At 26.8% G+C, this 57,671-nt stretch carries 49 protein-coding genes, 2 tRNA genes and 1 riboswitch (1 of these 52 running past the window's edge); of the genes, 40 read left to right on the forward strand and 11 right to left on the reverse strand.

Features of this window, described 5'->3' with window-relative positions; genetic code table 11:
* Window positions 1-289 precede the first annotated feature (289 nt).
* Entirely contained in the window at window positions 290-2,800 is a 2,511-nt protein-coding gene (gene secA / locus RYM86_RS05070) for a preprotein translocase subunit SecA (protein ID WP_315078331.1), read from the forward strand.
* Between the two features lie 263 nt (window positions 2,801-3,063).
* Window positions 3,064-4,165, forward strand: a protein-coding gene (gene prfB, locus RYM86_RS05075; protein ID WP_399547287.1) for a peptide chain release factor 2 whose coding sequence is annotated in 2 segments (ribosomal slippage) — window positions 3,064-3,141 and window positions 3,143-4,165 — 1,101 coding nt in all. Because the reading frame shifts where the segments join, the coding sequence is not laid out codon by codon here.
* A 228-nt stretch (window positions 4,166-4,393) separates the two neighbouring features.
* On the opposite strand, the gene RYM86_RS05080 is transcribed toward prfB, so the two are convergent.
* On the reverse strand, window positions 4,394-5,776 hold the full coding sequence (locus tag RYM86_RS05080) for a M28 family metallopeptidase (RefSeq protein WP_315078334.1): 1,383 nt from the start codon (window positions 5,774-5,776) through the stop codon (window positions 4,394-4,396).
* Between the two features lie 200 nt (window positions 5,777-5,976).
* Here RYM86_RS05080 and RYM86_RS05085 point away from each other — a divergent pair, with 200 nt between their 5' ends.
* Window positions 5,977-6,315: a ribonuclease G gene (locus tag RYM86_RS05085; RefSeq protein WP_315078335.1), complete on the forward strand. Its 339-nt coding sequence runs from the start codon at window positions 5,977-5,979 to the stop codon at window positions 6,313-6,315.
* A gap of 65 nt (window positions 6,316-6,380) precedes the next feature.
* Here the strand turns inward: RYM86_RS05085 and RYM86_RS05090 are convergent, their stop codons facing one another.
* Window positions 6,381-6,713 carry a hypothetical protein gene (locus RYM86_RS05090; RefSeq protein WP_035783540.1) on the reverse strand — a complete coding sequence of 111 codons (333 nt, stop codon included), beginning with the start codon at window positions 6,711-6,713 and terminating at the stop codon, window positions 6,381-6,383.
* Between the two features lie 336 nt (window positions 6,714-7,049).
* Between RYM86_RS05090 and RYM86_RS05095 the strand changes: the two genes are divergently transcribed.
* The 5 genes from RYM86_RS05095 (at window position 7,050) to RYM86_RS05115 (ending at window position 13,908) form a co-directional block, all read left to right on the forward strand.
* Window positions 7,050-9,227, forward strand: coding sequence for a Tex family protein (locus tag RYM86_RS05095; protein ID WP_315078339.1), 2,178 nt, complete (start codon window positions 7,050-7,052; stop codon window positions 9,225-9,227).
* A gap of 327 nt (window positions 9,228-9,554) precedes the next feature.
* Entirely contained in the window at window positions 9,555-10,523 is a 969-nt protein-coding gene (locus RYM86_RS05100) for a DMT family transporter (protein WP_315078340.1), read from the forward strand.
* 172 nt (window positions 10,524-10,695) lie between these two features.
* Window positions 10,696-11,382, forward strand: a complete 687-nt coding sequence (locus tag RYM86_RS05105; protein ID WP_315078341.1) for a hypothetical protein — start codon at window positions 10,696-10,698, stop codon at window positions 11,380-11,382.
* Window positions 11,383-11,406: 24 nt separating this feature from the next.
* Window positions 11,407-12,480, forward strand: a complete 1,074-nt coding sequence (locus RYM86_RS05110; RefSeq protein WP_315078343.1) for a hypothetical protein — start codon at window positions 11,407-11,409, stop codon at window positions 12,478-12,480.
* A 449-nt stretch (window positions 12,481-12,929) separates the two neighbouring features.
* Window positions 12,930-13,047: riboswitch (FMN riboswitch) on the forward strand.
* 273 nt (window positions 13,048-13,320) lie between these two features.
* Window positions 13,321-13,908, forward strand: a complete 588-nt coding sequence (locus tag RYM86_RS05115; protein WP_315078345.1) for an ECF transporter S component — start codon at window positions 13,321-13,323, stop codon at window positions 13,906-13,908.
* Between the two features lie 37 nt (window positions 13,909-13,945).
* On the opposite strand, the gene rimI is transcribed toward RYM86_RS05115, so the two are convergent.
* The 3 genes from rimI to tsaE are packed head-to-tail and all read right to left on the reverse strand — an operon-like array spanning window position 13,946 to window position 15,559.
* Window positions 13,946-14,401 (reverse strand): ribosomal protein S18-alanine N-acetyltransferase, encoded by a 456-nt coding sequence (gene rimI, locus RYM86_RS05120; protein WP_315078348.1) that lies wholly within the window; start codon window positions 14,399-14,401, stop codon window positions 13,946-13,948.
* Window positions 14,385-15,101 carry a tRNA (adenosine(37)-N6)-threonylcarbamoyltransferase complex dimerization subunit type 1 TsaB gene (tsaB, locus tag RYM86_RS05125; protein WP_315078349.1) on the reverse strand — a complete coding sequence of 239 codons (717 nt, stop codon included), beginning with the start codon at window positions 15,099-15,101 and terminating at the stop codon, window positions 14,385-14,387. The genes rimI and tsaB overlap by 17 nt, the downstream gene beginning before the upstream one ends.
* On the reverse strand, window positions 15,098-15,559 hold the full coding sequence (gene tsaE / locus RYM86_RS05130) for a tRNA (adenosine(37)-N6)-threonylcarbamoyltransferase complex ATPase subunit type 1 TsaE (protein WP_315078351.1): 462 nt from the start codon (window positions 15,557-15,559) through the stop codon (window positions 15,098-15,100). Before tsaE ends, tsaB begins: the two co-directional genes overlap by 4 nt.
* A gap of 324 nt (window positions 15,560-15,883) precedes the next feature.
* Between tsaE and RYM86_RS05135 the strand changes: the two genes are divergently transcribed.
* The 8 genes from RYM86_RS05135 (at window position 15,884) to RYM86_RS05170 (ending at window position 24,497) form a co-directional block, all read left to right on the forward strand.
* A complete protein-coding gene (locus RYM86_RS05135) occupies window positions 15,884-16,750 on the forward strand; it encodes a metal ABC transporter solute-binding protein, Zn/Mn family (protein ID WP_315078352.1) in 867 nt (288 codons plus the stop codon).
* A gap of 50 nt (window positions 16,751-16,800) precedes the next feature.
* A tRNA-Trp gene (locus RYM86_RS05140) sits at window positions 16,801-16,875 on the forward strand.
* Window positions 16,876-17,296: 421 nt separating this feature from the next.
* On the forward strand, window positions 17,297-17,578 hold the full coding sequence (locus RYM86_RS05145; protein ID WP_315078356.1) for a hypothetical protein: 282 nt from the start codon (window positions 17,297-17,299) through the stop codon (window positions 17,576-17,578).
* A gap of 862 nt (window positions 17,579-18,440) precedes the next feature.
* Window positions 18,441-19,478, forward strand: a complete 1,038-nt coding sequence (locus RYM86_RS05150; RefSeq protein WP_315078357.1) for a PocR ligand-binding domain-containing protein — start codon at window positions 18,441-18,443, stop codon at window positions 19,476-19,478.
* A 243-nt stretch (window positions 19,479-19,721) separates the two neighbouring features.
* The gene (locus RYM86_RS05155; protein ID WP_315078359.1) at window positions 19,722-20,858 is read left to right on the forward strand and encodes a glycerol dehydrogenase; all 1,137 of its coding nucleotides are present in this window, start codon (window positions 19,722-19,724) and stop codon (window positions 20,856-20,858) included.
* Window positions 20,859-20,861: 3 nt separating this feature from the next.
* Window positions 20,862-22,622 (forward strand): dihydroxyacetone kinase subunit DhaK, encoded by a 1,761-nt coding sequence (gene dhaK, locus RYM86_RS05160; RefSeq protein WP_315078360.1) that lies wholly within the window; start codon window positions 20,862-20,864, stop codon window positions 22,620-22,622.
* Between the two features lie 258 nt (window positions 22,623-22,880).
* Window positions 22,881-23,117 (forward strand): DUF6262 family protein, encoded by a 237-nt coding sequence (locus RYM86_RS05165; protein WP_315078530.1) that lies wholly within the window; start codon window positions 22,881-22,883, stop codon window positions 23,115-23,117.
* Window positions 23,118-23,285: 168 nt separating this feature from the next.
* On the forward strand, window positions 23,286-24,497 hold the full coding sequence (locus RYM86_RS05170) for a DNA polymerase IV (protein WP_315078532.1): 1,212 nt from the start codon (window positions 23,286-23,288) through the stop codon (window positions 24,495-24,497).
* A gap of 483 nt (window positions 24,498-24,980) precedes the next feature.
* On the opposite strand, the gene RYM86_RS05175 is transcribed toward RYM86_RS05170, so the two are convergent.
* Window positions 24,981-25,580, reverse strand: coding sequence for a GNAT family N-acetyltransferase (locus RYM86_RS05175; RefSeq protein WP_315078362.1), 600 nt, complete (start codon window positions 25,578-25,580; stop codon window positions 24,981-24,983).
* 425 nt (window positions 25,581-26,005) lie between these two features.
* On the opposite strand from RYM86_RS05175, the gene RYM86_RS05180 reads away from it, so the two are divergent.
* Window positions 26,006-26,080, forward strand: a tRNA-Trp gene (locus RYM86_RS05180).
* A gap of 323 nt (window positions 26,081-26,403) precedes the next feature.
* On the opposite strand, the gene RYM86_RS05185 is transcribed toward RYM86_RS05180, so the two are convergent.
* The gene (locus RYM86_RS05185) at window positions 26,404-27,471 is read right to left on the reverse strand and encodes a nitronate monooxygenase family protein (RefSeq protein WP_315078363.1); all 1,068 of its coding nucleotides are present in this window, start codon (window positions 27,469-27,471) and stop codon (window positions 26,404-26,406) included.
* A 276-nt stretch (window positions 27,472-27,747) separates the two neighbouring features.
* On the opposite strand from RYM86_RS05185, the gene RYM86_RS05190 reads away from it, so the two are divergent.
* The 7 genes from RYM86_RS05190 (at window position 27,748) to RYM86_RS05220 (ending at window position 36,815) form a co-directional block, all read left to right on the forward strand.
* Window positions 27,748-27,933, forward strand: a complete 186-nt coding sequence (locus tag RYM86_RS05190) for an alpha/beta-type small acid-soluble spore protein (RefSeq protein ID WP_252214434.1) — start codon at window positions 27,748-27,750, stop codon at window positions 27,931-27,933.
* A 533-nt stretch (window positions 27,934-28,466) separates the two neighbouring features.
* Window positions 28,467-29,597 (forward strand): DNA repair exonuclease, encoded by a 1,131-nt coding sequence (locus tag RYM86_RS05195; protein WP_315078365.1) that lies wholly within the window; start codon window positions 28,467-28,469, stop codon window positions 29,595-29,597.
* Entirely contained in the window at window positions 29,587-32,325 is a 2,739-nt protein-coding gene (locus tag RYM86_RS05200; protein ID WP_315078534.1) for an AAA family ATPase, read from the forward strand. Before RYM86_RS05195 ends, RYM86_RS05200 begins: the two co-directional genes overlap by 11 nt.
* Window positions 32,326-32,410: 85 nt before the next feature.
* Window positions 32,411-33,313, forward strand: coding sequence for a metal ABC transporter solute-binding protein, Zn/Mn family (locus RYM86_RS05205; protein WP_315078367.1), 903 nt, complete (start codon window positions 32,411-32,413; stop codon window positions 33,311-33,313).
* Between the two features lie 136 nt (window positions 33,314-33,449).
* Window positions 33,450-35,243, forward strand: a complete 1,794-nt coding sequence (locus RYM86_RS05210) for a MutS-related protein (protein ID WP_315078368.1) — start codon at window positions 33,450-33,452, stop codon at window positions 35,241-35,243.
* Window positions 35,244-35,359: 116 nt separating this feature from the next.
* Complete coding sequence (locus RYM86_RS05215; RefSeq protein ID WP_315078371.1) at window positions 35,360-36,265, forward strand: 3'-5' exonuclease; 906 nt, start codon at window positions 35,360-35,362, stop codon at window positions 36,263-36,265.
* A gap of 112 nt (window positions 36,266-36,377) precedes the next feature.
* Window positions 36,378-36,815: a CBS domain-containing protein gene (locus tag RYM86_RS05220; protein ID WP_003369865.1), complete on the forward strand. Its 438-nt coding sequence runs from the start codon at window positions 36,378-36,380 to the stop codon at window positions 36,813-36,815.
* A 337-nt stretch (window positions 36,816-37,152) separates the two neighbouring features.
* Here RYM86_RS05220 and RYM86_RS05225 read toward each other — a convergent pair whose 3' ends face one another.
* From RYM86_RS05225 to RYM86_RS05235, 3 genes are read right to left on the reverse strand one after another with little or no spacing between them, the layout of a single operon-like run.
* A complete protein-coding gene (locus RYM86_RS05225) occupies window positions 37,153-37,809 on the reverse strand; it encodes a DUF1292 domain-containing protein (RefSeq protein ID WP_315078375.1) in 657 nt (218 codons plus the stop codon).
* A 10-nt stretch (window positions 37,810-37,819) separates the two neighbouring features.
* The gene (locus RYM86_RS05230) at window positions 37,820-38,473 is read right to left on the reverse strand and encodes a PspA/IM30 family protein (protein WP_003374307.1); all 654 of its coding nucleotides are present in this window, start codon (window positions 38,471-38,473) and stop codon (window positions 37,820-37,822) included.
* Between the two features lie 35 nt (window positions 38,474-38,508).
* A complete protein-coding gene (locus tag RYM86_RS05235; RefSeq protein WP_315078379.1) occupies window positions 38,509-39,120 on the reverse strand; it encodes a hypothetical protein in 612 nt (203 codons plus the stop codon).
* Window positions 39,121-39,770: 650 nt separating this feature from the next.
* Between RYM86_RS05235 and rpsA the strand changes: the two genes are divergently transcribed.
* Window positions 39,771-40,907, forward strand: coding sequence for a 30S ribosomal protein S1 (gene rpsA / locus RYM86_RS05240; RefSeq protein WP_315078382.1), 1,137 nt, complete (start codon window positions 39,771-39,773; stop codon window positions 40,905-40,907).
* A gap of 359 nt (window positions 40,908-41,266) precedes the next feature.
* On the opposite strand, the gene pyk is transcribed toward rpsA, so the two are convergent.
* On the reverse strand, window positions 41,267-42,685 hold the full coding sequence (pyk, locus tag RYM86_RS05245; RefSeq protein WP_315078383.1) for a pyruvate kinase: 1,419 nt from the start codon (window positions 42,683-42,685) through the stop codon (window positions 41,267-41,269).
* Between the two features lie 196 nt (window positions 42,686-42,881).
* Between pyk and RYM86_RS05250 the strand changes: the two genes are divergently transcribed.
* The 15 genes from RYM86_RS05250 to RYM86_RS05320 all read left to right on the forward strand — a co-directional run.
* Window positions 42,882-44,336 carry an aminoacyl-histidine dipeptidase gene (locus tag RYM86_RS05250; protein ID WP_315078384.1) on the forward strand — a complete coding sequence of 485 codons (1,455 nt, stop codon included), beginning with the start codon at window positions 42,882-42,884 and terminating at the stop codon, window positions 44,334-44,336.
* Window positions 44,337-44,648: 312 nt separating this feature from the next.
* Window positions 44,649-45,161: a GNAT family N-acetyltransferase gene (locus RYM86_RS05255; protein ID WP_315078385.1), complete on the forward strand. Its 513-nt coding sequence runs from the start codon at window positions 44,649-44,651 to the stop codon at window positions 45,159-45,161.
* Window positions 45,162-45,284: 123 nt separating this feature from the next.
* A complete protein-coding gene (locus RYM86_RS05260) occupies window positions 45,285-45,941 on the forward strand; it encodes an SPOR domain-containing protein (protein WP_315078387.1) in 657 nt (218 codons plus the stop codon).
* 236 nt (window positions 45,942-46,177) lie between these two features.
* Window positions 46,178-46,744, forward strand: coding sequence for a Maf-like protein (locus tag RYM86_RS05265; RefSeq protein ID WP_315078389.1), 567 nt, complete (start codon window positions 46,178-46,180; stop codon window positions 46,742-46,744).
* A 43-nt stretch (window positions 46,745-46,787) separates the two neighbouring features.
* Window positions 46,788-47,477: a DNA repair protein RadC gene (radC, locus tag RYM86_RS05270; RefSeq protein WP_315078390.1), complete on the forward strand. Its 690-nt coding sequence runs from the start codon at window positions 46,788-46,790 to the stop codon at window positions 47,475-47,477.
* A gap of 18 nt (window positions 47,478-47,495) precedes the next feature.
* Window positions 47,496-48,599 (forward strand): rod shape-determining protein, encoded by a 1,104-nt coding sequence (locus RYM86_RS05275; protein WP_315078392.1) that lies wholly within the window; start codon window positions 47,496-47,498, stop codon window positions 48,597-48,599.
* Between the two features lie 3 nt (window positions 48,600-48,602).
* Complete coding sequence (gene mreC, locus RYM86_RS05280) at window positions 48,603-49,448, forward strand: rod shape-determining protein MreC (protein WP_315078394.1); 846 nt, start codon at window positions 48,603-48,605, stop codon at window positions 49,446-49,448.
* Window positions 49,449-49,457: 9 nt separating this feature from the next.
* Window positions 49,458-49,949, forward strand: a complete 492-nt coding sequence (mreD, locus tag RYM86_RS05285) for a rod shape-determining protein MreD (RefSeq protein ID WP_315078397.1) — start codon at window positions 49,458-49,460, stop codon at window positions 49,947-49,949.
* Entirely contained in the window at window positions 49,946-52,861 is a 2,916-nt protein-coding gene (locus tag RYM86_RS05290; RefSeq protein WP_315078399.1) for a penicillin-binding transpeptidase domain-containing protein, read from the forward strand. Before mreD ends, RYM86_RS05290 begins: the two co-directional genes overlap by 4 nt.
* Before the next feature lie 372 nt (window positions 52,862-53,233).
* Window positions 53,234-53,878 (forward strand): septum site-determining protein MinC, encoded by a 645-nt coding sequence (minC, locus tag RYM86_RS05295; RefSeq protein WP_315078400.1) that lies wholly within the window; start codon window positions 53,234-53,236, stop codon window positions 53,876-53,878.
* Window positions 53,879-53,896: 18 nt separating this feature from the next.
* Entirely contained in the window at window positions 53,897-54,694 is a 798-nt protein-coding gene (gene minD, locus RYM86_RS05300; protein ID WP_315078401.1) for a septum site-determining protein MinD, read from the forward strand.
* Between the two features lie 12 nt (window positions 54,695-54,706).
* Window positions 54,707-54,973: a cell division topological specificity factor MinE gene (minE, locus tag RYM86_RS05305; RefSeq protein WP_003374296.1), complete on the forward strand. Its 267-nt coding sequence runs from the start codon at window positions 54,707-54,709 to the stop codon at window positions 54,971-54,973.
* A gap of 123 nt (window positions 54,974-55,096) precedes the next feature.
* Window positions 55,097-56,230, forward strand: coding sequence for a rod shape-determining protein RodA (rodA, locus tag RYM86_RS05310; protein WP_315078406.1), 1,134 nt, complete (start codon window positions 55,097-55,099; stop codon window positions 56,228-56,230).
* Window positions 56,231-56,278: 48 nt separating this feature from the next.
* The gene (locus RYM86_RS05315) at window positions 56,279-56,638 is read left to right on the forward strand and encodes a methylglyoxal synthase (protein ID WP_315078409.1); all 360 of its coding nucleotides are present in this window, start codon (window positions 56,279-56,281) and stop codon (window positions 56,636-56,638) included.
* A gap of 359 nt (window positions 56,639-56,997) precedes the next feature.
* Window positions 56,998-57,671 carry the 5' portion of a M23 family metallopeptidase gene (locus tag RYM86_RS05320; RefSeq protein ID WP_315078410.1) on the forward strand. It continues 124 nt past the right edge of the window, so the window shows 674 of its 798 coding nt (coding positions 1-674); it begins with the start codon at window positions 56,998-57,000; its stop codon lies beyond the right edge, outside the window.

Consider the following 57,671-nt stretch of genomic DNA (forward strand, 5'->3'; position numbering starts at 1 on the left):
CGGTGGTGTGAGAGGACGCTAAATAAAATAATTATTTAGCTCCTACTCGATTATATATATTTTATTATTTTTAAAGCAAAATACTGATAGAATCTGTATTAAAGGACATTTTAATTAATAAAATGTGGATAATCCACTTTATTCTTATGATGGAAATTGATATTAAACAAAAAATTGTAAATTTTATTGAAAACAATTGATATAGAATGTTATAATGATAGAATGTACGATTTGCAAGAAAGTAAATTACTTTTATTGACAAAATATTGTAGTTTGAAAGGATGACATTATGGGATTATTAAGTGCCGTATTTGGAACATATAGTGAAAGAGAAGTAAAGAGAATTAGACCTATTGTCAGCAAAATAAATGAATTAGATGAAGCTATGCAAAGACTTTCAGATGATGAATTAAAGGCAAAGACTGTAGAGTTTAAAGAAAGACTTAATAATGGTGAAACTGTAGATGATGTTTTACCAGAAGCATTTGCCGTAGTTAGAGAAGCGTCTAAAAGAGTATTAAATATGAAACACTATGATGAACAACTTATTGGTGGAGTTGTTTTACATCAAGGTAGAATAGCTGAAATGAAGACTGGAGAAGGTAAAACATTAGTTGCAACTTTACCAGCATATTTAAACGGATTAACAGGCAAAGGTGTTCATATAATAACAGTTAATGATTATCTTGCAAAAAGAGATGCTGAACAAATGGGAGAATTATATGGCTTTTTAGGATTGACAACGGGTGTTATTGTTCATGAATTAACTAATGAGCAAAGAAGAGAAGCGTATAACTCAGATATAACTTATGGAACAAATAATGAATTCGGTTTTGATTATTTAAGAGACAATATGGTTATATATAAGGAAGAAAGAGTTCAAAGAAAATTGAACTTTACTATAGTAGATGAAGTTGACTCAATATTAATTGATGAAGCTAGAACTCCACTTATAATTTCTGGTCAAGGAGAAAAGTCTACAGAATTTTACAAAGTAGCAGATTATTTTGCTAAAACATTAGTAAAAGAAAAAGATTATACAATAGATGAAAAAGCTAATGCAGTAATGCTAACTGATGAAGGATTTCATAAAGCAGAACAAACTTTTAAAGTAGAAAATTATGCAGATGGTGAAAATGTAGAATTACAACATTATGTTACTCAAGCGTTAAAAGCTAACTATGCAATGAGAAGAGATAAAGATTACATGGTTAAAGATGGAGAAGTAATAATTGTTGATGAATTTACAGGAAGACTTATGGAAGGAAGAAGATATTCAGATGGTCTTCATCAAGCAATAGAAGCTAAAGAAAATGTTAAGATTGCAAGAGAATCTAAGACATTAGCAACTATTACGTTCCAAAATTACTTCAGAATGTATGAAAAATTATCAGGAATGACAGGTACAGCATTAACAGAAGAAAATGAATTTAGAGAAATTTATGGATTAGACGTTATTGTTGTTCCAACTCATAAACCAGTTGTTAGAATAGATAACCCTGATTTAGTATTTAAGAGTGAAAAAGGAAAGATCATGGCAGTTGTAGATGAGATAGCAAAGGCGCATGAAGTAGGGCAACCAGTGCTAGTTGGTACTGTAAGTATTGAAAAATCAGAATTAATTTCAAGTATGCTTAAGAAAAAAGGAGTTCCACATAAAGTTTTAAATGCGAAATTCCATGAACAAGAAGCAGAAATAATAACTCATGCTGGTGAAAAAGGTATGGTTACTATAGCTACTAATATGGCTGGTAGAGGTACTGATATTAAACTTGGTGATGGTGTTCTTGAAATTGGTGGACTTAAGATAATAGGTACTGAAAGACATGAATCAAGAAGAATAGATAACCAATTAAGAGGACGTTCTGGTAGACAAGGAGATAGCGGTGAATCAACATTCTTTATCTCATTAGAAGATGATTTAATGAGAATTTTTGGATCAGAAAAGATTCAAGGTGTTGTTGAAAAACTTGGTCTCGAAGAAGATGAAGCAATTGAAAGTAAACTTGTTTCTAAGTCTATAGAAAATGCTCAAAAGAAAGTTGAAGGTAATAACTTTGATATAAGAAAAACATTATTAGGATATGATGATGTTATGAACAAACAAAGAGAAGTTATTTACAAACAAAGATCAGAAGTTCTTGAAGGTGAAGATGTAAAAGAAGAAATATTACATATGCTAAGAGATGTAATATCAGATGCAGTTAATACTCATATTAAAGAAGATGCTGAAGATTATAGAGAAAGTTTCTTATATCTACTATCTTATTTAAATGATATATGTATACCAACAGATGAAGTTAATTTACCTGCACTTACAGATATGTCAAAGGAAGAAATCATAGATCATTTATATGATGTTGCAGTTAAAAGCTACGAAGATAAAGAAGCTGACTTTACACCTGAAAGATTAAGAGAAATAGAAAGAGTTGTTCTTTTAAGATCTGTTGATACAAAATGGATGGATCATATTAACAATATGGATAACTTAAAACAAGGTATTGGACTTAGAGCATTCAAACAAGTGGATCCTGTTCAAGCGTATCAAATGGAAGGTAGCGCTATGTTTGAAGAAATGATAGATTCTATTAAGAATGAAACTGTAAAGATGTTATTCCATGTTAAAGTGGAAAGAGCACCTGAAAGAGTCAGAGTTGCACAAGAAACAAATGCTGTGCATGGAGATAAACCATCAGCTCCAGTAGGACCAGTTAGAAATCTTAATAAATTTGGAAGAAATGATGCATGTCCATGCGGAAGTGGAAAGAAATTTAAAAATTGCTGTGGTAGAGAAGCTTAAAAATAAATATTAAAATATTTATAAACATAGTATAATAAATTCCGTAGAAGTTTCATAATAAAATAACGTTATGAAATTTACTACGGAGTTTTTTCACATACATTTAAAAGGTATTGGTGTAAAAAATCTACGGTTCCATAGTAGCTTTAGGAAGTTTATTCTTATTTATTAACTTTGAAAAAGTGAAATATGTGGATAACTTAAGCTATATTGTTTATAAATAAATTTAATGATATAAAAATAAAATAAAAGAGGTGAATATATTGATTATTGAATTAGAAAAAGAATTATTAAAACTTTCTAATATAAAAAAATCTATATTTGAAATGAGTGAATCTCTTTGACAAAGAATATTTGGGCAAACAATTAAGTGAATTAGAATTTCAAATGCAAGAAGATGGCTTTTGGAATGACATTAAAAGAGCAGAAGAGATAACTAAAGAGAGTAAAAAAATAAAAGACAAGATTCAAAGAGTAGAAAGCGTTCAGTCTAAACTTGAGGACATTGAAGTTTTAAAAGAAATGATGGACGATGACGATGAAGAATCAGCAGTTGAAATAATTAATAATATAAGAGAAATTGAAGAAGAAATTGATAATTATAATATGGAAATTTTATTATCAGGTGAATATGATAAAAATAATGCCATACTTACATTGCACGTAGGTGTTGGTGGAACAGATGCAAATGATTGGACCGAAATGCTTCTTAGAATGTACACAAGATGGTGTGAAAAGAAGAATTATAAAGTTGAAATGATCGACTTACTTGAAGGTGATGAAGCAGGGATAAAGAGCGTTACTCTAAAAGTTATAGGAGAATATGCTTATGGATATCTTAAAGCTGAAAAAGGAATTCATAGATTAGTTAGAATATCACCTTTTAATGCTAATGGGAAAAGACAAACATCATTTGCTTCAATGGAAGTATTACCGGAGCTTACAAAAGAACAGGATATTGATATAAGGTCAGAAGATATCAAAATTGATACTTATAGAGCATCAGGGGCTGGAGGACAGCATATAAATAAAACTGATTCAGCAGTTAGAATAACACATCTTCCTACAGGTGTAGTAGTACAGTGTCAAAATGAAAGAAGTCAGTTTTCTAATAAAGATACAGCAATGGGAATGCTTAAAGCAAAGTTGATAGAATTAAAAGAAAGAGCTCATAAAGAAAAAATTGAAGATTTAACTGGAGAATTAAAAGATATGGGATGGGGAAGTCAAATACGTTCATATGTATTTCACCCATATAATTTAGTTAAAGACCATAGAACGAATGTAGAAGTTTCTAATGTTACTGCAGTTATGGATGGAGATTTGGATTTATTTATAAATTCATACTTAAAAAGCTCAAAATAACTTTATTTTTGTTTAAATATAAGATATTTTTTAGTAGGCATTAAAACATAAGATTTTTTAGATTATAAAGGTTAAAATATTTAAAGTTAAGAAAATTTTAGTTAGTAATTAAAATAAGAAAGTTGAGAGTTAATTAGAAATTTTTAACCCTCAACTTTTTGATTTATTCACTTAAAAATTTAGATTAATTGTTTTCTAAAAAATATATACTAAGTAGAAAAACAAAATTTAAATTACACGAATTTTATTTTTATTAACATATTGTTTTAATTTTTTATTGATAGTAGGTAAAAAGAATATAAATAAAAATAAAGCAAATAAAAATAAAATGAAATTATGATTATAAAATACTAATCTAAAATCATCATAAGCATAATTAGAAATTTCATCTTTGACAAGAGAATAGACATCATCAATTGCTTTAGTATCAATATATTCCACTTTATCATTTGGAGTATGAATTTTAGATACATCAGAATGACATAATGTAACAGCATCCATTCCCATGTTAGTAAAACTTGCATGATCACTACAATCTTCAAATTCAACTTTATAATTGATATTTTTATTTGAACATATTGTTTCTAATGAATTTAATAGATTTGTATTAGCATTTTTATTACTTTTACATAATGATCCGCTCATTATAGAAATAGGGGTATTAGGAGCACCTATCATATCAAAATTAATTATTTTACTATCCTTTATAAGATTCTCATGATTTTGAGCAAAGTTTGAAGAGCCAAGTAATCCAAATTCTTCTCCAGTCAATGCTACAAAAATAATGTCTCTTTTAGGTTTTATAAAACTTGATAAATTCCTAGATAACTCCATTAAAAAGGCTGTCCCAGAAGCATTATCTAATGCACCACCATAACAATTATTTAAATAATCTTTTCCAACATGATCGAAATGAGCAGTAATAACAAGTGGTGGCAAATTTTTAGAAGTACCTTTTATTACTCCAATTACATTAGAAGTTGCTTTTTCATGTTTAGAATAAGGCAGAGTAATTTTTATTAAGTTATTAATTCTTAAAGAGTCTAATATATTATTATATAGCTCAGTAGTTATAGCAATTGAAAATTGATAATCAGATTTATCATTAAAGGAACTTCTAAAAGAAAAGTTGTTGTATGAAGGTGTATAAAATAAATATATTTTTCCATTATGCTTTATGGTTAAAGAAGTAGGGAAAATATTAAGAATATCTTCTTTATTAAAAGTAACTGAACTTTCATTAAAATTGAGCAAGTCTTCTTTATAATCAACACCATATTTGTAATCATACAAGATTTTATCATTATTCAATATTTTAAATGATGGCTTATTTCCATTTTCAAAGGGTGTATTAACATAAAAAATTTCTTTATAATTCTCAGTTAATGGAATTAAATCAATATCTTTAAACCAATTTTCTATAAAATCAGCAGTTTTTTCATTTCCCTTTGAACCTGTTAATCTACCTTCATATTCATCAGATGAAATTATTTTAATATTATTTTTAACGTTTGAAGAGTTAAAGTGATAATATGTAGTTTGAAGAAATATTGAAAAAACTAGAGCTATGAATACTAATAATAAACTACTGTAATAAATAATCTTTTTCATTGTTAACCTCTCTTAAATTATTTCTCATAATAGAGTTTATTAATAATTAATTAACAATATGAACTATATTTTTATATAAATATAAATGTAAAATAAAAAAATGCCCTGTGTAAATAATTACACAAAAAGAAATAATTGCAAAATAAAATTAAATAAGTTAAAATATGGTGTACATAATTTATAAAACGGAGGCATTATTTATGGAGAATATTTCAAACAATCAAGTTCCACGAGAAGTGAAAAAGTGGAATTGGGGAGCATTTATGCTAAATATATTTTGGGGAATAGGTAATAATAGTTATCTTCCTCTTTTATGTTTAATTCCTTTACTTAATATAGTATGGATATTTGTATGTGGAGCAAAAGGAAACGAATGGGCATGGAAAAAAGGAAATTATTCAAGTGTTGAAGAATTTTTATTAGTTCAAAAAACTTGGAATAGAGCTGGACTAGCATACTTTGTATTTACGTTCGTAATAATATTATTATACATATTTGTTTTTAGTGCATTAATAGCTGGATTAGCATCTACAATGTAGTACTAAAAAGAATATAAAAAATATAAGCTATTCGTATTTTTATACGAATAGCTTATATTTTTTATTTATACTTTTTTATAAAACATGTCAATAATGCAATAAATAGATGTAAAAGCTAAGCAACTATAAATATACATATTTAATCCAGATTCCAATATAGAAATTATTCCACCAATAATTAAATTTAATATTATGACTATATTAATAAATTTAAAAAGTTTGGAATTAGTAGTTAAGATTACATTTATAGCTGAAAATATAGTTAATATAAGAGTTAAAAAATAAAATATGTTTCTTAATTCTTCAGAGTAATCTATAACTTTTAACTTATTTAAAGATAGTACTAATATAAAAAATAATAATAAAAATGAAGTAACTTTATTAACAACTTTAATCATCTGCAGCACCTCTTATTACAAATATTTCCAATTATAATTATACAGTTAGCTTTACATAAGAGCAATAAAAATATAGGTTATATTACATTTAATGTAAAATGATAAAGCTAATTATTTAAAAGTTATGTTAACTTTTAAAATTAACATAGTGTTTAATTTTATATTTTGGTTGATATATACATATAATATTGCTATTAATGTAAATAAGTTTATAATATTAGTAGTCACTTAGATATTTTATAAAGTTTATTTGTTTAGAAGTATGTTAATATTTTAATATAAACAGTTAATTATAAAACAGAGTGGATAATTTAATATAGTCATTAGGAGGAAAGCATGAAATCTATAGAAGAAAGATTAGCAGCAGAATTGAATTTAGGATTAACTCAAATTAACAATGTAGTAAGTCTTTTAGATGATGGAAATACAGTTCCGTTTATATCAAGATATAGAAAAGAAGCAACAGGGGGTCTTTCTGATGAAGTGTTAAGAAAGTTATCAGAAAGACTTACTTATTTAAGAAATCTAGATGAAAGAAAAGATGACATTAAGAGATTAATTAATGAGCAAGGAAAATTAAATACTGAAATAGAAAATGCATTAGAAAAAGCAACAACATTAACAGAAGTTGAAGATATATATAGACCATATAAACCTAAAAAGAAGACTAAAGCCACAATAGCAGTAGCAAAAGGATTAAAACCACTAGCAGAATTAATACAAAGCGGAGCTTTTAGGGGTAATTTAAATGAAGAAGCATCTAAATACATTAATGAAGAAAAAGATGTATTAAAGGCAGAAGAAGCTGTTCAAGGTGCGTTAGATATAATTGCAGAAAATATATCTGATGAAGCTAAATTTAGAAAACATATAAGAGAATTAATTATAAAAGAAGGTTTTATAGAGTCAAAAGGTGATTCAAAAGATACTACTCCTTATGAAATGTATTATGATTATAAGGAAGAAGTTAAAAATATACCTCCACATAGAATATTAGCTATTAATAGAGGTGAAAAAGAAAAAGTATTAAGTGTAAAGATTACAGTTAATGAAGATAAGATAATAAGATATTTAGAAAATAATATTTTGACTGGAAATGAAATTTTAGATGAAAAATTAAAGCTTTCTATAAAGGATTCTTTAAAAAGATTAATATATCCATCAATAGAAAGAGAAATAAGAAATGAATTAACTAATATTGGTGAAGAAGGTGCTATAAATATATTTAAAGAAAATTTAAAAGCATTATTATTACAAGCACCTATAAAAGGTAAAGTTGTAATGGGATTTGATCCTGGATTTAGAACAGGGTGTAAAATTGCAATATTAGATGAAACAGGTAAGTTTTTAGAAAATACAGCAGTATATCCTACACTACCTAAGAAAGATATTGCTGGAACTAAAAAAGTATTAAAAGAATTAATTTATAAGCATGATGTGGATGTTATATCTCTTGGAAATGGTACAGCTTCAAGAGAATCAGAAGAAGTGATAGCTGAAATGATAAAAGAAATAAAAGATGAAAAAGGAAAAGAAGTATCATATGTAATTGTATCTGAAGCAGGTGCATCAGTTTATTCAGCGTCAGAGCTTGCAACTAAGGAATACCCCAATTTAGATGTTACTGTAAGAGGAGCTATATCTATAGGTAGAAGACTTCAAGATCCACTTGCAGAACTAGTAAAGATTGATCCAAAGGCTATAGGTGTAGGTCAATATCAACATGATGTTACTCCTAAAAAATTAGAACAGTCATTAGCTGGTGTGGTTGAAGATTCTGTTAATACTGTTGGTGTAGATTTAAATATAGCAACACCATCATTATTAACATATATATCAGGAATAAATTCTACTATTGCACAAAACATTGTAGCCTATAGAGAAGAACTAGGACAATTTAAATCAAGAAAAGAATTACTAAAAGTAAAAAGGTTAGGCCAAAAGGCATATGAACAATGTGCAGGATTTTTAAGAGTTTCTGAAAGTAAGGAATACCTTGATAATACTTCTGTACATCCAGAGTCATATAATGTTGCAAAGAAGTTAATTGAAACTTTAGGATATAATAAAGATGATTTAAAAAATAATAATTTAGATGATATAGATAAGAGAGCAGAACTAAATGGAATAAGTAAATTAAGTAAGGATTTAGATATTGGAGAACTTACATTAAAAGATATAATAAAAGAATTAAAGAAGCCTGGTAGAGATCCTAGAGATGAAATGCCAACGCCTATATTAAAAACTGGAATAATAGAGCTTAAAGATTTAAAGCCAGGAATGGTTTTAAATGGAACAGTAAGGAATGTATCTGATTTTGGAGCTTTTGTTGATATTGGAGTTCATCAAGATGGTTTAGTTCATAAAAGTCAAATGGCAAATAGATTTGTAAAACATCCATTAGATATAGTAAAGGTTGGAGACATAGTAAAGGTTAATATATTAGAAGTTGATCAAAAAAGAAAAAGAATTTCTTTAAGCATGAAAGATGTAGATGAAAAATTAGATGCTTAAAAATAAAGAATTAAACTATTTTAAAATAGTATTAATATTATAAAAAGTTTATAATATATAAGCTAAGAATATAAAAAGACTGTTTCAAAATAATTCTAGAGAATATTATTTAAGAAACAGTCTTTTGTAATTAATTATTTGTTTAAATACAGGCTATGTTTTAACAGGATGTTGATATATGCATAAGCAAAGTGTACTGAGTAATTGAACTTAGGAATACTAATTAAGAATTCTCAAAGTCCAATTATAATGCCACGTTGCTTATACCAACACATATTTTTAAAACATAGCAAAAATACAATATAACTTAAATTGGGGGATTTACATATGGATAAGGAAAAAATTTATACTAACAGAAAAAATATAGTTATATTAGCAATTATATGCTGCATTTTATGGGGAAGTGCATATCCTGCTATAAAAGTTGGTTACGAATTATTTAATATAGGAACAAATCATATATGTTCAAAACTGATATTTGCAGGATATAGATTTGCTATTGCGGGGATTTTAGTATTAGTCTTGGAGTTAATTAATAGAAAAAATATCTTTAATTATTCATTAAAAGAATTTGGAGAGATTACATTATTAGGTTCTACTCAAACAGCGCTCCAATACTTATTTTTTTATGTTGGATTATCTTATACAACAGGAGTAAGAGGATCTATAATAAATGGAACAGGAACATTTGCAAGTATAATATTAGCTCATATAATATACAAAAACGATAAATTAAATTTTAATAAAGTATTAGGATGTATTATAGGATTTATTGGTGTAATCATTGTTAATTTAAATGGTAAAGCAATTACGGGACAAGCTTTTTCTATTAAGGGAGAAGGTTCTTTGATGATAGCAGCAATAATTTTTGCGGCATCGGCAATATATGGTAAAAAAGTTACTCAAAATAAAGATGCATCAACAGTTACAGGTTATCAATTATTTATAGGTGGAACTATATTGGTGATATTGGGATTTGTATTTGGAGGATCTTTAAAAGGATTTACTTTAAAATCAACTGTACTTTTAATATATATGGCTCTATTATCATCAATAGCATTTGCTATTTGGAGTCAACTATTGAAATTTAATAAGGTTGGAGTCATATCAGTCTTTAACTTTTTAGTACCGATATTTGGAACATTACTATCAGCTATATTTCTTAAGGAGAATATATTTGATATTAAAATTTTAATATCCTTGATACTAGTTTGTTCAGGTATTTTTTTAGTTTATAACGAAAAAGGGTTACATTTAAATCTTAAATTAACAAAGAAGGAAACTAATAAAGAATAGAAGTGACTAAAAGTTAATTTAAATATTAATGTACTAATTTTAAGATATAAGAAGTTATTAATTGTTAAATTTTACTTCTTATATTTTTTTATTCCATAAATTCTTGTTTTTATAAAGTATAATGGTAAATATCCTGAAAAAAATAACGAAAATATTAGTAAAGGAGGTAGTTATGGAGATGATTTTTGAATACGAAGGAAAAGGGAATTTAGAAGTTAATAGTGTATCTGTTATAGGAAGTTTTAATAATTTTGATTATACTAATGGAAATATGGTAAGAGAAGGAAGCAAATGGGTTTTAAAATGTGATCTTTTAGAGGGAGAACATTATTATAAATTTCTTATCAATAATGAACTTAAACTTAATGATCCATCAGCAAATGTATATTTACCAGATGATAATGAAGAACTTTGGTCTGTAGTTATAATAAATGATAAGAATCAAAGAATGTATAACAATAATCAATATACTGTTCATGTTGATTCATATAATGTAACTTGTAATATCAATGAGGAACAAAAATCTGTAAATAGAAAGAATTTTAATGTATTGTTAGATAAAAAAGTTGTTACAAGACTAGGTTTTACTAATGTAACAGGATTGCATAGTATTACAACAGCATGGTTTACCCCTAAAGGAGAACTATTTCAAGTAGTAGAAAATAATTTATTTGCTACGAAAGAAAATGAAAAAGATCCAATATTAATGTGGTTTTGGATGGATTTAAATAATACTCATAGAAGTAACTGTGGGGTTTGGACAATTAAATTGTTTATTGATGGGGAATTTGTTTTAGAAGATCAAATTAAATTGTTAGAAAACACTTCTTATACAGCTCAAGGAAAAATGAATTACTAAATAGTGAAAGTGAAGTGAGTAAGCATGATAAAAGCTATCAATGTTAATACAAATCTTAATGAAAACATAAATAATATAAATCAAAAAAATAGTAAAGTTCAAAGTAAAAAAACTGTATCTAGTAATGAAAATAGCATGAATATTGATGAATATAAAGCATCAATTTTAAAAAATGCTTCTACAGAAAATGAAGTTTCTAAAGTAAAAAATACAACTAAAAGTTCATTAGGAAACTTTTTTGAAGGATTAACATCTACTGCAAATGCTGTGAAAAATGCAGTTACATCAATTGCTAATAATGTTAATAAGACAATTATATCTGTAAGTGAAAGTGTTAAAAATACTGTAACTTCAGTTTCTAAAAGTGTAATAGATGCTTCAAATGCAATAAATAAAACTATAATAGATGTTTCTGAATCAGTAACAAACACTATAAATAAGACATCAGCACAAATAGCTAGTACGGTAAAACAAGTAACAACTACAGCATCGCAATTAAAAGAAGCTATATTAAATGTGAAAAATGCTGTTACTGATATGATTAGTGTTGGAAGCAAAACATTAGTATCTGTTGGAGCTGATGTTATGGAAGTAGCAGGCAAGATTGGAAGTACTGTAGTAGGAGTTAAAATGGCAACAAGTAATCCTAATGACAATATAATAAAAAAGGCTGTTGCAACATTTAATATTGTAAAAAATGGAGTGGATTCAATAAAAGAGCCTATTAATAGAATTCAAAATACTCTAGTAAAAGGGTATGAAGATATGTCTAAGAGTTATGGTGAGGTAGTAAAGAATTTTAATAACTTAAAAGACTCAATGGATATTGCAAAAGATATTCCTAATACAATAATTTCTACAGGTAAAGATGTTATATCAAGTGTAAAGGTTGTAGCAAACGATGTTAAAGAAGGCAGTATTAATGTAGTTAACACATTAAAGAACACTACTAATGACGTTAAAAACACTGTTTACAATGAAATTGAAGAAGTAAGTAATGCTGTTAAAGAAAATTATGAAAGTTGTAAAAATGATGTTAAAGAATCAATAGATACAATAAAAAATAATAACAGTATGTTTTCTCCACAATTAGCATAATTAATATTAAGCCACTAAAGTACAATAAAAGTACTTTAGTGGCTATTTTATGTTATACTATATGTTTTAAGCATAGTGTTGATATATGCATAAGCAAAGTCGACTGAGTAATTGAATTTAGGAACACTAAAAATGAGTATAGTCCCATTTTAGCTTACTCCTAATATAAAATTGAGACAAGCAGTAAGTGTGAATATTAAAAGGAAACTCGACTTCGCTGAGTAAGTTCGAAAATATAAATATAAAATTTAGATTCTCACTTAACTATTATCAAAGTCCAATTACAATGCTACTTTGCCTATTGCATATATCAACACATATTTAAAGTATATGCATATTATAAAAAATTAAAAAAAGTAAATAATAAATAATATGTATACTGTTTAAAAATGTGTTGTAAAAGTTATTCCAAGAATATATAATGAAGATATAGTAAAAAATAATTTAATACTTATCTTCAGGGCAGGGTGTGAATCCCTACTGGCGGTAAAGCCCGCGAGCTAAATTTATAGCAGATTCGGTGTAACTCCGAAGCCAACAGTATAGTCTGGATGAAAGAAGGTAACCTATTAGGAATTAAGATAGTTTTATTCTTAATAATTTGGTATATGCCCTGATGTATTTATGCATCAGTTTTTTTGTTTTTTAGGTAGTTATAAAATTTAATTTAGCATAAAATTTATATAAAGATATGTTTTAAGAAAACATAAAATCTAAAGAATGAAAATATTAAATTTAAGGACAGCTTAATTTGTAATTTAATCTTACAAAGAGTAGTAAAACGTTATCTTAAAACCTAATAAGCTACACCAGGGAGATAATCTTTTGGGAGGCGTAAAAATGAACAAAAACACAAACAAAACAATTAAAATTTCATTATTATCAGCATTAGCACTTATACTTATGTATATTGAAATTCCTTATCCAATATTTCCATGGCTTAAAATTGATTTTAGTGATGTACCAGCATTACTAGGAGCGTTTGGATTTGGACCATTAGCAGGTGTGGTAATAGAATTAATTAAAAATATATTAATACTTTTAATTAAAGGAAGTCAAAGTGGATTTGTTGGAGAACTTGCTAACTTTTTAATTGGAGTATCTTTGGTATTACCAGCAGGAATTATTTATAAGAGAAATAAATCTAAAAAATCAGCTATTTTAGGTATGGTTTTAGGTGGAATTTGTATTGAAATTGTAGGAATTATATCAAATGTATACTTGCTTTTACCGGCATACGGTATGCAAATGAGTAGTGCAGAATTATTAAAGTATGTCACTGTAGGTCTACTACCTTTTAATGGTATTAAAGCTGTAATAGTATCAACATTAACATATATTTTATATAAAAAGATATCTGTATCTATATTTAAGGCAGAACCTAACTTTGGAAGTCCAGAAAAAAATTCAAAGACTATAACTGAATAATTAAAAATATAAAAAATAATTCGTAGGCCAAATTAGCTTACGAATTATTTTTTTCATCTATACGCCACATAATCATTGCATCTTCTTTATTATCTTGATAATAATTTTTTCGAATTCCTTTTTCAACAAAGCCATATTTTTTATATAATTCTTGAGCTGGAATATTACTAACTCTTACTTCTAAAGTATAAGAAGCACATCCAGCTTTTTTATTAAGTTCAATTAATGAATCTAATAAAGCTGAAGCAACATTTTTTCTTCTAAAATCAGGGCATACAGCTATATTGGTAATATGAGCTTCATCTATTATTAACCAAGCACCTACAAAACCTATAATTTTATCATCGTATTTGGCAATTATATAATTAGCAAGTGGATTTGCTAATTCTTGAATATAAGATTCTTTACTCCATGGGGTAGGAAAACTTAATGAACTAATTTCTAAAACTGCATCAATATCAGCTTCAGTCATTAAACTAGTTGTTAGTTTCACTTTTTAATTTCATCCTTTTTTCATACTCTCTCTCAGCTTGAGGCTTTTTTAAATAAAATGGAGCAGAGTTAGAATCATCATATTCACCATTTTTTAGTTTTAGCATTCCTAATTCACCTAAAGAAGAGGCTCTGACTAAATTAAGATGATTTGGTGGGAAGAAGCAATTATTACAATTTTGTAATATATATTCCTTGGTATTATTAAGTCCATCACCAATGAACATAACATTTTCACCTTTTTCATTAAGCATGTCAACTAGCTCATTTATATCAAGAGCAGAGTAATCCATTATTTGTTCTAATTTTCCATTACAAGATTTATACAAAGCAGTATAAACATTGTTTCTTAATGCATCCATTACGGGACATATTATACCATTGAATGGAGCAATACTATATGCAAGTGCATCAAGACTAGAAATACTTACATAAGGTTTGTTTGAGCCGAAACTTAGTCCCTTAATTGTAGCCATCCCTATTCTTAAACCTGTAAAAGATCCTGGGCCTTTAGATACAACAAATCCATCAACTGAATCTATATCTAAATTACAACTATCTAATAAATTTTCAACTAAAGTCATTAATATTGTAGAATGCTCTTTTTTATTATTTAAAGTTACTTCTCCAAGTAATGTATCATCTTCAAGTAAAGCAGCAGTAGCAACTTTAGAAGAGGAATCTATACTCAATACGATCATATTTTCAACTCCTTTATGTAATCATATCTTTTTCCATAAGGTGTTAATGTTATTTTTCTATAATTGTCACCTTTTTCTAAATTCTTTTCTATATTTATATGAAGAAATTCATCAGGAAGAATATCTTCAATATAATTTGCCCATTCTATTATAGATACGCTATCTGAAAAAATATAATCATCAAAACCGATAGCATAAATTTCATCTGGGTCATTTACTCTATATACATCGAAGTGATTTAATTTTAATCTTCCTTCATCATATTCATTTACAATTGTGAAGGTAGGGCTTGTAATATCATCTTTTATATCTAAACCAAGAGCAATACCTTTTGTTATATGAGTTTTACCAGTACCTAAATCTCCTGTTAGACAAATTATATCTCCTGAATTAAGTAATTTTCCGATTTCTATACCTAAACTAGTAGTTTCATTTATGCTACAAACATTAAATTCCATAGAAAGAACTCCTTTCACTAGCATTTAAATTGCTTTTATATTAAAAATTATTGCCATCTTTTTATTTTATCTAATTTTAATTATAAAATCAAAGCTTATAATTTTAATTATAAAGGTTAAGGTATGAAAATATTACATTTTGAATTATAATGTTAAGGTAAATTAATGAATATAAGTAAAAGAATATACAAAAATACACATATAAAATTAAATATAAATAAATTTTATTATAAAAATATATACATTTAATATAGTTAGTTGATATAATGTTACTAGAGTTTTATTTGGAAATAATTTATATATATATTTTCGGAGGAGATCAATTTGAAAAAGATTACCTTTATTATGATTATAATAACTCTTACATTTTCTATAGGTATGGGAGTATTTGCGAATCCATTATTAGCGAATACTGAAAATAATCAAAAAGAAGATCGAGAGAAATATTTAAATATAATGACTATTAATAAACCACAATATAAAATGGTAAGAAAAATTGTTAAAGATAAACACAATGTTCAATACATGATGACAGAGGAAATGGATATTAATGAATTTAAGTACAATAAAGAGATTATAGAAAACGTATCTAATATGGATCTTTTTATTTATTCTGGAACTAGTTTTGAACCTTGGGCAAATAGTTTTATAAATGAACTTAAAAAGGGTAGTATGGGAATAATTAATTTATCAAGAGGTATGAGACTTTTAAATTATGATGGAAATGAAGGATCAAAAGAAAATCCTTATTACTTTGAAGGAATAGATTCATATAAAATAGCTTTATATAATGTAAAAGCTGCTATTCAAGATAGAGACCCTAAAAATAGAGATTATTATGAAGAAAACTATAATAATGCTATAAAAGAATTAAATAATCAAATAGAACCCTATAATGAAAAAATAAAAGGATTAAAAGATTATACCTTCTTAGCTTTAAATGATAATTTTGATTATTTAACTAAAGATTTAGGATTACATGTGGTAAAACTAAATAATTATGAAATATCAGAGTTTGTAAAAGTTAATAATTTAGATGAAAAGAAGCTTATTGTATTAAAAGATGGTACTGAGCAAACAAATATGGATTTATCTAAATATAAAGTAGCGAATCTTTGGAAATATTACGGAGATATGTCTTTTGATGAGCTAATATTATACAACATAAAAGTATTAACAGATTTATTGTAGAAAATAGTTGATTTTTTAGTAATCATGTTATATAATAAATACTGTTGTGAAGGGGTATGGCTCAACGGTAGAGTAGTGGTCTCCAAAACCATTGGTTCTGGGTTCAAATCCTAGTGCCCCTGCCAGAAAAGGTCGTAGCACGTTGTGTTGCGGCTTTTATTTTTTTTGTCTAAAGATAAATGCTGTAAAGTTAGTGATAGAGCCGTTTCACAAGGTGGATAATATTAACATGTACTAACTAATACTTATTTGTGAGGGGCAATAAGGGGCAAAAAAAGGGGCAAAGTTATACGAGCTAGATTTAAAATGTGCTGGAAATTTTAAATTTTTAAAAGATTTTATAGAATTTATTAAAAGAAATTTAGATATGAATAATTATAAATATATATTAAGGTTTATAAAAGCTATATAAATTCTTAGTAATATCAAGGATAAAGATATTACTAAGAATTTTTTTATTATAAGAATTATAAATGGAATCAATAATTTGTTATAGAAATATAAGATTATAATAAAATGATTTTATATATAATAAGGAGTATCAAAATGAAAGACTACTTACAGTATACATATAAGCTTAAAACTCATTTAAAACTTATTTGTGATTCTAATGAAGAATATACAAATTTATATGCAACTTGGAATTTAAATAAAAAAACATATAAGAGTGTTTTGAAAACTGTAGTAATGAATTATCCTCACTATAGTTTACATGATGATAGTCATTCTGAAAGTATAATAACAAATATTGAAATGTTACTTGGAGAAGACAGAATAAAAAAATCCTTGATTGTAAACTTAGTTCGAGTTAAATATAAGATTCTTTAGAGAATAAAACAACCTAAATATAACTTTGCCAAGCCACTCATACTTCGTTTATGGCATCCTTATATTTAATTGTTATATTCCTTTGTATTATCTTTAAACATGTAAGGTATAAGAGCTGTGCTAAAGGAGAAGGGACTAGTTTTTTTATAACTTTTATCAAATATTAATTTATACTCCAGTAATTAACATAAGATATTTTTAGTTATATTATATAGAAAGTGAATAATTAATTGTTGTTTTAATAGTTTTCTTTGGGTAAAATTGTGCTTCTATTTTTTATCAGACAATAAGCATTAGATTGCTTTGTAGAAATTTTATGTAAGTTGAAAAATATAATCCTTCTTGTAATAATTTATGATTTTAATTATTTACAAGAAGGAATTTTTTATATATAAAATTTTTTATTCTAGCCTATAATATATTTCAATATTATTTATTTTTACAAAACCTATCGATCAAGTAGCTTAATAAACTACCAAAAATTAAAATTAGTACTACAATCCAAATTGCACCTACCAAATTAGACTTTATTACAAAAATAATTGATGGAATAAATACAAGACTAGAGACAATAATACCTTTCAAAATTGAATTAATTTTGAAGTTTGTTGTTGAAATAAAAAGACCAACTATAACCTAAGTTAAAAAAGTTGATATATTAGCTTCCTAACTTATTTTCTGTAAAATCATACAATAATCGGAAATATCTATTATTGAAGTCAATTATTAAATCTTTCTCTACATTACCTGTAAAATATTACATGTAGGCCTTTATTACTAAAATCTATATAACAATTCAAATAATATGATAAAATAAGACATAAATATATGCATATGAATAAGGGTGAGGGAGTAGTAAAAATTGATAAAAGATAATTTAAATTTAAACAAGGTTATAGATTTAGAAAAATGGGTCAATTTACAAGAATCTCTTGCAGTAGTTACAAAGGTAGCAATAATAATTGTTGACTATAAGGGTAATCCAATTACTAAGCATAGTGGATGTCATAGATTTTGTAAAGCAGTAAGAGCTAATCCAGAGCTTGTGAAGTATTGTCAAAAGTGCGATTCAAGAGGTGGGCTTGAGGCAGTTCGTTTAAATGAACCATACATATATTTATGTCATTATAATATAGTAGATATAGCTATTCCAATAATAATTGATGGTAAATATATTGGAGCAGTTATGGCAGGGCAAGTAAAATTGTCAGATACTAATGCTTCAGATATACTAGAGCAAATAGTAGGTACATCTAATAACTTCATAGTTAAAAAAGCTTTAGAGGATTTTAAAAATTATTATGATGAATTGCCTATTTTATCTTATGGAGAAGTAAAGGAAATTGCAAATATGTTATTTTCTTTGTGTAACTATCTAATAGAAGAGGCACTAGATAAAAACTTGATTTCAGAGATGTATCGAAACACCATAAAAAATCAATCTGAAATAGATTCAAATATCTTAACAGGTTACACAATAAAAAGTATTGAACATGCAAAAAAGGAAATGTCTAATGCTATAATAAATGCCTACACTGGAGAAAAGCCTTCTAGTAATGGGGAAATGATTACAGTAAGCAACACTCTAAAACCAGGAATAGAGTATCTTTATAAACATAAAAGTGAAAACGTTACGGCAGAGAAAATGTCTAAGATTTGTCATATTAGTTCAAGCTATTTTAGTAGGCTTTTTATAAAGGAAACTGGAGAAAAATTTTCAACCTACGTATCCAAGCTAAAGATTGAATGGGCAAAGAGCATATTAGAAGAAACAGATATGAATATTAATGAAATTAGTGATGAACTTGGATTTAGTGAATCAGGATACTTTATAAAAATATTTAAACGATATGAAGGGATAACACCACTTCTTTATAGGAAGTATTGTAAGAAAAAATAAGTATTAAAAAGTTGTTTAAGGATGTCATATCATTTTTAAACAGCTTTTTTATCTACTTAGAATATTTGTTGAATATTCGGGAAATAATAAAATTACAACAAAACGATTTCACAACAAAAAATTACGGTCTGAAATTGCAATTTTTTGTCGTTTTAATCTAATGTATTTCTTTGTAATCGATATTATAATAAAGACAAGTTAAAAACAAAACGATTTTTTTTTACATAAGGAGGAAAGATTATTATGAGAAAAGCATTTATTTGTCCAACTAAATATGTACAGGGTGAGGATGAATTATTAAATTTAGGTTATTTTGTTAAAAGTTTTGGAAAATCAGCTCTATTAATAGCACATAAAGATGATGTTGCACGTGTTAAAGATAAATTAGATAAAACTTGTGAAAAATTTGGAATTACTTTTGTTGAGAGTGGATTCACAGGAGAATGTTCTAGAGAAGAAGTAGCTAGATTACAAAAAATTGCTGCAGAAAATAAGTGTGATTGTACAGTAGGTCTTGGTGGAGGTAAAGCAATTGATACTGCTAAGTGTGTTGCAGAAGGAGAAGCAGTAATTATAGTTCCAACTATAGCTGCTACAGATGCACCGACAAGCCATTCAGCTGTACTTTATACACCAGAAGGAGCATTTGATGATTATGCTTACTTTAAGCAAAGTCCAAGCGTAGTTTTAATAGATACTACAGTAATTGCAAAAGCACCAACTCGTTTTTTAGTTTCAGGAATGGGAGATGCATTATCAACATACTTCGAAGCAAGAGCAACTTCAAATTCATATTCCAACGTAAATGCAGGGTTACCTTGTGGATATAGAGAAGGATTATGCGGTGAAGCTAAGGGAACTAATACAGCATTAGCACTTGCAAAGCTATGTTATGAAACTCTTATTAATGATGGAGCAAAGGCAAAAGTAGCCTCAGACTGTAACTTAGTTACACAATCATTAGAAAATGTTATAGAAGCAAATATCCTTTTATCAGGTATTGGTTTTGAAAGTGGTGGATTAGCTGGAGCTCATGCAATTCACGATGGATTAACTATATTAGAAGGAACTCATAAATATTTCCATGGTGAAAAAGTTGCATTTGGTACTATTGCACAACTAGTATTAGAAAATGCACCTAAAGAAGAATTAAATCAAGTATTAGATTTCTGTTTAGAAGTTGGATTGCCAGTTTGTTTATCAGATATTGGTGTAGACACTATTACAGAAGATGAACTTATGGAAGTTGCTAAAAAGGCATGTATTGAAGAAGAATCAGTTCATTCTATGCCATTCCCAATAACTGTTGAAGCAGTAGCAGCAGCAATTATTGCAGCAGATAAGATAGGGAAAGATTACAAGGCAAATAGAGGAGTATAACTAATGAAAAAAATAATAAATAGACCAGAAACTGTAGTAATGGAGATGTGCAATGGTATAGCCATGGCACATCCAGAATTAGAATTCGTAAGAAAATATAAAGTTATGAAAAAGAAAAATATCAATCCTAATAAAGTCAGCTTAATAAGTGGTGGTGGAAGTGGACACGAACCAGCTCATGCAGGATTTATAGGAAAAGGTATGTTAGATGCAGCTGTATGTGGAGATGTATTTGCATCACCATCTCAAATTCAAGTTTATAAAGCCATAAAAGCAACTGCTAGTAAAAAAGGAACATTATTAATTATAAAAAATTATAGTGGAGATATGATGAACTTTAAGAATGCGGCTTATCTAGCAAGTGAAGACGGAATTAAAGTTGATTATGTTAAGGTAGATGATGATATTGCTGTTAAAGACAGTTTATATACTATAGGACGTCGTGGAGTTGCTGGAACTGTATTAGTACACAAGATGGCAGGTGCTGCAGCAGAGTTAGGATTGTCATTAGAAGAAGTTAAAGAAATAGCTGAAAAGGCCAATTCAAATGTTAGAAGTTTAGGATTTGCATTTTCATCATGTACTGTACCAGCTAAGGGAACTCCAACTTTTCAAATAGCAGAGGATGAAATGGAATTTGGAGTTGGAATTCATGGTGAACCTGGGATTAAAAGAGAAAAAATAGCTACAGCTGATGAATTAGCTGAAAGAATTGTAGATTCTATTTTAAAGGATATGAAAATTGATGGTACAAATAATGAAGAGGTTGCACTTTTGATAAATGGGTTTGGAGGAACTCCACTACAAGAACTATACTTATTCAATAACTCTGTTACTGCAGAGTTAGCAAAGAGAAATATTAAGATATGTAGAACTTTTGTAGGGAATTATATGACAAGTATAGATATGGAAGGTGCTTCTGTATCAATAATGAAGTTGGATGCACAACTTAAGGAGCTATTATCAGAAGAAAGTGATACTCCAGCATTTAAGGTTTTAGGACCAGTAGAAGAGGTTGAATATATAGGATTAGAAGTTTTTGATGACATAGAAAAGGAAGTATCATTTGATGTAGAAACTTGTGAAAGCTTTTCAGGTATTAATAATGAAAAAGTAAGCTTAGATAATATGATTTACATTGTTGATAAGATGAGCCAAGTTATTATTGAAAATGAAGTACCATTCTGTGAATTAGACTCTCATGCTGGAGATGGTGACTTTGGTATGAGTATAGCTAAAGGATTTAAGCAGTTAAAGAGAGAATGGAAAGAGATTCTTTTAGAAGAACATATGAGCATTGGTGAATTCTTAAATGCATGTTCATTAGTAATAATGGAATACTGCGGGGGAGCGTCAGGTCCAATATGGGGATCGGCTTTTAGAACAGCAGGAAAGCAAGTAGGGACGAAGACTAAATTAACAGTTTCAGAATTTGCAGAAATGATGCAAGCAGCAGTTAGAGGAATTCAAGCTACAGGAGAACGTTCTTTTGGTAGAGGAGCTGTAGTTGGAGATAAGACCTTAATAGATGCATTAGTGCCATGTGCCGATGCTTGGACAGATTGTGCAAAAGCAAATAATAATTTTAAAGAAGCTTTTGAAAAAGGAGCTAAAGCAGCTGTTGAGGGTGCTAAGAAAACTGAAGAAATCGTAGCACGTATGGGGAGAGCAGGAACAGTTGGGGATAGAAGCTTAGGGCATCCAGATGCAGGAGCATATGGATTAGGTGTAATATTCACAGAAATTTCAAAGGCAATAAAGTAATAATCTAGGGGTAGGTAGGTTACTATCTACCTTTATTATTTCTATAATTGCATATATTTTTGTACATTTGCAACGTTAAGATTTGCCTCTAATATTGAAACCCTTGACAAATTTGTCGAGGGTTTTCTACTTATGAAAAACATAATGAAAATTTGAAATAGAAGATAATCTAATTAAAGTTTGTATTTGATGTAATCATAATTAAATAGGGTCTTCTTAATAACATTAAACTGCTGATAAAGACTAAATTCTAATATCATAAAAGTTCAATTAAGTGAAAGGATTCTTAAAGTAGATGATGCTGTTAGAAGGCTAATTAAATCAGAAAGTGCAATAAATTTTAATATTGTAGCTAAAGAATCTGGGGTTACAAAAGCGTATCTATATAAAAACGAAGAAATTAAAGAACATTTTAGTTGTGTTGCGGCTTTTATTTTTTTATACAAAAATAAAAGCTGTAAAATTAGTGATAGAGCCGTTTTACAAGATGGGTAATATTAACATAAATAATTATACTATTGAGTCAACAGTGTTGTTAGAGCTATTGATTTTTATTTTAGAAAATTCACAATATAATAAATAAAGAAATCAAATACTTTACAACAGAACTAATGTTCGTATAAGATTATAGTAAAGTAAGAATATATTTAGGGAGTTGTAGATATTTTGGGTAGAAGTGATAAATTGATTTTTCATATAGATGTTAATTCTGCATATCTTTCTTGGACAGCACTTAAACTTTTAAATGAAGGTAGTAATATAGACATAAGAAAAATACCATCAGCAATAGGTGGAGATGAGGAAAAACGTCATGGTGTTGTTTTAGCAGCATCAATATCAGCTAAGAACTTAGGAGTAAAGACAGGCGAGAGTTTATATGAAGCTAAAAAGAAATGTCCTAATTTAGTTATATATCCACCAAATCACAATTGGTATTTTAAACTTAGCAATGAAATGATAAAAATATTAAAGGAGTATTCTCCTAAGATAGAGAGATATAGTATTGATGAATGCTTTATGGATTGTACTCATTATAAAGATAATTATAATATGATGGCTGTAAATATCAAAAACAGGATAAGTACGGAGCTTGGGTTTAATTGTAATATAGGAATATCAACAAATAAATTATTAGCTAAAATGGCAAGTGACTTTAAACCTAAGAATTCAGTACACACTTTATTTAAAAATGAAATTAAACAAAAGATGTGGCCACTTCCAGTTGAAGAATTATTTATGGTTGGTAAATCAACTAAATTGAAATTGGCTAAATTAAATATTAAAACAATAAGAGAGCTAGCTAATTTAGATGTTAATTTTTTAATTGAAAAAATGCATTCACATGGAAAACTTATATATGAATATGCTAATGGAATAGATAATTCTGAGTTAGTTGAATCAGAATCTTTAAAAATAAAAGGAATAGGAAATTCTACAACTCTTTCTAAGGATATTGATAATATTGAAGAAGCTTTAAAAATCCTACTTTCTCTTACAGAAAATGTTTCAAGAAGGCTTAGAGAAAGTAAAAATTTATGCTCTATTGTTACTGTAAGCATAAAAACTAATAATTTTATACAATATTCTCATCAAAAGATTTTAAGCAACTACACAGATAATACTATGGAAATTTTTAAAGGAATAAAAAAAGCTTTTTATGAATGTTATAGAGGAGAAAAAATACGTTTATTAGGAGTTAGACTTACTAAATTGTGCGATAATAAATATTATCAACCTAGTCTTTTTGATTTTAAAAATAATGAAAAACAGAAGAATTTAGATAATGCAATGGATACGATAAGGAAAAAATATGGCAAGGGGTCTATAGTAAGATCTGAACTATTAAATTTAAATGATAATATAAGTAAATTTTGATTAATTTTTAATCAACAGCTTTAATAAAACTGTTGATTTTTAGTTGGGTTCTCTTCCTTGCTTTTCTATTTACTATAGCACCTTCTCTATTTCGTAATAAGTTCTTATTTAAAAGTCTACCCTAAATGTGGTTTGCTTTGTTCCAAATAATCACCAGTAATGATGATAAAATTATTTAAACTACATTTGATGTTAAAAATGAAATAAGTAATTGGCTTTTTTCAAAATAATATTTAATACAAAAAGGAAAATGGCAAATTGGACAACTGATAACATTGTAAAATAGGTTGCTAATGGAACCTTTGCTGCTACTTGTTCCATATACATAAAATAATATGAAATCATACTAAGAATGGGGAAGAATAGCACTAATACTAAAATATAGATTTTTTTAATTTTGAGATATAATGTATAGCAATTATAATAATACAGCTGCAACGTATTTAATAAATAAATCTACTTGTAATCTCATCTTGAAATGGCTCATATGGAAAGAAGTAGTTTATTATGGCGATTCAGTATTTCTATAATCATGTTCTTGTCAATCTCTTGAATTGATATAAATGGATTGGGGTCAAGATCATAGTCACCAATGTTCTTTTCAAACCATGCAACATCATGCCATGCACCGCATTTATATCCTGTGTTGTGGTATATATCCAGTTTTTTAAATCCGAAGTGTTTATGCAACCTTTCGCTATTCTCGTTAGGGTATGTAACACCTCCATATACGTTGTGTACATTTTGCATCTGTAATATCTCAATCAAGGCGCTGTAGAGTGCTTTACCCACTCCGCAACGCAAACAGGTTTTATAAATATAAACAGATAACTCCGCATTCCATTGGTATGCTGCCCGTTCCATTTGTCTATGTGCATATGCGTATCCAATGATTTTGCCGTCCAAAACGCAGACGATATAAGGATAATAAGATGATATTTCCTTTATGCGATTTCTAAATTCATCTAATGATGGGGTTTCACATTCAAAAGTAATAGCTGTTTTCTTGATATAAGGCTCATATATTTCCAGAATTTCCGCAGCATCTGTTTCTTTCACAAACCTAATTGTTTTCATTTTCATATTACTTGCCTCTCTTTCTTACTTATAAATCAGGATAGCAGTTTTTGAAAGCAGGTGATATTACTTTCATCTATGGTAGCTGTAGCTACATAAAACAGTTTGATTTTTTGTACGTGTTGTTTATATTATATAACGCTCTGGTTGGAAAAGCATAATTGATGTTTTTAATCATTTGCCATAAAATTTAGTTATATCAAACTTTAATAGAAACCAGGTAGGAAGGTGAAATACATGACACTTTAACAGTTCCGATATATCGTAGAGATTTCCCAAAATAAGTCTATTTAATTATATATTATCAAGTATATTTTAGGATTTTAGATTCATAAGTATAAAAAAGAAAATAAATTTAATTATACTATTAAGTTATTTTTGAAATATTGTTGACATAAATGTGATATTCATGTTAAAATTAAAGTCGACTTAGGGGTATGGCTCAACGGTAGAGTAGTGGTCTCCAAAACCATTGGTTCTGGGTTCAAATCCTAGTGCCCCTGCCATAAGAAAAAGCTAGAATATATATTCTAGCTTTTTTTATATTTAAAATTAAATATAAAATATTGATATTAAGTAAATTTATAAATATCAATACCTTTTAAAAAGTAAATAATTAAATAGATAATTTTTACTATTATATATAATAAGTAAAGTTGTGCTTTAATTTAACTTTGAGGATTATCAAATAAAATTAAAAATAAGGGTAATTATTAAAATATTATATATTTAGGTTAAAATGAGAATATATTTATTTTATTATGGATAAGTTTAATTAATTTATACAACTTTACTTATGAATATATCAATAAAGTGTGAATGAATTATATTAAGCATTTATTAAATCTTTTTCTAATTCATTCATAAGTTCTTTAACAGACATCATTTTATTAATTCTACTTGCATTTTCACCACAAAATATAAGTCCTTCATTAATGTTTCCATTAACAGCATTCATAAGTGCTTTACTTATGCAATAAGGAGTTACTTTAGGATCACAAGGAGTTAAACAATTATAACATTTAGTTATTTTTTCTCTTCCCAACATTGTCTTTTTTATAAAATCATTTTTAATTGCTCTACCAGGCATACCAACAGGGCTCTTAACTATATCAATATCTTCTTTTGAACAATTAATATATGCATCTTTAAATTCTTGTGAAGCATCACATTCATAAGTAGCTACAAACCTTGTGGCCATTTGAACTCCATTTGCTCCTAATTTTAAATATTTAGCAATATCATATCCATCATAAACTCCTCCTGCTACTACAACAGGAATTTCTTTATTATATTTTTCACTATATTTTTTTGTTTCTTCAATTATTTGAACAACAGTATCATCAAAATTTATATTTTCATTTCTTAGTTCTTCTTCTTTAAATCCTAAATGTCCACCGGCTTTAGGACCTTCTATAATAACTAAATCTGGAGCTATGTTATCATGTCTATCCCATAATTTTAAAGTTACTTTTGCAGATTTTAATGATGAAACTATAGGTGCAAGTTTTACTTTTGAATCTTTTGCTATTTTAGGTAGCATTGTAGGAAGTCCAGCACCAGATATTATTAAATCAATACCAGCATTAATAGCTGTTTTTACATATTCGGCATAGTTAGTGCTTGCAACCATTATATTAACTCCAATTATTCCATTGGGAGCATTATTTTTAGCAATTGTTATATGTTCTTTTAATGCATTTAAATTTGAACTTAAAGCATCTTTATTAAAATTTAAATCTTTATATCCTAATTGAGCAGAAGAAATAATTCCTATTCCTCCAGCATTAGCAACAGCAGAAGCAAGCTTTGAAGCTGATACTCCAACTCCCATTCCACCTTGTATTATTGGAAGGCGTGCTATTAAATTACCTATTTTAAGTGAACTAAATTTCATATTCATTTATCCTTTCAAACAAATTTGATTATTAAATATTTTGATTATCAAAGTATTTATTATATTATAATTTAAAAGTTAGATATTAACAACCCTTAAATATTATATTAATTCATATGAGATGATTTTTTAATGCACGATATAGAATAAATACGTTATATTACCAAGAATATATATATCTATAGTGGGTAATATAATAGTGTAGCCAGGAAGAGTTAAATAAAATTTAAATCTTCTTGATTATATAAATATACCAATAGCCGAGGAGGGATTGTTATGTCAAACAGCGTATTAGTTCCAGAAGCAAAACAAGGATTAGCTAGATTCAAGAACGAAGTAGCTAATGAACTAGGAGTACCATTTAGCGAATATAATGGTGATCTAAGTTCAAGACAATGTGGTTCCGTAGGTGGCGAAATGGTTAAAAGAATGGTAGAGCAATACGAAAACTCAATTCAATAAAAATTGAAAAGAGAATAAAATATAACTTTAATTAGTTGTATTGTATTGTGAAACTAGGAGGGTACACTACTTTAAAAGGTAGTGTACCCTTTCTTTTTATTTATATAAAATTTTATAATTTCACAAGAGTACAAGCTAATAATGTTTAATAAAATTTAGTTGATAAATTAAATATAAGAGTTGACCAATAATAAAAAATACTATTAATATTAAATTTTAGCTAAATATAGGATAATTACTTCTATTATAAAAATATTCAAAAATAGTTTAGAATAAAAGTTGTGAACTATCGTTAGTGCTCAAATATAGGTATTGTTTTAAAACACAGTGTAAAAAAGTTCTTTCGTAATAGAGAAGATTATTACGAAAGAACTTATTTTATGTAAAATTTTCAAATTATATGAAAATAGTAGATATTTGAATTAATAGTATAAAATTCAAGAATGAAACGTTCTAAAGGGAGTATTAATTTTGGACTGTTATTAAATTTCATGATAAAATGAGAACTAAAGTTCGATAAAAAAGGTGATATTATGAAAAAAATAAAAATTTTGCATACATCCGATTTACATTTTGATACTCCGTTTAGTGGAATGAAAAATAATCAATCTATCAAATGTAGAGAAGAACTTAAAGAAGTTTTTGAAAAAATAATAAAAATTTCATTAGAAAATAATATCGATATTTTATTAATTGCAGGAGATATGTTTGATAATTTATCAGTAAATAAAAGTACATTGTATTTTTTGAAATCATGTTTTGAAAAAATAGATAAAGTAAAAATATTTATAAGTCCAGGTAATCATGATCCATATAATGAAAAATCTTTTTATAGTATGATCGAGTGGCCTAAAAATGTATATATATTTAAAGGCAATATGGAAAAAGTGGTTTTAGAAGATTTAAAAACTATTGTATGGGGAGCTGCTTTTACTCACAATTACATTTATGAATCTTTAATAAAAGATGTAAATAGAATTGATGGATATAACAATATAATGGTTATTCATGGAGAGATATCATCAAAAGAAAAGAATGAGTATAATCCTATAACTGAAGAAGAAATTGCTAAAAGTGATATGGATTATATAGCATTAGGACATAGACATAAGTATATTGGTGTTAATAAAGTATTAAACACCTGTTATGCATATAGTGGATGCCCACAAGGAAGAGGATTTGATGAATTAGATGATAAAGGAATTATATTATTAGAAATTTCTAATAGATATTGTGATTATAAATTTATAAAAACCTCTATTAGAAATTATTATGAAAAAGAAATAAATATAGAAGGTTGTTTTGGATACAATCAAGTTAAAAGTAAAATTTTTAATTGTATAGATAAAGAAAATATTAAAAATAATTCTTATAAAGTAATATTAACAGGAGAAATTAATGAGGAATTTAATTTAAGAGAAGAAATCATAGAAGATATGATAAGAAAAGATGATTACGATATAAGAGTCATAGATAAAACTGAAGTGAAAATAGATATGGATGAGCTACTGAAGGGGTATTCAATAAAGAGCTTATTTGCAAGAAAAATATATGAAGAACTAGAAAAAGCAGAAACAGAAGAAGAAAAAGAAATAATAAAATTAGCTTTAAAGAAAGGACTTCAAAGTTTATCGGGTGAAGAGGTGAGAGATTATAATTATTAAGCAAGTTAATATAGAAAATTTTGCAGGGATAAAAGGAAGAATTATAAGCTTTGCTAATAAATTTAACTTAATATATGGTGAAAATGAAAAAGGTAAAAGTACAATAGAAAATTTTATAAAGATATGGCTTTATGGATTTGAAAAAAATCGTGGCAAAGATAATGACAGGAAAAAGTTCACTCCATTAACTGGAGGAAAGATAAGTGGCGAATTAACAGTTGAACATGAAGGTACGACATATGTTATAAGAAGAAGTTTTGGATTAACTAAAAAAGAAGACACGTGTGAGATATTTGATGAAATAACTGGGGATAGAATAGAGATACCATATAATAATGAACCAGGAAAATATTTTTTAGATATAAATTCATCAACATTTTCTAAAACTTTATTTATAAACCAATTGGGGGTTATGGTAAATAAGGATAAAGAAGAAGAGATAATGGAGAAAATAACTAATACTTATAATTCAGGAGAAGAAAATGTGTCGTTTAAAAAAGCAATAGAAGTATTAGAAAAAGGAAAAAAGCAAATTAAGACAACTAGAAAATCTGGGGAATTAGATTTACTTATAGAAAAGAAAAACTTACTAAAAGAAGAACTGTGGAATGCGTATACTCTTTCACAAGAAAATATAGAAAATGAAGAAAAATTATTAAATAATAAAAATGAAAAAGAAGAAACAATAAAAAAATTAGATAGTTTAGAATTATATAAGAAGTATATAAAAAAGAGTAATTTACAAAAGGATTATTTAGAAATTGCTCAATATTTAAAGAAGAGTGAAGAACTTAAGAAAAAAGAAGAAGCAATAAATGAAGATCTAAATAAAAATTATACTAATATAAATAGTGAGTTTTTAGAAGAATTAAATAAAGAATACAACAGATATTTAAATCTAAATGATATAAAGCAAGAAAAGAAAAGAGAATTAAATATTTTACAAAATAAATTAAATGAAAAAAATAATGATTTTAAAGAATATAAAGTGTTAGATTCTATTTGTGAAGAGGATATAAAAGATAAATTATATGTATTAAAAATAGAACAGGAAAATTTAAAGGAAAAATTATATAAAATTGAATCTATAGAAAGTGCTATAGAAACTTTAAAAAAAGATTTAAACATTAGATCTAACAAAGTGAGTAACTTTGGGTATATAGCTAAATATAGAGATGAGATAGAGGAAAATATTAATTTATATAAAGATAAATTAAAAGAACTAAAATATAAATTAGAATCATATTCATCAAACAATGAGATTTGTTCTATAAAAAGTATTAAGAACAAGATGATTTTTATTTATGTATTGTTTGCTGTGTTTTTAGTAGCTTTATTTATAGGTATTTTTAAGAGGAATTTTATAATAGATATTTTAACAGTACCTTTACTAGCTATTTTGACTAAATTTTATTTAAAGTATTCACTAATAATGAAGGAAGCTTCTATTAAAGAAAAAGATAAAATTAGCATACAAAAGCTTAAAAATGAAGTAGAGAAATATGAAGAAAAATTGAATTTATATATGAAGGAATTTAATTGCAAGGATTATGAGAATTTAATAAAACAATTATCACAATATGATTCATATAAAATCTATAAAGAGAATATTTATATATCTATAAACTCTAAAGTTAAAGAACTTAATGACTTTAATATAGAAGAATTAAAGAATAAATATAATAAAAATAAGAAAGTATTAGAATCATTATTTAAATTATTAGAGTGTAATTCTATAGAAGAAGCAATAAATAAAGTAAATATATACAGTAAATTTAAAAAAGAATTATTACCAATGGAATATAAAATTAATTCATTAGCGTTAGAACTAAAAGAAATAGATATTCAACTAAAGGATAAGGAAGAAGATTTAAGAAAAAAGACAAAGGGAATGGAATTCGAAAATATTGACATATTAGATTTTCATATAAAAATCAAAGAGTATAAGGATAAAGTTAATAAAATAAGAGAAGTAAAAAGTAATCTTAATAGTGTAGAAGAAACATATAAGGTGCTTTTAAAAGATAAGAATATAGAAGAAATAAAAAAAGAAATAAAAAATATATTACCCGATGATTTGAGCTATTCTTATGAATCAGAAGAAGAGATAGAAAAAGAAATAAAGAAAAGTTCTAATAAATTATTAAAAACAGAAAAACAAATAAAAGATTTAGAGCATCTTATAGAAAAACGATATTTAGGTAAACGATCAATAGCTGAGATAGAAGAAGAGCTATATGATGCTCAAGAAAAAATTTTAAAATGTGAAAAAGAATTTAAGGCTTTAGAAGTAGCTTCTTTAAAGTTACAAGAATCATTTAAAGAACTAAGAAGTAATATAGGGCCTAAGTTGAACGATGAAGTGTTAAAAAATTTTAATTACTTAACATTAAAAAATTATAAAGATGTTAAAATATCTGAGGACTATAAGTTAAAGGTGAGAGATAATAGCTTATTGTTTGATTCTGAAATATTAAGTAATGGAGCTAAGGATCAGTTATATTTATCCCTAAGGTTATCATTTATAAATCTGTTATTTGAAAATAAGAAAGTACCCATATTTTTAGATGATGCATTTATACAATATGATGACAATAGAAGAGAAAGAGCATTAAGATTATTAATAAAAGAAGACTTTAATCAAGTAATATTTTTTACATGCCAAACAATAGAAAAAAATATTTTAGATAATATTTCAGAACATTATAATTTAATCCAATTAAGTTAATAATTATATTATAGTTTGACAATTATAATAAAATAAATTAAAATTATATTTGCAAATGCAAATCATATGCAAATAGGAGGACTTAATGAAAAAAAGATTTTTTTTAGCACTATCATGCATTCTAATGAGTTTATTTATTATTGGATGTTCTAATTCAAATTCAACGAATGAATCTAATAAAGTAAATGATGATAGTAAAAAGCTACAGGTTATGGTTTCAATTTATCCATTAAAAGAATTTACTGAAAAAATAGGCGGAGATAAAATTCAGGTTACTTGTTTAGTTCCTGAAAATATGGAACCACATGATTATGAACCAAAAACTAAAGATTTTGAAAAGCTTATGAATAGTGATATTTTTATTTATAATGGATTAGGAATGGAACATTGGATTGATTCAGTTAACAATGTAGTTTCTGATGATAAAGTATTAAAAGTAAATTCAAGCGATGGCATTGATGTTAGAAAAGAGGGCGAATTAGTAGATCCTCATTCATGGTTAAGTTTAATACAAGTACAGAAACAATGTGAAAATATAAAAGATGCACTTATAAGCTTGGATGAAGCAAATAAAGATACATATGAAACAAACTATAATAAATTTAAAGAAGAGTTACAAGGTTTATATGATGAATACTCAGCTAAGTTTAATGAGTTAAGTCAAAAAGATTTTATAACAGGTCATGCTGCTTTTGGTTATTTATGTAGGGATTTTGGGTTAGCTCAAAAATCTGTTGAAAATTTATATGGAGAGGGCGAACCTACTCCTAAAGAATTAGAGAATTTAGTTAATTTCTGTAAAGGAAATAGTATTAAAGTTATTTTTTCTGAATCTTTAGCAAGTCCTAAGGTTTCAGAAACATTAGCATCAGAAGTTGGTGCAGAGGTAGTTCCTATCTATACATTAGAATCAAGTGAAGATGATATGCGTTATTTAGATGCAATGAGAAATAATCTAGATAAGATATATAATTCTTTAAGTAAGTAAATAAAAAGTGAACCAATTTAGGTTCACTTTTTTAATTATATATAACTTTATAGCAATTTTGTTCATAATTTTTTTATTAAATGATGATATATGTGTTAAAATTACTATATTATTACTAATAATAGAGGGAGAGAATATGAGGAATTCAAAAGAATTTTATAAGAGTACTTTAAAAGAAAATATAATAAAAAGAGAGTCATTATTAAAAAAAATAAATATTATAAGTGTTATTAGGTTGGTAATAGTTCTTTTTATGTTAATAATTGATTATTTATTATATAAGACAAACAATTATATAGCCATAATATTTATAACCACTATATTTCTAATTATGTTTATAACGGTAGCATTACTTCATTCAAGCAAGCTAAGAGATAAAAATATTGCAGATATATTAATAGACATAAATCAAAAAGGTATTGATAGAATAAATGGAGATTTTAAAAAGTTTGAGGATAATGGTGCAGAATACTTAAATTATAAACATAAATTTACAAATGATTTAAATATATTTGGATCTAATTCTCTTTTTCAACTTACAAATTCTACAGTTACATCTGGGGGAAGAAAGAGATTAGCACAAATATTAAGCATTGAACAAAATATAAATAAAAAAGAGATACTAATAAGACAAGAAGCTATAAAAGAGTTATCTTCAAAAGTTCAATGGAGACAAAAATTTATAGTAAAAGGTTTAATGAATAAGTCATCAAAATTTAATTTGAATGATTTAATTAGTTGGGGTAAAGAGGAAAGCAAAGTAAGCAAAATAAATGTAATTATTAGCTGTATTTTTATAGTGACTAATTTTGTATCAATATTTTTAGCATTAAGTACTATATTACCATGGTCATTTGTTCTATTAGTATTTATGGTTGATTTTGTTGTACTTAAAATGTTAACAAAATCAATAAATAAAGACATAGTATTATTTAATAATATAAAACAAGATATTAATGGATATAGTGAAATATTAGAACTTATAGAAGATGAAAATTTTAATTCAGAATATTTAAAGGAACTAAAAAACAAAATATCTCATAAAGAAGTTAGTTGTAAGAGAGAAATGAAAAAACTAGCTAATTTAGCAGAATGGATAGGGGATAGTTCTTATAATGCATATTATTTAGTAATAAATATATTGTTTTTTTCTGATGTATTTATAATGAATAATTTAGAAAAATGGAGAAAAAATAATGGATTAAGGTTAATGGAATGGCTTAATGTAATGAATGAATTTGATGCATTAAATAGTATTTCTAATATAGCATTTGATCATGAGGAGTGGGTATATCCTAATATAGTAGATACTAGTGAAGTATATGGAGAAGAGATAGGTCATCCATTAATAGGAGATAAAGCAGTAAAAAATAGTTTTTCTTTAAATGGAATTCAAAAGGTTGCATTAATTACAGGTTCAAATATGTCTGGCAAAAGTACATTTTTAAGAAGCATAGGTTGTAATTTGGTATTAAGTTATATAGGAGCTCCTGTATGTGCAAAAAGGTTTAACTGTGGAATAATGAGTTTATATACATGCATTACAACAAGAGATAGTTTAGAAGAAAGTATTTCTTCATTTTATGCAGAAATTTTAAGAATAAAGATACTTATAGAAGCTTGTAAAAGAGGAGAAAAAGTATTTTTCCTTTTAGATGAAATATTTAAAGGAACTAATTCTAGAGATAGGCATACTGGAGCTACTGTATTAATAAATCAATTAATAAAATACGGTGCTATAGGACTTGTTTCAACTCATGATTTAGAATTATGTGATTTAGAAAAAGAAGATAACAAAATAATAAATTATAATTTTAGAGAATTTTATGAAGATGATAAAATAAAGTTTGATTATATACTTAGAAGAGGAAAGAGTGAGACTCAAAATGCTATTAATTTAATGAAATTAGCAGGAATAGATTTCATGTAGGGTGTAACAGCATTTTAGTCTTAAATATAATTAATATTTTAGTATAGAGTATATTTTTATACTAAAATATTAATTAAATTTTAACCAGAAGCATTGTATTAAGAGAGGAATTGGGTATGGGGTATGTAATAATTGATTTAGAATTTAATAATTTAAAAAATATAATTAAATATGATGAAAATTTTTTTGAGAAGTATAAGCATTTAGAAAATATAAATTTAGATAATGAAATTATAGAGATAGGTGCTATAAAAGTTGATAAATATATGAAGCAAGTGGCTGAAATGAGAGAATATATAAAGCCATCTGTATTTCCTGTTATGAATCCAATAGTAACTAATATAACAAAGATAACTATGGATACTTTAGAAAAAGAAGGAATAGCATTTAAACAAGGTATGGATAAATTAAAGGATATGATTGAAGATGGGGATGTTATATGTTCATGGGCTAAAGATGATATTGCTGAAATTATAATAAATTCTAATTATCATAATTATACTGATTTAAGTTGGATAAAGGAGTATTTAGATTTACAAGAATATTCAACTAAGATTCTAGGACATAAAAAAGCAATGGGATTAAAGAGTGCATTAGATGAATTGAAAATTAAGGTTGATAATACAAAACTTCATGATGCATTAAATGATGCTGAATACACTTTACTTGTATTTAAGCACATATACAATTCTAGAATAGTTAAAAATTATATAATTAATGATATATATAGTATGCCTGCAATACACGTAAAAGATTTAGAAAATATAAATATAAATGAAGAAAAGTTAGATATAAGATGTCCTAAGTGTAACAAAAGAATAGATTTAAAAGAAAATTTCAAGTTACTAAATTGGAGATTTGTATCAATAGGTATTTGTCCTAAATGTAATAGTAAGATATTAAGTGAGTTAATAGTTAAAAGAACACTTCAAGGTAAAAATGCCTATAATGAAGTAAACACTATACTTAAAGAAGAGGCTTATCTAAATTATTACTATAAATTGGAGAAATTAAATTCATAGTAATAAAGGTTTTCACAGCAATAAAGGTTTTCATTAAAGATTTTTTTATAAAAATATGTTAATATATAAGTATACAAGAATAAATAATATTAGTACAAGAGAGGATTTTGTCATGAATATAGCATTTTTTCTTACTCCAAAGAATGAAGTTGTATATGAAAGTGAAGATGCAACAATGAGACAAGTTATGGAGAAGATGGAGCGATACGGATACACAGCTATTCCACTTATTGATAAAGAAGGAAAGTATGTTGGAACATTAACAGAAGGAGATTTGTTATGGAAATTAAAAAATACTCCTGACCTAAATTTTAAGAATACTGAATGTGTAAACGTAAGTGATATAAGCCGAAGAATATCTCATAAATCTGTTTCCATTAATGCTGATATAGAGAATTTAATATCATTAGCTATAAGCCAGAATTTTGTTTCAGTAGTTGATGATAATGGAATATTTATAGGAATAATAAAGAGAAGTGATATAATAAATTATTGCTTTAACGAAATAAAGAAAAACAATGAAATGAAGAAGAAAAAAGAAATAGTATAAATGATAAAGCTGTATTGAAATTAATTCAATACAGCTTTATTGTTATAATAATTGACTATGTTGTAAATATATGTTGATATATACAATAGGCAAAGTGGCATTGTAATTGGGCTTTTGGAATACTTAATGAGTATTGTCACATTTACTGCTTGTCAAAAGTGAATGTCCAAATTTTATATTTGGTAACATGAACTTTCACACAGTACAATTTTATATTGGGAGCAAGCTAAAATGGGACTATAATCATTTTTAGTATTCCTAAGTTCAATTACTCAGTCCACTTTGCTTATGCATATATCAACACTATACTAAAACATAGTCTAATAAAATTACATCTTTAATAATCAGCGTTTTGATAAGTTTCAACTATAAAATCAAATTCATCTACATCAGTAATCTCTCCATAAGAATTTCCTCTTATTTCGGGATAGTAGTATAATACTAATTTATCATTAGATGAAGATACATTTTCTAGTATTATATATTGTTTATCATTAATGCAATTTTCAAGTGTAGCTAAAACTTTATATTTAGATGAATTACCAGTATCATTATTTGTTAAATCTATAATAAAGTTATCATGTTTTCTGACATTGACCTTTTCTTTATCACATGATTTAATATAAGATCCGAATCTACAGCTTGTGCATGATTTAAATTTACAATCAAAAGTACAATTTAGACAAGCACATTTACTGCAATTTTCTAATTCTTTAAAAGATTGCTTATTTTCATTCTTGAAAGATTCTAAATTATTTAAAGAGCTATTTGATTTAAATAATTTTAATAATCCACCTTTTTTGCAATCTAATTCTGCGGAATCTAAAAGTTTAATATAATTTTTTAATACAGAAGATTTAACATAATATTTTCTGTTTTTTAATTTTTCTTCAGAGAGAAATGGGGCATTTTCACTTATAGAATAAGCTATATCAGTATAAATTTTCCCCCAATAATTCTTCTCATCATTAATAAAATCTAAATCTTTACTCATATAAATTCACCTAGTTATTATCTTTGTATTTTTCTAATTCAAGGTCTAAATCAACTTCATTTAATTTTTCAAATTGGCTATCAAAATCATCTAAATCTTTTAGTTCACTTAAACCTTTTGCACGAGATTCAGTTCTTTGAATTTTTCTTTCTATATTATCAATTTGTATTGAGTTATTTTTAGTTTGTACATTGGCTAATACTTCGTTTATTTTTTCTGAAGCTTGAGCATTAGAGTATCTAGCAGCAGCTTCATCCCTATAGTTTCTAGTCTTAGTTATTTCTTCTTCTAATTCTTTTAAGCTTTTCTTTAATGCATCAGCTTGAACTTTAGAATTATCATAGCTTAATTTTAAAGAATCATATTTTTTATCAATTTCCATTTTTCTAGATAAAGCTTTTTTAGCTAACTCTTCATCACCTTTAGATAAAGCAAGTTTTACCTTTGATTCAAAATCTTCAGATTGTTTCTTTGCATCATTCATATTCTTTTCTATTTCATGAACATTTCCTAAAATTTGTGCAGAATTTAATTTAGCTTTACTAAGTTGTTCTTCCATTTCTCTTAATTTTTGATCTAATAATTCTATTGGATTTTCCATTTCATCTAAAGTATTATTTACCTTTGCCTTAAACATATTTGATATTCTTGAAAAAACTCCCATGAAAATGCCTCCTAAATATTTTTTATTATTATCTATTATTTTCTTTTTATTTTTAAATAAAGTTTTATTAACATTAAAATTACAAAGAACATTAGTGCTAATACTAAAGCATTAATTATTAAGCTTGAAGGTGATCCCAAATACATAGGACTAAAAAATCTAGAACCTCCATACCAGCCAAGTCCCCCTGAATTTGATGATGGTGTATATGTTTTTGATTCACTTTTCTGCGTACTACTATTTGTACTTGATGAATTTGAATCGTTTTGATTATCAGTAGAAGAATATGATCCACTGCTAAACCCTTTTGAAGCACCACTGCTAGTTTCATTGGAATCAGTAGTTGTTTTATCTATGTTTGAAGAATTTGTATTACTATTGTTTTTTGTGTCAGAAAAACTTCCTGATTTAAATCCTTCAGCACTCTTATCAGTGGTATTTTTTTTACTAGAGCTACTGGAACTGTTATTTTCACTAGAAGATTTACTTGAAGAAGAGCTGTTAAAACTTCCTGATTTAAATCCACTAGAGCTTCCAGAACTTTTACTGCTAGATTTTGAACTACTTGAGCTCTTACTGCTAGATTTGGATCCACTTGAACTCTTACCACCAGATTTAGCTAATAAGTTAGTGCTTGTTGATTTCAATATACTAGCATCTATATTACTATCTGCGTAAGCAATTAAATTATTATTAGTATTATGGTTTACATTAGATATAAGTTCTAATGGTAAACTGGAAATGCTAAATAAAAAAACTAGTAATATAGTAAATATATGTTTTTTCTTAATCTTAAAAATAGTGAGCACCCCCTAAAAGATTATAGATTTATTATAGATAAAATACCTAGACTACACAATATGGAAAAACAACTAAAAATGTTAAAGAGAGAAAAATAAAGTTAAGTAACTCTTTATATCTCTATTTATCTAATATTTAATGATAAATAAAAACTTTTAAAGAGTTATGATATAACCCTTTAAATTTAAGCGTAAATTAAAAATTATGTTTTAAAAATGTATTGATATAAAAATATGCAAATCTTGATTTTCATTTTATGATTTTTACCTAACAATTATAAAATTCCAATTATAAAGCCACTTCACTTATTGGATATATCAACATATAATTAAAATAGAGATAAATTAAAATGTGTGAATTCTTGTATAAATTAGATTAATAGATTAAAATTATATTAATTAAGCTTTAGTTTATTAGATATTTTAAATGATTGGCTATAGATTAAATATTAATAAGTATTAAAAGGATAGCTAAATAATATTAAGGAAGTGATTAAATGTCAGATAATACTATGAAAAGTTTTTTAGAAGAATATGATGTGAAAAGAATAAATAAGGGTCAAATACTAAAAGGAAAAGTTTTAGAAGTTAATGAAAAGGAAGCAGTAGTAAATATAAATTATGCATTTGATGGATTAATAGCTAAAGAAGAAGTATCAATAGATGATAAAAATCCTATGGATGTACTTAAAGTTGATGACGAGATAGATGTATACGTTATATCTCCAAATGATGGTGAGGGCTATGTTAAGCTATCACTTATTAAGGCATTAGTTATTAAAGAAAAAGAACAATTACAAAAAGCTTTTAAGGAAGAAAAAAATGTTAAGGTATATGTAAAAGATGAAATTAAGGGTGGACTAATTTCTTATTATGGTAATATAAGAGTATTTATCCCAGCTTCATTAGCATCAAGAAATATGATAGATTTAAGTACATTAAAGAATAAAGAATTAGAAATTAGAATAATAGAACTAGATTTTAGAAATAACAAAATAGTTGCATCAAGAAAAGTAATTGAAAATGAGGAATATGAAAAGAATAGAAAAGTTATATGGAATTCTTTAAAAGAAGGAGAAAAAAGAACAGGAGTAGTTAAAAAGTTAGTTAAATATGGTGCTTTTGTTGATATTGGTGGAGTAGAAGGATTAGTTCATATATCAGATTTATCTTGGACTAGAGTAAGTAGACCAGAAGAAGTAGTAAAAGAAAATGATAAAGTTGAAGTGTATATAGGTTCAGTTGATATAGAAAAACAAAAATTATCTTTAGTATTAAAAGATATAAATAAAGAACCTTGGACTTTACATACAAATGAAATTAAGTCAGGAATGATATTTGAAGGTAAAGTTGTAAAGTTTACTTCATTTGGAGCATTTGTTGAAATATTTGAAGGAATAGAAGGGTTAGTTCATATTTCAGAAATAACTGATGAAAATATTGCTAAACCATCTGACGTATTGGAATTAAATCAAAAGGTAAAAGTTAAGGTATTAGACTTTAACAAAGAAGGTAAGAGATTATCTTTAAGTATAAAAGATGCAGTAGAAACTAGTAAAGAATATTTACAATATGTAGATGAAGAAGATGGAGTATCATTAGGAGAATTATTTAAAAATTTTAAATTTGAATAATTTTATTACATATGATACATGCAAATTTATATATTGTATACATCAATAGTTAAAAAAATTAGTAAGGCTATGTTTTAAATGTGTATTCATATATGTAATAGGCAAAGTAGCATTGTAATTGGATTTTGAGAATACTTAATGAATATTGTCACATTTACTGCTTGTCTCAATTTTATATTGGGAGTAAGCTAAAATGGGACTATATTCATTTTTAGTATTCCTAAGTTCAATTACTCAGTCTACTTTACTTATACATATATTAATACATAGATTTAAATAAGCTGTTTCAAATACAAGGGATATTGTATGTTGAAACAGCTTATTTTAGTTTTAAAGTATTTTAAATTTAAAAATAAATATTATAATTTCTCTATTTTTAACATATTTGTTCCGCCAGTTTGAGTTGTTGGCATTCCAGCAGCAACTACAATATCATCACCTGGTAGAGCAAAGTTTAATTCGAATACTGATCTTCTAGCTTCTACTAAGATTTCATCAGTAGTATTATATATTTCACAAAGCATTGGTAATACACCAAAAGTTAAAGATAAGCTTCTTCTTACTTGTTCGTAAGGAGTTATTGCTATAATAGGAGACTTTGGTCTATATCTTGAAATTATAGTAGCAGTAGCACCACTTTTAGTAGCAGCTACTATTGCAGCTGCATTTAATAAGTTTGAAGTTCTACAAGCTGTATAACTTATTGCACCAGCATAATCAGTAAGAGAGGGTTCTCTTAATCTTGCTGTTAAGTTATCATAATCCAAATGAGCCTCTGCTTCTTGTGCAATTTCAGACATTGTTGTGGCAGCTTCAATTGGGAAATTTCCAGATGCACTTTCGCCACTTAACATGATAGCATCAGTTCCATCAAATATAGCATTACAAATATCACTTGCTTCAGCTCTAGTTGGTAAAGAGTTTCTAATCATTGAATCAAGCATTTGAGTTGCTGTTACAACGAATTTTCCTGCATCATTACATTTTCTAATTATCATTTTTTGAATTATAGGAACTTTTTGAATAGGAATTTCAACTCCCATATCTCCTCTAGCAACCATTACCGAGTCAGTTTGTTCTATTATAGAATCTATGTTATCTACGCCTTCTTGATTTTCAATTTTAGCTATTACTTTAATATGTTTACCATTATTTTCAGAAAGTATTTTCTTTACATCAGCTACATCACTAGCTTTTCTTATAAAAGATGCTGCTATAAAGTCTACACCCATTTCACAACCGAATTTTATATCAGCTATATCTTTTTCTGTTACTGAAGGTAGTCTTATTATTACGTTAGGAACGTTAACACCTTTGTGATTTTTAATCATTCCGCCAACAGTTACAGCACATCTAATAGATTTACCTTCAACTGCTATAACTTTGAATCTTAAAAGACCATCATCAACAAGAATTTCTCCACCTATTTGTATGTCTTTGTAAAGTTCTTCATAAGTAATAGAGCATCTTTCTTCATCACCAAGAAGTTCATCTCCGCATACAAAACAGAATTCTTGGCCAGTTTTTAATTCTACGCCATCGTTTATAAAGTTATGTGTTCTTATCTTAGGTCCTTTTATATCTAAGACGATTGCAGTAGGAGTCCCCATATCTTCTCTTACTTTTTTTATTAATTCTATCTTCTCTCTGTGTGATTCATAAGTACCATGCGAAAAATTTAATCTTGCCGCATTCATGCCGATTCCTATAAATTTTCTTATAATCTCCTCATTATCACTTGCAGGTCCAATAGTAAAAATCATTTTAGTTTTTTGCATATAAACACCTCTCCTATAAATTTTAATACCTTTTTATATTTATGTAATATTAAAGCCTAATAATAAAATTAGCTAAATTATATAATATTAATTTAGTTTTATGATAAAATTAATAAATAATACATTTTATTTTAATAATAAGCTTAATTAGTACATATGTTAATTTTATCACATATTTAGGGAGGAAAGAATAATTATGAGAAAATTTCAACAAATTAATTGTGAAAAAGTTTTTTATTACTTCAATGAAATATCTAGAATACCTAGAGGTTCAGGGAATGAGAAGGGAATAAGCGATTATTTGCTTAATTTCGGGAAAAGTCTAGGATTAGAAGCAATCCAAGATGATGCTTTAAATATAATTATAAAAAAACCAGCGTCACCAGGATATAAAAAATCTCCAAAGGTAATAATCCAAGGTCATATGGATATGGTCTGTGAAAAAAATAACGAAAAAGTGCATGATTTTACCAAAGATCCTATAGAACTAGTGACTAAAGATGATTTTATTTATGCCAGTGGTACAACACTTGGAGCTGATGACGGTATTGCAGTAGCGTATGCAATGGCAATATTAGAAGATAATACATTAGAACATCCAGCAATAGAAGTTCTACTTACAAGTGATGAAGAAGCAGGTATGAGTGGAGCAATGGCTTTAAAGTCAGGATGTTTAGATGGAAAAATAGTAATAAATTTAGATTCTGAAGATGAAGGTAAGTTATTAGTAAGCTGTGCAGGTGGTATAAGAACAAAATCTACTTTAAATGTACAATGGGAGAATGCTAAAAAAGGTAAAAAAGCTTTTAAACTTATTATAAAAGGTTTAAGTGGAGGGCATTCAGGGTCTGACATACATTTAGGAAGAGGAAACTCTAATAAACTTATAGGAAGAGTATTAAAAAATATACTTAACCAAATGGAATTGAATTTAGTATCATTAAACGGTGGATCTAAAAATAATGCTATACCAAGAGAAGCAATTGCAGAATTATTAATAGATACAAATAAGGAACAAGAACTTTTAAATATAATTTCTACTTTAAGAGAAGAGTTTAAAAATGAATTTAGAATTAAAGATCCTAATGTTCAATTAGAAATAGAAGAATTAAAAGAAAATATAGAAAAAGTATTTTCAAAAGAAAGCACAGAGAATGTAATAAATCTCTTATACTTATATCCTAATGGAATAAATACAGTAAGTTCTGATATTGAAGGTTTAACTGAAAGTTCAACTAATATAGGAGTTCTTACAACAAAAGAAGATCATGTAGAATATGATAGTGCTGTTAGAAGTTCAGTATTTTCTTTAAGAGAGGAAATAGTTGAAAGAATAAGATGCTTAACTGAAATTTTAGGAGGTACTGTTTCTAATACAGCAGGATATCCAGAATGGCAATATAAAGAAGAATCTAAGATAAGAGAAATTTGTAAAGATGTTTACAAACAAATGTATAATGAAGAAGCAGAAGTTGTGGCAATTCATGCTGGTGTAGAATGTGGATTATTTAAGGAAAAATTAGGAGACTTAGATATGATAAGTTTCGGACCAGATATATTTGATGCACATACTCCAAATGAACATATGAGTATTTCTTCTGTAGAAAGAGTATGGAGTTATTTATTAGAAGTATTAAAGAAAATCAAATAGTAATATATTAAGTCATAATTTTATATGCAAATGATTAAAGGTATGTAGTAAAGCTTTTTTAGTTTTTATTACATACCTTTATTTTATAAGGTTTTATAGTGGTCTTAAAATTAAGGCAAATTAAGGTAGAGAAAAATTTAGATGAGAATTGAAATTGGAAAGCGTAAAGATTAGGGGGGAAACTATTATTTAAAATTTAAAATAATATAACGAATATTTCTATTTAATAAAGGAAAAATATATCTTCATAAAGAATTATTACTTAATATAGAATTACTATATTATAACAAATTGAAAGAGGGGATATATGTATTGATAGATATTGAATTTTATTATGAAGACTTTAAAATAACCAGTGTAAAAAAAAGTGATATAAATATATTAAATGAATGGATAATATTAAATGATAAATTTAGTGTAGACTTATTTTCTTTAGACAAACAATTATTCTTTAGAAGATTTTTAGAATATTATTTAACAGAAGAGGAACTATTTTTAAAAATAGAAAAAGATAATGAGATTTATGGAGTGTTCAAAGGACGACTGGATTTACAAGAGAAATCAGAGCTATTTATATGGCTATATTTAATAGATTCAAGATTCAGAAATAAAGGTCTTGGAAAAAATATTTTAATGGAAATTTTACAATATTTTAAGAGTCGATATTATATAGACTCTTTTAAAGTAGGTGTAAATTTAAAAAACGAAAAAGCTATTAAATTTTGGAATAATGTTGGATTTAATAAACTAAGAATCACAAAAAACTTTTTTGAAGATAATAAATATGAAACATCGGACTTAGTAATCTTAAATAAGATATCATAATTAAAAATAAATTTATAAATTAAAATACCTAACATAATTCATATAAATGTAAAGTTAATAATAAATATATTATTACAAATGTAATTAATAAATTTTACATAACTTAATTTTAGGAGGTATTTTATGAAATATACTAGATATGAATATAAAAAACATGGGAAGATGAAACCTATATTTATAATACTGATAATAGCTTTATTATCAATTTTAATGGGAATGTATTTTAGTAAATTCATATTTAAGGGGAATTTAGATATTAGTTCATTCAATCAACAAGAAACTGTTATTTCAGATCAAGAATTTATAGCGCTACAATTTGGATATTATTCTAATAAAGATAATGCAGAAACAGCAATGAAAACAATACCTTCTAAATATAATTCTTATATCGTTGAAGAAGAGGATCATTATAGAGTTGTTATAGGATTATATTCTAAAGAAGATAGTGAAAAGGAATTAGAAAATTTAATATCTCAAGGAATAAATGCTGTGAAAATTAATTTTAGTATATCTAAAGAAAATTTAGAACAAAATAAAATTGCAGAACTTATAAATGCATTTTTAAAGATAAATAACACCTTAGAAGATGAAAATGTAAAAAGTGTAAAAACATCTGATTATAAAGCTTGGTGTTTAAATATTACAAATAAAGATAACTTGGATGAAAATAATAGCTTAAAAAAAATCAGTGATTATATAAATAATTTGCCAGATGAAGTAAATAAAAGCAATGTAAATGAATATTTAAAATACTTTTATGAAAGATTAAAAAATATGTAATAGAATAATTATTACAATAAAATTAAATTTTTATAAAAGTGTTACAAGTTGCTTTAACGTACTTGTTTAAGAACTAGTTAAATGATAAACTATATTGGTGTAGTAAGTGACTGTAATAAGTTGTCACAATTACTACACCTTATATATTTTAATTATTAAAAATATATAGTATGTCTATAATTATTATAAATTAAGAAAAATTTATTTGATGATAATTATTAAAGGGATGTGATTATATGAAAGTAATATTGGCATCTGCATCACAAAGAAGGCAAGAATTACTAATCAGATTATGTGATGATTTTGATATAATGGTTAGTGATTTTGATGAAGAAAAAGTGGTCTTTGAAAATTCAATTGATGAGTATGTTCAAAATATAGCATTAGGAAAAGCAATGGACATTAAAGAGAAAATAAAAGAAGATGCTATAATAATATCAGCAGATACTATAGTTACATTAGATGATAAGATACTTGGAAAACCTAAAGATGAAGAAGATGCATTCAACATGATTAAATTACTTCAAGGAAGAAGCCATAAGGTTTATTCAGGAGTAGTGGTTATTAACATTAAAAAAGATTTAATTATAAAAAATAGTGTTGCTACAGAAGTTGTTTTTTCAAAAATGAATGACGATGAGATTAGAAAATACATAAAAACTAAGGAACCTTTGGATAAGGCAGGAGCCTATGGAATACAAGGTATAGGTGGGATTTTTGTTAAAGAAATTAGAGGCTGTTACTACAATGTTGTAGGACTTCCTTTAAATAAATTAAAAACTATGCTTGAAGAAGCTATATAGTATTAAGGGATGGGGTATCTAAAATATTAAGAGGAGAGTATTTATGGAAAATAGTCTTAAAATTAAGGATATACCTAAAAATGAAAGACCTAAAGAGAAATTATTATCGTATGGAGCGGATACTTTAAATAATTCAGAATTATTAGCAATAATACTTAGAACTGGTACTAAAGGTGAAAATGTGCTTCAACTTAGCAATAGGCTATTATCAGAATTTCAAGGGTTAGATGGAATTTTAGAAGCCAGTTTAGATGATATAACATCAATAAAGGGAATAAAAGAAGGTAAGGCTTCTCAAATATTAGCTTTAGCTGAACTTTTTAAGAGATTTAGAACATTTAAATCAGCGGATAGAGATATAAAAATTATGTATCCTAATGATTTAGCAATGCTAATTAATGGAGAAATGAGTTTATTAAAGCAAGAAATATTAAAAGTAATATTTCTAAATACTAAAAATATTGTCATTGGCACAAAAGATGTATTTAAAGGTAGTCTTAATACATCTATCGTCCATCCAAGAGAAATCTTTAAGGAAGCAGTAAATAAAAGTAGTGCTAAAATAATAATATCTCATAATCATCCATCAGGAGATCCCACGCCAAGTAAAGAGGATATAAATATAACTCTTAGAATAAAAGAGTGTGGTGAAATTATGGGTATTCAATTGCTTGATCATATAATAATTGGAAAGAATGGTTTTATAAGCTTAAAAGAAAAAGGATTTATATAATTGAAAGGGGAAAATACAATGGCATTTTTTGGATCTGGAAAAGATATGGGAATAGATTTAGGAACAGCAAACACTTTAGTATTTGCGAAAGGAAAAGGAATAGTTTTAAGAGAACCTTCTGTTGTAGCAATGAACAATATAACTAGAAAACCACTAGCAGTAGGTTCAGAAGCTAAACTTATGATAGGAAGAACACCAGGAAACATAGTTGCAATAAGACCTTTAAGAGATGGAGTAATTGCAGATTTTGATGTAGCTCAAACAATGTTAAAGAAATTAATAGAAAAAGTTTCTACTAAAAACGCATTTAAGAGCCCAAGAATAATAGTTTGTTATCCATCAGGAATTACAGAGGTAGAAAAAAGAGCAATCGAAGAAGCTACTAAATTAGCTGGTGCAAGAGATGTTATATTAATGGAAGAACCAATGGCAGCAGCTATTGGAGCAGGATTACCAGTTAGTGAACCAACAGGTAGTATGATAGTAGATATCGGTGGAGGAACAACTGAAGTTGCTATTATATCATTAGGTGGTATAGTAACAAGCAGATCATTAAGGGTTGCTGGAGATGAATTAGATCAAGCAATAATTTCTTATATTAAGAAAGAATTTAATTTAATGATTGGTGAAAGAACATCAGAACAAATTAAAATGGAAATAGGCTCAGCTCACGTAACTAAAAAACAATTTAATAATTCAGTAAATGTTGAAGCAGCAAGTGAAGCTGATGAAGAAAATGATAAGGTAAATGAAGTAGTTGAGTTCAATGATGATAATAGAACTATGGAAATAAAAGGTAGAGACATGATAAGTGGTTTACCTAAAGTAATAGAAATTACAGAATCTCAAATAAGAGAAGCTTTAAGAGAGCCAGTATGTGCTATTATTGAAGCAATAAAAACAACACTAGAAAAAACACCACCAGAATTAGCAGCAGATATTATGGATAAGGGAATCATGTTAGCTGGTGGAGGAGCTTTATTAAAAGGCTTGGATATTTTAATAAATGAAGAAACAAATATGCCTGTACATATAGCAGAGGCACCTCTTGATTGTGTAGTTTTAGGCGCTGGTAAAGCTCTAGAAGATTTTGATAAGATAAGCAAAGATCAAAGAGGTTAGTAAATGAAATTTCTTAAAAACAAACTGGCAGTAACTATTATAGTGCTGTCAGTTACATTTTTAGGACTTATAGTTTATACAGTCAAGAGAGAGAATAAAACTGTTATTGAAAATGGTGCTAGTAATGCGTTGAAACCAGCTCAAACGCTTATTTATAAGGCAACAAATACAGTGAAAGAAACATTAGATTTCTTTTTAAATTTTTCAGAAGTTAAAAATCAAAGTAAAAATCTAACATTAGAAAATGAAGAACTTAAAAGTAAACTTATACAATATTCAAATTTAGAAGAAGAAAATGAAAGATTAAGATCAATTGTAAATTTTGCAGAGCAAAATAACAATTACAATTACATAGGATGCGATATAATCGGATATAGCGGTGGAAATTTTTTAGATGGATATATAGTTAATAAGGGTGAGAATGAGGGTATAAAAAAAGGTATGGTTGTTATGGCTGCACAAGGTCTTGTAGGTCAAGTAACATCAGTGGGAAGTAACTGGAGTATAGTTCAATCATTAATAAATGAAAACATAGCTGTAAGCGTTATGGTTGAAAGTACTAGAGAATCAACTGGATACTTAAAAGGATATAAAGACAATAAAAATAGAAATTTAGCTAAGGTATACAATCTACCAATTGATTCAGAAGTAAAAGAGGGTGATGTAATAATTACATCAGGTGTTGGAATGATTTATCCTAAGGAAATTAAAATAGGGGAAGTTACTGATGTTCAGGAAGATAAAATAAAAGTTATGAAGAGTGCTGTTGTAAAACCTTATGTAGATTTCAATAAGCTAGAAGAATTATTTATTGTATCTCCTAAAGACACAAGAGAAATAAAATATTAGGAGTTTAGTATGGAGAAATTAATAGTTATTTTAATATCTATAGGATTAGCTATATTGGATAATTCTTTAATTCCGTTCTTTTCTATACATGGAGTATATCCAAGCATATTATTTATTTTTGCCATTGCATACTCACTTGTATATGGAAGAGAAAAAGCAGTTTTTATTGGAACAATAAGTGGAATATTACAGGATTTATTTTTCTTTAACGTTTTTGGAATAAATTCTATATTAAATTTATTATTATGTCTTTTTGCAAGTATAATTGGTGAAAATATATTTAAAACTAAAAAGGTGATTCCTGTAATTTCTATGTTTTTAATTACTATTTTAAAATATATGGGAATATTCATTATATGTTATTTTTTAAGAGTAGATATGCATGTATTTAAAAGTATGGGAATGGCACTATACAATTCTATAATTATGTTTTTTGTATATGAACTAATTATGAAAATTCCAGATGAGGAATATAAAAAAAGACCATGGAGGTTTAAATGATAGTAAATAAGCCAACAAAGAAAAAGAAAATTTCAAGATATACTATTTTGGGCGTAATCATGTTTATTATCTTTGGTGCTATTACTATGAAGCTTATATATCTTCAAGTGTTAAACTATGACAATTATAAAGAGCGAGCTAATGCCAATTCAACAAGATTTGTATCAGAAAAAGCACCAAGAGGAAAGATATATGATCAAAGTGGTAATTTACTAGCTACTAATATACAAACATATACTCTTACATACACTAAAACTTCAGATGCAGATAAATATTTTTATTCAACTATGACTGAGCTCTTAAAGATATTGGAGGAAAATGGAGAATCCTTTCAAGATACTTTAAGTTTAAAGTTAAATGAGAATAATGAAATTTATTTTGAGTATAAGACATCTGATTCAGAATCAAGAAAATATGAAGAAATTAGATTTAAACGAGACAGAGGACTAAATGATGAAATTCGAAATAAACTTTTTAAAGATGTAGAAGAACTTGATGATAAGCAAAATGAAAAAATTAATGAGGAACTAGTGAAAATAACTCCAGAAGAAACTTTTTATTATTTAGTTAAGTCTTATAATTTAATTCAATGTGTTGATCCGAGTCCTAGTGAAGAGCAAAGTGCATTATATAGTAAAATGAGCGGAAAAGAAATAACAGATATATTATTACAAAATGGATATTCATTAAATGATATCAGAAAATTTATTGTAATAAAAGATGCTATAAAAATGCAAAGTTTTAAAGGATATAAAGCTGTAACAATAGCAAGTAATATAAAAAAAGATACTGCTTTTATAGTATATCAAAAGCTTAATTCATTACCAGGAATAGATGTTAGCTTAGAACCAGTAAGATATTACCCAAATCAAGAGTTAGCATCTTCAATTTTAGGTTATGTATCATCTATTGATAGTTCACAAAGTGATAAGTATGAATTAAGAGGATATGATGTATCATCAGATTTAATAGGTAAATCTGGTATAGAATCATCTTTTGAGGAACAATTAAAAGGTGTAAAAGGTGGAACAACAGTAAAAGTAAATTCTCAAGGTAGAGTTACAGAGGAATTATTTAAACTTCAATCATATCCAGGTAATGATGTTCATCTTACAATAGATAGTGAAATTCAATATGCGGCAGAGCATGCTTTTGCAGACGAGATAAAGAATATAAGAGAAAATGTTTATGATAGTGATGGGTCAAGATACTCTAATGCAACAAGAGGTGCATTAATTGCAGTAGATGTTAATAGTGGTAAGATTTTATCTTTAGTTAGTTATCCAAACTATAATCCTAATGTATTTACAATACCAGGAACAGTAAGTGAAGAAGAAACTAAAGAATATTTTTCACCAGATTATGAAGCTTTTGCAAAACAATTAATACAAAATAAGGGATTAAATAAAAGTGTTAATCAATTATTTCCGGAAGATGCGAATGGGTATAGAGAAGATGTTTATGATTTATATCCAAAACCATTTTATAATTATGCTACAATGGGAAAAATTCCACCAGGATCAACATTTAAAGTATTAACATCAATTGCTGGTCTTGAAGAAGGGGCAGTTACTCCAAGTGAAACAATAGTAGATAAGGGGATATTTAAAGAACATCCTGAAACATTTGGACCAGCGTTTGGTCCAACATGTTTAATTTATCACAATAGTGGTGCTACTCATGGTCCTACTGATGTTTCAAAGGCAATACAAGTATCATGTAACTATTATTTTTATGAAGTTGCTTATAGAATGTATATGTTGAATGGTAAGGGAATTGAAGGATTAAATTCTATAGCAAAATATGCATGGGAATTTGGATTAGGAATTCCACCTGATTCTAAGGAAAAAGCTACAACTGGAATAGAGATAGAAGAAAATTTCGGTCAAACATATAATTTTGAGTCATTTAAAAATCAATCAGTATACTATGCTAAATACGAATTAGTAGATTATTTGGAAAAAGGAGATTATAAGGGAGCAGAAAGAAATTTTGTTCCGTTTGATATAGGATTTTCAGAAGATGATACTGAAAAAATAAAAGAAGCTAAAAAGTCTATAAAAGATAAGGTTGAGGAAAGATTAAAAAAAATTGAACCAGGAAAGGGCATTGAAGAAAGCGAAGATGAGTTTTCTAAGAGTATAAAACCTTATATAAAAACAATAGTAGATAATTCAGATAAATATAAACAAAGCGTGGCTAAATGGGAAAGTGAAGGCAAAAAGTTTAATGCAGATGAACAGGTTGCTGCAGTTACTAGAATAATTACTAGGTTTGCAGTTAATGACAAACCAGCAGAAATAACATCACCAGCGCAGTTAGTATATGCTTCAATAGGTCAAGGTATTAATTTATATACACCTATGCAATTAGCATCATATGTTTCAACTGTAGCAAATGGTGGAACTAGATATAAACTTCATTTAGTAGATAAAATTACCGATAATGATGGAAATGTAGTTCAAGAATTTGGTTCAGAAGTTTTAAATAAAGTGGAAATGAAAAGTGATACAATAAATGCTGTGAGAAATGGTATGTCAAGTGTTAATGAAGCGGAAGGTGGTACTGCTTCAGCTACATTTAGAAATTTCCCTATACCAACAGCAGGTAAAACAGGTACTGCTGATTTTCAAGAAAATCAAAAATTTATAGGTAGAGCACCTTATGCAACATATATAAGTTTTGCTCCATCTGATGATCCTAAAATAGCAGTAGTTGCAGTTGTATTTGATGGAGGACATGGTGGAGAGATAGCTCCAGCAGTTAAAGCTGTTTATGAGGCATATTTTAAAGATGAATTAATTGGCACTAATTATGCCTCACAATCAGAATCATTTAAAAAATATGTATTAGAAAATCCTTTTAATACAAGCAAACCATCAACAAATGAAACAACTGTTACTCAAGATTAATATATAGAAAAATAATAAAAAGTTATCTTAAACAAATTTAAGTTTAAGATAACTTTTTTATTTACGAATAGAAAGTTATAAGAAGTTTTTTAAACTTTCTAAAAGTCACTTTTTAACAAGCAGTTTTAAGTGTTAAAGCCAAATTAATATGTACAACAATAATATAATAATGTTATAATTTAAATTAGGTTGTAATATCAAAAATGAGTATTAATTTTATATTTAATATATACATAATTTATCCTAATATATCATTGCTAATATTATCACATTAAATAATATTTTAGTTAATGCTATGTTTAAGAAGTGATGAACTAGATAGTTGAATTTTATTGCTTTACATAAATAATAATCACTTGATTGGAGGTAGCAATGCATAAGGATGGTGTTTTAATAAAGGGAAACAGGGAAGGTATAAATGCGACAATTGATATGGAGAAATTCGCGAGCTTTGAAGACATGTTAAATATGTTAATAAAAAAGTTATCAAAAGGTAAGCATTTCTATAAAGGTACAACCTTAATTCTTAATGTTAATTTAAGTTTAATAAAAAAAAATGATATTAAAAAACTTAAAGAATCCCTTTTAAATGAAATAGAATTAAATGAAATTATTTTTGAACAATTAGAATTAGAAGAAAGCAATAAACAAACGAGAATATTTAATGGGGTATACGAAGGAAAAACTAAATTTATAAGACGTACTGTAAGAAGTGGTCAATGCTTGAATTACCCAGGTAATATTGTAATTATAGGAGATGTTAATAGCGGAGCAGAAGTTCATGCAGGTGGCAATATAATCGTTTTAGGATCACTAAAAGGAAGTGTAAATGCAGGGAATACAGGAAATAAAAAATCTATCATTGCTGCTTTTTTATTAGAACCAGAAATATTAAAAATAGCAGATGTAATAACTATTTCACCAGATGGATTAGATAAACCCAGGTATCCAGAAATAGCAAAAGTGAAAGACGGAACCATTATAGTTGAACCATATTTAGCAAATAAATATATATAATATCGGAGGAGAATGTAAATGGGAGAATCTATTGTAGTAACTTCAGGTAAGGGTGGAGTTGGAAAGACAACTACAACAGCAAATATAGGTACTGCATTAGCTGCACTTGGTAAAAGAGTTGTAGTTATTGATGGAGATACAGGACTTAGAAATTTAGATGTATTATTAGGTCTAGAAAATAGAATAGTATATACATTAGTTGATGTACTAGAGGGAAGATGTAGGTTAAAACAAGCACTTATAAAAGATAAAAGATTTCAAAATATGTGTTTACTTCCAACTGCCCAAACTAAAGATAAAGACGATATAAGCCCACAAGAAATGCTTAGAATAGTAAATGAATTAAAGGAAGAATTTGATTATGTTATTATAGACTCACCAGCGGGAATAGAACAAGGATTTGAAAATGCTGTTATTGGTGCAGACAGTGCTATCATTGTTGTAAATCCAGAAATAACATCAGTTAGAGATGCAGATAGAGTCATTGGAAAGTTAGATGCTAAGGGTCTAGAAGATCATAAATTAATTATAAATAGACTTAATTATGAAATGACTAAAAATGGAGATATGCTTGACATAAGTGATATTATAGAAACTTTATCAGTTGAACTTTTAGGAGTTGTTCCTGATGATAAGAATATAACTGTTTCTACTAATAAGGGAGAACCAATAGTATTAGAAGATCAGTCATATTCAGGTCAAGCCTTTAGGAACATAGCTAAAAGGATTACAGGGGAAAAAGTTGATATAATGAATTTACAGCAAGAATCAACTGGTTTCTTTACATCATTAAAAAGATTATTTAAACGTAAGTAAGGAGGGGCTTAAATGGGATTTTTTAAGGGGTTGAGCAGTAGACCAACACCTAAGCAAGTTGCAAAGGATAGATTGAAGCTTATACTTATACACGATAGAGGTGAAATTCCTACAGATACTTTAGAAAAAATAAGAAAAGAAATACTTGGTGTAATATCTAAATATATAGAAATTCAAGTAGATGATGTTGAAATATCTGTAAACAAGAGTGAAGATATGGAAGGTGAAAATACTTCTGCATTAATTGCAAGTATTCCTATTAAAAGTATAAGAAGATAAGAGTAATAAAATATTAAAATTTTATTATAATTTGTTGAATTAATAGCTTTTTATAGAGAAAAATAAGATAATGTATATATAATGTTATATTATTATAAATCTCTATATATTTGAGGTGAGGAATTGCTTAAAAATTTTAAAATTGATTTAAGATTAATAAAAGAAATTGATAAAACCGTATTAATTTCTACAGTACTTTTAGTGCTATATGGTATTTTAAATATATATATGTGTACTAAAGGAGATTATGGTCTTGACTTTGCAAAGAAACAATTTTTTTGGCTTGTTTTATCTATAATTGCACTTTATTTTTTTGTTGCGATAGATTATACAATAATATTTAATTATGTTCCAGTATTTTATTGGGGTTCAGTAATATTACTTTTAGCAGCTAAAATACCAGGTATTGGTGTTGTAGTAAATGGTGCTAGAGGATGGATTAGAATTGGAGGATTTCAATTGCAACCAGCTGAACTCGCAAAACTTGGAATTATACTTATGCTAGCTAAAAAACTAGATGATATGGATGGAGAAATAAACAATATTAAAAATTTCTTTATTCTTGTCTTTTATGCATTGATACCAGTTATATTTATCGTAACTCAACCTGATATGGGTATGACTATGGTTTGTTTCTTTATAGTTCTTGGTATATTTTATATAGCAGGACTTGATATGAAAATAATAGGCGGAGGGTTGTTAAGCTTAGTACTTTTAATAGCTATTGTTTGGAACTCAGGACTTATTCATTCATATCAAAAACAAAGATTTACAGGGTTTTTAAATCCAGAAGCAGCAGATGCTACATCTGGATATCATTTAACACAATCCTTAGTAGGAATAGGTTCAGGTGGAATACTTGGAAGTAGACCATCACTAAAAAATGATGGAACAACAGGGTATGCAGCTCAAAATGTACCGGAAGTTCAAACAGATTTTATATTTGCAGCAATAGCTGAACAATGGGGACTTATTGGAGCCATAACATTGTTAACATTGTATGGGTTTTTAATATATAAAATGATTTCTATTGCAAGAACATCAAAGGACATTTTTGGATCTATTATATGCGTTGGAATAATCGCATATTTCTTGTTTGCAATATTTCAAAATATAGGTATGACAATTGGACTGTTACCTATAACAGGGATAACATTACCATTAATAAGTTATGGTGGAAGTTCACTTTTAACAACTATTATGTCTATAGCTTTAGTATTGAATATAGGTATGAGAAGAAAGAAAATACATTTTTAGATAAAAGAAAAATCTAGATTAAATGGTTTAGAAGAGGGAGTGGGGTATTTGAGAATAGCATTAATAGCTCATGATAAGAAAAAACAAGAGATAATAGAGTTTGCAAAAAGAAACAAAGAAACTCTTGAAAAACATGAATTATTAGCAACTGGCACAACAGGAAAAATGATATCAGAAGAAACTGGACTTAATATAAAAAGATATTTATCAGGACCATATGGTGGAGATCAACAAATAGGAGGACGTATAGCTGAAGGAACAATAGGTTTAGTTGTATTCTTCAGGGATCCTTTTACAGCTCAACCACATGAACCAGATGTATCAGCATTGCTTAGGGTATGTGATGTACATAATATACCAGTTGTTACTAACTCAGGCACAGCAGATTTAATAATTAAACAGTTTTAATAAAAGTTATTAAATTTATAATTAGAAGCTATATAGAAGCAGATGATAGAATAATCATCTGCTTTTTTTGTGTGTTTTAAATGTATGTTGATATATGCAATAGGTAAAGTTCAATTACTCTGTGTACTTTGCTTTTATATAAATACTCTAATAAAACAGAGGCAAAAGAAAAAATATACTTAAATAAAATAATAGATTTTTTTATTTAGTAGTAAAATATTTCATAATATATGTTTTTCATAAATATAATTTAATAAGGCGTTATATTATGCCTAGTATTAAAGGAATAACTAGAATTAATAATCTTTAATTCTAGTTATTTCTCTAATATAAAATTTAATCATCAATGGGGAGGAAATATGAGTAACTATAGAAGTCAATATGAAAGATACTATAAGAATATATTGAATCAAAAAAGAGGTATTAATACAGGAAAATCAATGAATCATTATAATAATAGACAAATGCATACTAATGATTATAGAAATTCGAAAAAGAGACCTGGAATTATTAATAAAATAATATTCCAATGTGTAACTTCGATAATATTATTTGCTATAATATTTTCTTTTAAAATTATGCCAATACAAAAAACTAAAGATGTATATACGTTATCAAAACAATACTTAACTCAAGATTTTAGTAAAGATATTAATTATTCTTATGTTATTAGTGTTATTAACAAAATAAAGAGCACTGATATAAAAGGCAAAGCAGTAGATTGTATGAATTTACTTAAAGAAAAAACAAATAAAGTTGAAAAGACCAGTATTAAATCAAAAATAAAAGATAATTATTGTTTACCAGTTCTAGCTTCGTATATGAAATTGCAAGGTGATATTCAAGGGGTTTTGCTTGAAGGTAAAGAAGGTGAACAAGTTATTTGTAGTATGGATGGAACTGTAGTCAAATCTACTACTAATGATGAAGGTCAAAATATATTAATAAATCATGGTAATGGAATTGAAACATACTATGGAATGATTAAAAATTCTGATATTAAAGAAGGAGATGAAATAAAAAAAGGAGAGTA

It is taken from the genome of uncultured Clostridium sp., from assembly GCF_963527835.1.
Lineage (GTDB): Bacteria > Bacillota > Clostridia > Clostridiales > Clostridiaceae > Clostridium.

Coding starts and splice junctions, on each gene's coding strand:
- secA (WP_315078331.1), top strand. CDS start 290: ATGGGATTATTAAGTGCCGTATTTGGAACATATAGTGAAAGAGAAGTA.
- RYM86_RS05080 (WP_315078334.1), bottom strand. CDS start 5,776: ATGAAAAAGATTATTTATTACAGTAGTTTATTATTAGTATTCATAGCT.
- RYM86_RS05085 (WP_315078335.1), top strand. CDS start 5,977: ATGGAGAATATTTCAAACAATCAAGTTCCACGAGAAGTGAAAAAGTGG.
- RYM86_RS05090 (WP_035783540.1), bottom strand. CDS start 6,713: ATGATTAAAGTTGTTAATAAAGTTACTTCATTTTTATTATTATTTTTT.
- RYM86_RS05095 (WP_315078339.1), top strand. CDS start 7,050: ATGAAATCTATAGAAGAAAGATTAGCAGCAGAATTGAATTTAGGATTA.
- RYM86_RS05100 (WP_315078340.1), top strand. CDS start 9,555: ATGGATAAGGAAAAAATTTATACTAACAGAAAAAATATAGTTATATTA.
- RYM86_RS05105 (WP_315078341.1), top strand. CDS start 10,696: ATGGAGATGATTTTTGAATACGAAGGAAAAGGGAATTTAGAAGTTAAT.
- RYM86_RS05110 (WP_315078343.1), top strand. CDS start 11,407: ATGATAAAAGCTATCAATGTTAATACAAATCTTAATGAAAACATAAAT.
- RYM86_RS05115 (WP_315078345.1), top strand. CDS start 13,321: ATGAACAAAAACACAAACAAAACAATTAAAATTTCATTATTATCAGCA.
- tsaB (WP_315078349.1), bottom strand. CDS start 15,101: ATGATCGTATTGAGTATAGATTCCTCTTCTAAAGTTGCTACTGCTGCT.
- tsaE (WP_315078351.1), bottom strand. CDS start 15,559: ATGGAATTTAATGTTTGTAGCATAAATGAAACTACTAGTTTAGGTATA.
- RYM86_RS05145 (WP_315078356.1), top strand. CDS start 17,297: ATGAAAGACTACTTACAGTATACATATAAGCTTAAAACTCATTTAAAA.
- RYM86_RS05155 (WP_315078359.1), top strand. CDS start 19,722: ATGAGAAAAGCATTTATTTGTCCAACTAAATATGTACAGGGTGAGGAT.
- dhaK (WP_315078360.1), top strand. CDS start 20,862: ATGAAAAAAATAATAAATAGACCAGAAACTGTAGTAATGGAGATGTGC.
- RYM86_RS05175 (WP_315078362.1), bottom strand. CDS start 25,580: ATGAAAATGAAAACAATTAGGTTTGTGAAAGAAACAGATGCTGCGGAA.
- RYM86_RS05185 (WP_315078363.1), bottom strand. CDS start 27,471: ATGAAATTTAGTTCACTTAAAATAGGTAATTTAATAGCACGCCTTCCA.
- RYM86_RS05190 (WP_252214434.1), top strand. CDS start 27,748: ATGTCAAACAGCGTATTAGTTCCAGAAGCAAAACAAGGATTAGCTAGA.
- RYM86_RS05195 (WP_315078365.1), top strand. CDS start 28,467: ATGAAAAAAATAAAAATTTTGCATACATCCGATTTACATTTTGATACT.
- RYM86_RS05205 (WP_315078367.1), top strand. CDS start 32,411: ATGAAAAAAAGATTTTTTTTAGCACTATCATGCATTCTAATGAGTTTA.
- RYM86_RS05210 (WP_315078368.1), top strand. CDS start 33,450: ATGAGGAATTCAAAAGAATTTTATAAGAGTACTTTAAAAGAAAATATA.
- RYM86_RS05215 (WP_315078371.1), top strand. CDS start 35,360: ATGGGGTATGTAATAATTGATTTAGAATTTAATAATTTAAAAAATATA.
- RYM86_RS05220 (WP_003369865.1), top strand. CDS start 36,378: ATGAATATAGCATTTTTTCTTACTCCAAAGAATGAAGTTGTATATGAA.
- RYM86_RS05225 (WP_315078375.1), bottom strand. CDS start 37,809: ATGAGTAAAGATTTAGATTTTATTAATGATGAGAAGAATTATTGGGGG.
- RYM86_RS05230 (WP_003374307.1), bottom strand. CDS start 38,473: ATGGGAGTTTTTTCAAGAATATCAAATATGTTTAAGGCAAAGGTAAAT.
- rpsA (WP_315078382.1), top strand. CDS start 39,771: ATGTCAGATAATACTATGAAAAGTTTTTTAGAAGAATATGATGTGAAA.
- pyk (WP_315078383.1), bottom strand. CDS start 42,685: ATGCAAAAAACTAAAATGATTTTTACTATTGGACCTGCAAGTGATAAT.
- RYM86_RS05250 (WP_315078384.1), top strand. CDS start 42,882: ATGAGAAAATTTCAACAAATTAATTGTGAAAAAGTTTTTTATTACTTC.
- RYM86_RS05260 (WP_315078387.1), top strand. CDS start 45,285: ATGAAATATACTAGATATGAATATAAAAAACATGGGAAGATGAAACCT.
- RYM86_RS05265 (WP_315078389.1), top strand. CDS start 46,178: ATGAAAGTAATATTGGCATCTGCATCACAAAGAAGGCAAGAATTACTA.
- radC (WP_315078390.1), top strand. CDS start 46,788: ATGGAAAATAGTCTTAAAATTAAGGATATACCTAAAAATGAAAGACCT.
- RYM86_RS05275 (WP_315078392.1), top strand. CDS start 47,496: ATGGCATTTTTTGGATCTGGAAAAGATATGGGAATAGATTTAGGAACA.
- mreC (WP_315078394.1), top strand. CDS start 48,603: ATGAAATTTCTTAAAAACAAACTGGCAGTAACTATTATAGTGCTGTCA.
- mreD (WP_315078397.1), top strand. CDS start 49,458: ATGGAGAAATTAATAGTTATTTTAATATCTATAGGATTAGCTATATTG.
- RYM86_RS05290 (WP_315078399.1), top strand. CDS start 49,946: ATGATAGTAAATAAGCCAACAAAGAAAAAGAAAATTTCAAGATATACT.
- minC (WP_315078400.1), top strand. CDS start 53,234: ATGCATAAGGATGGTGTTTTAATAAAGGGAAACAGGGAAGGTATAAAT.
- minD (WP_315078401.1), top strand. CDS start 53,897: ATGGGAGAATCTATTGTAGTAACTTCAGGTAAGGGTGGAGTTGGAAAG.
- minE (WP_003374296.1), top strand. CDS start 54,707: ATGGGATTTTTTAAGGGGTTGAGCAGTAGACCAACACCTAAGCAAGTT.